General features: G+C 45.7%; 57 protein-coding genes and 1 pseudogene (1 of these 58 only partly in view). 37 read left to right on the top strand and 21 right to left on the bottom strand.

All coding sequences use genetic code 11. The features are described from left to right. The 13 genes from bamA to BCT11_RS26815 form a co-directional block, all read left to right on the top strand. Positions 1-1,950, top strand: partial view of an outer membrane protein assembly factor BamA gene (gene bamA, locus BCT11_RS26875; protein ID WP_038864709.1) — the 3' portion only. 465 nt of this gene lie to the left of the window's left edge; 1,950 of the gene's 2,415 nt are visible here — the last part of the coding sequence; its start codon lies off the left edge, out of view; it ends in the stop codon at positions 1,948-1,950. 13 nt (positions 1,951-1,963) lie between these two features. Beyond that, positions 1,964-2,473, top strand: a complete 510-nt coding sequence (locus BCT11_RS26870; protein ID WP_038864801.1) for an OmpH family outer membrane protein — start codon at positions 1,964-1,966, stop codon at positions 2,471-2,473. A gap of 6 nt (positions 2,474-2,479) precedes the next feature. Beyond that, entirely contained in the window at positions 2,480-3,511 is a 1,032-nt protein-coding gene (gene lpxD, locus BCT11_RS26865) for a UDP-3-O-(3-hydroxymyristoyl)glucosamine N-acyltransferase (protein ID WP_038879155.1), read from the top strand. 174 nt (positions 3,512-3,685) lie between these two features. After that, positions 3,686-4,138, top strand: a complete 453-nt coding sequence (fabZ, locus tag BCT11_RS26860; protein WP_009707417.1) for a 3-hydroxyacyl-ACP dehydratase FabZ — start codon at positions 3,686-3,688, stop codon at positions 4,136-4,138. 1 nt (position 4,139) lies between these two features. Further along, positions 4,140-4,928 carry an acyl-ACP--UDP-N-acetylglucosamine O-acyltransferase gene (lpxA, locus tag BCT11_RS26855; RefSeq protein ID WP_042600053.1) on the top strand — a complete coding sequence of 263 codons (789 nt, stop codon included), beginning with the start codon at positions 4,140-4,142 and terminating at the stop codon, positions 4,926-4,928. 138 nt (positions 4,929-5,066) lie between these two features. Further along, positions 5,067-6,206: a lipid-A-disaccharide synthase gene (lpxB, locus tag BCT11_RS26850; protein ID WP_038864715.1), complete on the top strand. Its 1,140-nt coding sequence runs from the start codon at positions 5,067-5,069 to the stop codon at positions 6,204-6,206. A gap of 9 nt (positions 6,207-6,215) precedes the next feature. Further along, positions 6,216-6,854, top strand: a complete 639-nt coding sequence (gene rnhB, locus BCT11_RS26845) for a ribonuclease HII (protein WP_102389864.1) — start codon at positions 6,216-6,218, stop codon at positions 6,852-6,854. A 76-nt stretch (positions 6,855-6,930) separates the two neighbouring features. Beyond that, positions 6,931-10,410, top strand: coding sequence for a DNA polymerase III subunit alpha (gene dnaE / locus BCT11_RS26840; protein ID WP_102389862.1), 3,480 nt, complete (start codon positions 6,931-6,933; stop codon positions 10,408-10,410). A gap of 46 nt (positions 10,411-10,456) precedes the next feature. After that, positions 10,457-11,416, top strand: a complete 960-nt coding sequence (gene accA / locus BCT11_RS26835; RefSeq protein WP_038864720.1) for an acetyl-CoA carboxylase carboxyl transferase subunit alpha — start codon at positions 10,457-10,459, stop codon at positions 11,414-11,416. Between the two features lie 105 nt (positions 11,417-11,521). Beyond that, a complete protein-coding gene (gene tilS, locus BCT11_RS26830; RefSeq protein ID WP_102389860.1) occupies positions 11,522-12,868 on the top strand; it encodes a tRNA lysidine(34) synthetase TilS in 1,347 nt (448 codons plus the stop codon). A gap of 64 nt (positions 12,869-12,932) precedes the next feature. Continuing rightward, on the top strand, positions 12,933-13,247 hold the full coding sequence (locus BCT11_RS26825) for a cytochrome c (protein ID WP_038879163.1): 315 nt from the start codon (positions 12,933-12,935) through the stop codon (positions 13,245-13,247). Positions 13,248-13,469: 222 nt separating this feature from the next. Further along, positions 13,470-13,808 carry a nitrogen regulatory protein P-II gene (gene glnB, locus BCT11_RS26820; protein ID WP_005436810.1) on the top strand — a complete coding sequence of 113 codons (339 nt, stop codon included), beginning with the start codon at positions 13,470-13,472 and terminating at the stop codon, positions 13,806-13,808. A 134-nt stretch (positions 13,809-13,942) separates the two neighbouring features. Further along, positions 13,943-14,788 carry an endonuclease/exonuclease/phosphatase family protein gene (locus tag BCT11_RS26815; RefSeq protein ID WP_045405593.1) on the top strand — a complete coding sequence of 282 codons (846 nt, stop codon included), beginning with the start codon at positions 13,943-13,945 and terminating at the stop codon, positions 14,786-14,788. A gap of 17 nt (positions 14,789-14,805) precedes the next feature. Here BCT11_RS26815 and BCT11_RS26810 read toward each other — a convergent pair whose 3' ends face one another. The 3 genes from BCT11_RS26810 to gloB form a co-directional block, all read right to left on the bottom strand. After that, positions 14,806-15,492: a YIP1 family protein gene (locus tag BCT11_RS26810; RefSeq protein ID WP_102389858.1), complete on the bottom strand. Its 687-nt coding sequence runs from the start codon at positions 15,490-15,492 to the stop codon at positions 14,806-14,808. Next, positions 15,489-17,075, bottom strand: a complete 1,587-nt coding sequence (locus tag BCT11_RS26805; protein WP_038864730.1) for a LysM peptidoglycan-binding domain-containing protein — start codon at positions 17,073-17,075, stop codon at positions 15,489-15,491. Before BCT11_RS26805 ends, BCT11_RS26810 begins: the two co-directional genes overlap by 4 nt. Positions 17,076-17,327: 252 nt before the next feature. Continuing rightward, on the bottom strand, positions 17,328-18,086 hold the full coding sequence (gene gloB, locus BCT11_RS26800; protein ID WP_038864732.1) for a hydroxyacylglutathione hydrolase: 759 nt from the start codon (positions 18,084-18,086) through the stop codon (positions 17,328-17,330). 36 nt (positions 18,087-18,122) lie between these two features. Between gloB and BCT11_RS26795 the strand changes: the two genes are divergently transcribed. Further along, a complete protein-coding gene (locus BCT11_RS26795) occupies positions 18,123-18,878 on the top strand; it encodes a class I SAM-dependent methyltransferase (protein WP_102389857.1) in 756 nt (251 codons plus the stop codon). Here BCT11_RS26795 and rnhA read toward each other — a convergent pair. Then, positions 18,875-19,339: a ribonuclease HI gene (gene rnhA / locus BCT11_RS26790; protein WP_038864736.1), complete on the bottom strand. Its 465-nt coding sequence runs from the start codon at positions 19,337-19,339 to the stop codon at positions 18,875-18,877. The two genes, BCT11_RS26795 and rnhA, sit on opposite strands and share 4 nt — an antisense overlap. Before the next feature lie 58 nt (positions 19,340-19,397). Here rnhA and dnaQ point away from each other — a divergent pair, with 58 nt between their 5' ends. The 7 genes from dnaQ (at position 19,398) to BCT11_RS26755 (ending at position 25,617) form a co-directional block, all read left to right on the top strand. Beyond that, positions 19,398-20,117, top strand: a complete 720-nt coding sequence (gene dnaQ, locus BCT11_RS26785) for a DNA polymerase III subunit epsilon (RefSeq protein WP_039976975.1) — start codon at positions 19,398-19,400, stop codon at positions 20,115-20,117. A gap of 12 nt (positions 20,118-20,129) precedes the next feature. After that, on the top strand, positions 20,130-21,380 hold the full coding sequence (locus BCT11_RS26780; protein ID WP_038879171.1) for a TIGR03503 family protein: 1,251 nt from the start codon (positions 20,130-20,132) through the stop codon (positions 21,378-21,380). A 285-nt stretch (positions 21,381-21,665) separates the two neighbouring features. After that, complete coding sequence (locus BCT11_RS26775) at positions 21,666-22,571, top strand: sce7726 family protein (protein WP_102389855.1); 906 nt, start codon at positions 21,666-21,668, stop codon at positions 22,569-22,571. Then, positions 22,514-23,428 carry a sce7725 family protein gene (locus BCT11_RS26770; RefSeq protein ID WP_102389832.1) on the top strand — a complete coding sequence of 305 codons (915 nt, stop codon included), beginning with the start codon at positions 22,514-22,516 and terminating at the stop codon, positions 23,426-23,428. Before BCT11_RS26775 ends, BCT11_RS26770 begins: the two co-directional genes overlap by 58 nt. Positions 23,429-23,580: 152 nt before the next feature. Next, positions 23,581-24,453 carry an RES family NAD+ phosphorylase gene (locus BCT11_RS26765; RefSeq protein WP_241909061.1) on the top strand — a complete coding sequence of 291 codons (873 nt, stop codon included), beginning with the start codon at positions 23,581-23,583 and terminating at the stop codon, positions 24,451-24,453. 163 nt (positions 24,454-24,616) lie between these two features. Further along, a complete protein-coding gene (locus tag BCT11_RS26760; RefSeq protein ID WP_102389829.1) occupies positions 24,617-25,009 on the top strand; it encodes a DUF1353 domain-containing protein in 393 nt (130 codons plus the stop codon). Between the two features lie 344 nt (positions 25,010-25,353). Continuing rightward, on the top strand, positions 25,354-25,617 hold the full coding sequence (locus BCT11_RS26755; protein ID WP_005436833.1) for a hypothetical protein: 264 nt from the start codon (positions 25,354-25,356) through the stop codon (positions 25,615-25,617). Positions 25,618-25,723: 106 nt separating this feature from the next. Here BCT11_RS26755 and fadE read toward each other — a convergent pair whose 3' ends face one another. Then, on the bottom strand, positions 25,724-28,168 hold the full coding sequence (fadE, locus tag BCT11_RS26750; protein WP_102389827.1) for an acyl-CoA dehydrogenase FadE: 2,445 nt from the start codon (positions 28,166-28,168) through the stop codon (positions 25,724-25,726). 359 nt (positions 28,169-28,527) lie between these two features. Here fadE and lpcA point away from each other — a divergent pair, with 359 nt between their 5' ends. Together lpcA and BCT11_RS26740 are read left to right on the top strand one after the other, a co-directional pair. Continuing rightward, the gene (gene lpcA, locus BCT11_RS26745; protein ID WP_102389825.1) at positions 28,528-29,103 is read left to right on the top strand and encodes a D-sedoheptulose 7-phosphate isomerase; all 576 of its coding nucleotides are present in this window, start codon (positions 28,528-28,530) and stop codon (positions 29,101-29,103) included. Positions 29,104-29,164: 61 nt separating this feature from the next. Next, on the top strand, positions 29,165-30,010 hold the full coding sequence (locus BCT11_RS26740; protein ID WP_038864746.1) for a class II glutamine amidotransferase: 846 nt from the start codon (positions 29,165-29,167) through the stop codon (positions 30,008-30,010). A gap of 84 nt (positions 30,011-30,094) precedes the next feature. On the opposite strand, the gene purN is transcribed toward BCT11_RS26740, so the two are convergent. Both purN and purM read right to left on the bottom strand, forming a co-directional pair. Continuing rightward, the gene (purN, locus tag BCT11_RS26735; RefSeq protein WP_102389823.1) at positions 30,095-30,733 is read right to left on the bottom strand and encodes a phosphoribosylglycinamide formyltransferase; all 639 of its coding nucleotides are present in this window, start codon (positions 30,731-30,733) and stop codon (positions 30,095-30,097) included. Between the two features lie 142 nt (positions 30,734-30,875). After that, entirely contained in the window at positions 30,876-31,916 is a 1,041-nt protein-coding gene (purM, locus tag BCT11_RS26730) for a phosphoribosylformylglycinamidine cyclo-ligase (RefSeq protein WP_102389822.1), read from the bottom strand. A 179-nt stretch (positions 31,917-32,095) separates the two neighbouring features. Between purM and upp the strand changes: the two genes are divergently transcribed. Next, positions 32,096-32,722 (top strand): uracil phosphoribosyltransferase, encoded by a 627-nt coding sequence (upp, locus tag BCT11_RS26725; RefSeq protein WP_005533963.1) that lies wholly within the window; start codon positions 32,096-32,098, stop codon positions 32,720-32,722. A 129-nt stretch (positions 32,723-32,851) separates the two neighbouring features. Here the strand turns inward: upp and BCT11_RS26720 are convergent, their stop codons facing one another. Next, complete coding sequence (locus BCT11_RS26720; RefSeq protein WP_038879185.1) at positions 32,852-34,105, bottom strand: uracil-xanthine permease family protein; 1,254 nt, start codon at positions 34,103-34,105, stop codon at positions 32,852-32,854. Between the two features lie 236 nt (positions 34,106-34,341). Between BCT11_RS26720 and BCT11_RS26715 the strand changes: the two genes are divergently transcribed. Beyond that, positions 34,342-35,640, top strand: a complete 1,299-nt coding sequence (locus BCT11_RS26715) for a DUF2066 domain-containing protein (RefSeq protein ID WP_102389820.1) — start codon at positions 34,342-34,344, stop codon at positions 35,638-35,640. 82 nt (positions 35,641-35,722) lie between these two features. Here BCT11_RS26715 and BCT11_RS26710 read toward each other — a convergent pair whose 3' ends face one another. From BCT11_RS26710 to BCT11_RS26695, 4 genes are read right to left on the bottom strand one after another with little or no spacing between them, the layout of a single operon-like run. Next, positions 35,723-36,163, bottom strand: a complete 441-nt coding sequence (locus BCT11_RS26710; protein ID WP_038864756.1) for a DUF2069 domain-containing protein — start codon at positions 36,161-36,163, stop codon at positions 35,723-35,725. A gap of 20 nt (positions 36,164-36,183) precedes the next feature. Beyond that, a complete protein-coding gene (wrbA, locus tag BCT11_RS26705; RefSeq protein ID WP_038864757.1) occupies positions 36,184-36,756 on the bottom strand; it encodes an NAD(P)H:quinone oxidoreductase in 573 nt (190 codons plus the stop codon). Continuing rightward, positions 36,757-37,107 (bottom strand): arsenate reductase (glutaredoxin), encoded by a 351-nt coding sequence (arsC, locus tag BCT11_RS26700; protein WP_038864758.1) that lies wholly within the window; start codon positions 37,105-37,107, stop codon positions 36,757-36,759. Positions 37,108-37,123: 16 nt separating this feature from the next. Further along, entirely contained in the window at positions 37,124-38,578 is a 1,455-nt protein-coding gene (locus BCT11_RS26695) for a M48 family metallopeptidase (RefSeq protein WP_038864759.1), read from the bottom strand. A gap of 269 nt (positions 38,579-38,847) precedes the next feature. On the opposite strand from BCT11_RS26695, the gene BCT11_RS26690 reads away from it, so the two are divergent. Together BCT11_RS26690 and BCT11_RS26685 are read left to right on the top strand one after the other, a co-directional pair. Then, positions 38,848-39,084, top strand: coding sequence for a sulfurtransferase TusA family protein (locus BCT11_RS26690; RefSeq protein WP_038864760.1), 237 nt, complete (start codon positions 38,848-38,850; stop codon positions 39,082-39,084). Between the two features lies 1 nt (position 39,085). Then, positions 39,086-40,156, top strand: a complete 1,071-nt coding sequence (locus tag BCT11_RS26685) for an AI-2E family transporter (RefSeq protein ID WP_102389818.1) — start codon at positions 39,086-39,088, stop codon at positions 40,154-40,156. Positions 40,157-40,220: 64 nt separating this feature from the next. Here the strand turns inward: BCT11_RS26685 and bcp are convergent, their stop codons facing one another. After that, entirely contained in the window at positions 40,221-40,691 is a 471-nt protein-coding gene (bcp, locus tag BCT11_RS26680; RefSeq protein ID WP_102389817.1) for a thioredoxin-dependent thiol peroxidase, read from the bottom strand. A 15-nt stretch (positions 40,692-40,706) separates the two neighbouring features. Beyond that, positions 40,707-41,249 carry a glycine cleavage system protein R gene (locus tag BCT11_RS26675; RefSeq protein ID WP_038864765.1) on the bottom strand — a complete coding sequence of 181 codons (543 nt, stop codon included), beginning with the start codon at positions 41,247-41,249 and terminating at the stop codon, positions 40,707-40,709. Positions 41,250-41,658: 409 nt separating this feature from the next. Here BCT11_RS26675 and dapA point away from each other — a divergent pair, with 409 nt between their 5' ends. Next, complete coding sequence (dapA, locus tag BCT11_RS26670) at positions 41,659-42,537, top strand: 4-hydroxy-tetrahydrodipicolinate synthase (protein WP_102389815.1); 879 nt, start codon at positions 41,659-41,661, stop codon at positions 42,535-42,537. Between the two features lie 66 nt (positions 42,538-42,603). Beyond that, positions 42,604-43,623, top strand: a complete 1,020-nt coding sequence (gene bamC / locus BCT11_RS26665) for an outer membrane protein assembly factor BamC (RefSeq protein WP_038879198.1) — start codon at positions 42,604-42,606, stop codon at positions 43,621-43,623. Between the two features lie 122 nt (positions 43,624-43,745). Here the strand turns inward: bamC and BCT11_RS26660 are convergent, their stop codons facing one another. From BCT11_RS26660 to BCT11_RS26645, 4 genes are read right to left on the bottom strand one after another with little or no spacing between them, the layout of a single operon-like run. Then, positions 43,746-43,952, bottom strand: a complete 207-nt coding sequence (locus BCT11_RS26660; RefSeq protein WP_038864771.1) for a DUF2897 family protein — start codon at positions 43,950-43,952, stop codon at positions 43,746-43,748. Further along, the gene (locus tag BCT11_RS26655; RefSeq protein ID WP_102389813.1) at positions 43,949-44,647 is read right to left on the bottom strand and encodes a M15 family metallopeptidase; all 699 of its coding nucleotides are present in this window, start codon (positions 44,645-44,647) and stop codon (positions 43,949-43,951) included. The genes BCT11_RS26660 and BCT11_RS26655 overlap by 4 nt, the downstream gene beginning before the upstream one ends. Before the next feature lie 41 nt (positions 44,648-44,688). Then, on the bottom strand, positions 44,689-45,825 hold the full coding sequence (gene dapE / locus BCT11_RS26650) for a succinyl-diaminopimelate desuccinylase (protein WP_039976994.1): 1,137 nt from the start codon (positions 45,823-45,825) through the stop codon (positions 44,689-44,691). A gap of 18 nt (positions 45,826-45,843) precedes the next feature. Further along, the gene (locus BCT11_RS26645) at positions 45,844-46,194 is read right to left on the bottom strand and encodes an ArsC family reductase (protein WP_038879202.1); all 351 of its coding nucleotides are present in this window, start codon (positions 46,192-46,194) and stop codon (positions 45,844-45,846) included. 303 nt (positions 46,195-46,497) lie between these two features. Here BCT11_RS26645 and BCT11_RS26640 point away from each other — a divergent pair, with 303 nt between their 5' ends. Next, positions 46,498-46,785, top strand: coding sequence for a helix-turn-helix domain-containing protein (locus tag BCT11_RS26640; RefSeq protein ID WP_038864778.1), 288 nt, complete (start codon positions 46,498-46,500; stop codon positions 46,783-46,785). 38 nt (positions 46,786-46,823) lie between these two features. On the opposite strand, the gene BCT11_RS26635 is transcribed toward BCT11_RS26640, so the two are convergent. Continuing rightward, on the bottom strand, positions 46,824-47,156 hold the full coding sequence (locus BCT11_RS26635) for a DUF4156 domain-containing protein (protein ID WP_038864781.1): 333 nt from the start codon (positions 47,154-47,156) through the stop codon (positions 46,824-46,826). A 1-nt stretch (position 47,157) separates the two neighbouring features. Further along, on the bottom strand, positions 47,158-47,511 hold the full coding sequence (locus BCT11_RS26630; RefSeq protein WP_038879205.1) for a DUF2956 domain-containing protein: 354 nt from the start codon (positions 47,509-47,511) through the stop codon (positions 47,158-47,160). 142 nt (positions 47,512-47,653) lie between these two features. On the opposite strand from BCT11_RS26630, the gene BCT11_RS26625 reads away from it, so the two are divergent. Further along, a complete protein-coding gene (locus BCT11_RS26625) occupies positions 47,654-48,139 on the top strand; it encodes a DUF2919 domain-containing protein (protein ID WP_038879208.1) in 486 nt (161 codons plus the stop codon). Positions 48,140-48,180: 41 nt separating this feature from the next. After that, positions 48,181-49,083, top strand: coding sequence for a Dyp-type peroxidase (locus tag BCT11_RS26620; RefSeq protein WP_038864787.1), 903 nt, complete (start codon positions 48,181-48,183; stop codon positions 49,081-49,083). A 78-nt stretch (positions 49,084-49,161) separates the two neighbouring features. Here the strand turns inward: BCT11_RS26620 and melR are convergent, their stop codons facing one another. Continuing rightward, complete coding sequence (gene melR, locus BCT11_RS26615; protein WP_102389811.1) at positions 49,162-50,172, bottom strand: transcriptional regulator MelR; 1,011 nt, start codon at positions 50,170-50,172, stop codon at positions 49,162-49,164. 328 nt (positions 50,173-50,500) lie between these two features. Between melR and BCT11_RS26610 the strand changes: the two genes are divergently transcribed. The 5 genes and pseudogenes from BCT11_RS26610 to BCT11_RS28505 all read left to right on the top strand — a co-directional run. Then, the gene (locus tag BCT11_RS26610) at positions 50,501-51,853 is read left to right on the top strand and encodes an alpha-glucosidase/alpha-galactosidase (protein ID WP_102389809.1); all 1,353 of its coding nucleotides are present in this window, start codon (positions 50,501-50,503) and stop codon (positions 51,851-51,853) included. Between the two features lie 88 nt (positions 51,854-51,941). Beyond that, entirely contained in the window at positions 51,942-53,366 is a 1,425-nt protein-coding gene (gene melB / locus BCT11_RS26605) for a melibiose:sodium transporter MelB (protein WP_039977120.1), read from the top strand. A 109-nt stretch (positions 53,367-53,475) separates the two neighbouring features. Further along, a complete protein-coding gene (locus BCT11_RS26600; protein ID WP_102389808.1) occupies positions 53,476-55,722 on the top strand; it encodes a hypothetical protein in 2,247 nt (748 codons plus the stop codon). 173 nt (positions 55,723-55,895) lie between these two features. Next, positions 55,896-57,029, top strand: a complete 1,134-nt coding sequence (locus BCT11_RS26595) for a flagellin (RefSeq protein WP_038891846.1) — start codon at positions 55,896-55,898, stop codon at positions 57,027-57,029. Between the two features lie 206 nt (positions 57,030-57,235). After that, positions 57,236-57,393: pseudogene (locus BCT11_RS28505) on the top strand (flagellin); the annotation flags it as partial.

Below are 57,393 nucleotides of genomic sequence, written 5' to 3'. Positions count from 1 at the left end.
ACTCCATTGCCTCGTAACCGTTCCGATCTGAAATTTGTCTTCACCGAAGGTGTATCGGCAAAAATTCAGCAAATCAACTTTATCGGCAATGAAGTCTTTTCTGATGAAGACCTTCTTTCTCGTTTCAACCTAAACGTAGACGTGCCATGGTGGAACTTCCTAGCGGACGAAAAATACCAAAAGCAAGTACTTGCTGGTGATATCGAAGCGCTGAAGTCTTATTACCTTGACCGCGGTTATCTGAAATTTAACGTTGATTCGACACAAGTGGCGATTTCTCCTGACAAAAAAGGCGTATACATTACGCTTGGTCTTGAAGAAGGCGACGTGTACACCGTGAAGGACGTGAAATTCCGTGGTGATTTGATCGGTGAAGAAGCAACGTTCGAAAAGCTCGTTCCATTTGAAGACAACGAGACGTACAACGGTTCTCGTGTGACTTCGATGGAAGAAGGTATCAAACGTGTGCTTGGTGAATCTGGTTACGCTTACCCGCAAGTTAACACCATTCCTGAGTTCGACGACGAAAACAAACAAGTATCACTTGTTGTGAACGTAGAACCAGGCAACCGCATCTACGTACGCGATATTCGTTTCACGGGTAACAACTCTACGAAAGACGAAGTACTGCGTCGTGAGATGCGTCAGATGGAAGGCAGCTGGTTAAACTCGAAATCGATTGAAACGGGTAAAACGCGTCTAAACCGTCTGGGTTACTTCGAAAACGTAGAAGTACAAACTGTACGTGTACCTGGCAGCGATGACCAAGTAGACCTAGTTTACTCAGTTAAAGAGGCAAACTCAGGCAGCGTTAACTTTGGTGTCGGCTACGGTACTGAATCAGGCGTCAGCTTCCAAGTTGGTCTACAACAAGACAACTTTATCGGTAGTGGTAACCGCGTTGGTATTAACGCGATGATGAACGACTACCAGAAAAACGTGAGTTTGGACTACCGCGACCCTTACTGGAACCTAGATGGTGTAAGTTTGGGTGGTAAGATCTTCTATGACGAGTTTGAAGCATCTGAAGCGGGTATCGTTGACTATACCAACCAAAGTTACGGTGCAAGTTTGACATGGGGTTTCCCATTCGACGAATTGAACCGTTTTGAGTTTGGTGTTGGTTATACCCACAACAAGATCGGTAACTTGTCGCCTTACTTACAGGTAGAACAGTTCCTACAAGCGCAAGCAGACAATATCGACTCTAGCGGCGCATTGAATACAAACGATTTTGACTTCAACATCTCATGGACACGTAACAACCTAAACCGTGGCTACTTCCCAACAGCGGGTAACCACCAACGTGCATTCTATAAGATGACCGTACCTGGCTCTGACGTTCAATACTTCAAGATGCAGTATGATGTTCGTCAATACGTGCCACTGACTAAGAAGCATGAATTCACGCTCTTGTTCCGTGGTCGTCTAGGTTATGGTAACGGTTATGGTCAAACGGATGGTAACGATAACTTGTTCCCATTCTACGAAAACTACTACGCAGGTGGTTTTACAACACTACGTGGTTTCGGCTCTAACTCTGTAGGTCCAAAAGCGGTTTACCGTGATTACTCAGGCTCAAATAACGGTGCGGACACCGCAACAGATGATTCTGTTGGTGGTAACGCGGTAGCGCTGGCGAGTATCGAGTTGATCGTACCAACACCATTTGCTTCGGATGAAGTTCGTAACCAGATTCGTACCAGTATCTTCTTCGATATGGCGAGTATTTGGGATACCGAATTTGATTACCGTAGCTCAGGTGCTGAATACGGCGACCGTTACTACTACGATTACTCAGATCCAACCAACTACCGTTCATCTTACGGTGCGGCGTTGCAATGGATGTCTCCTATGGGGCCACTAGTCTTCTCACTAGCGAAACCAATTAAGAAATATGATGGCGACGATGAAGAGTTCTTCACGTTCACTATCGGTAGAACCTTCTAAAGAGGAAAATATTTTGAATAAAATGATCAAAGCGGCTGGGATTGGCCTTCTTGTACTTAGCTCTTCAATGTTTGCAAACGCGGCTGAAGCTGCTCAGAAAATTGCTTACGTAAACACGGCTCAGGTTTTCCAATCTCTTCCTCAGCGCGAAGTGGTTCTACAAAAAATGCAGAAAGACTTCAAGAGCAAGGCAGACGAGCTGAAGTCTATCCAAGCAAAAGCGAAGACTAAGATTGAAAAGCTACAGCGTGATGGCCAACTTCTAGGCCAAGACGAAGTTGAAAAGCTACGTATCGACATCGCTAAACTAGACAGCGAGTACAAAGTAAAAGCTCAAGCTCTAGAGAAAGCAAGCGCACGTCGTGAAGCTGAAGAAAAAGCGAAGCTATTCAAAACGATTCAAGATGCTGTGAAGAAAGTAGCAACGAAGAAAGGTTACGATATGGTAATCGATATTTCTTCTCTTCAGTACGGTAAGCCAGAATACAACATCTCTGAAGACGTAATTAAAGCTCTAAAATAAGAAGTTATGAAGACATTAACATTAGCCGAGTTGGCGACAATTACCGGGGGAGAGCTGTTTGGTGACGAGTCACTCGTCGTAAGCCGTGTAGCTCCAATGGATAAAGCACAAGAAGGTGACGTTACCTTTTTGTCTAACCCAAAATACGCAAAGCACCTTGCTGAATGTCTCGCAACAGTCGTGATGGTGAAGGAAGAGCACAAAGAGCAGTGTACAGGCAATGCGCTTGTTGTCACTGATCCTTATGTAGCTTTTGCTCGTGTGGTTCAAGCTATGGATACCACACCGAAGCCTGCTGAAGACATTGCACCTAGTGCCGTGATTGCAGCAGACGTGAAGATGGGTGCAAACGTAGCAGTCGGTGCAAATGCAGTGATTGAAACGGGTGTAGAGCTTGGCGACAACGTTATTGTTGGTGCGGGCTGTTTTATCGGTAAAAACGCAAAGTTAGGCAACAACACCAAGCTTTGGGCTAATGTTACTATCTATCATGAAGTGTCACTTGGCGATGACTGTCTGGTTCAATCTGGCACAGTCATCGGCTCAGACGGTTTCGGTTACGCGAACGATAAAGGCGAGTGGATCAAAATTCCTCAGCTTGGTTCAGTGCGCATCGGTAATCGTGTTGAGATTGGTGCATGTACCACGATTGACCGTGGTGCGCTTGAAGACACCATCATTGAAGACAACGTGATTCTTGATAACCAGCTTCAAATCGCTCATAACGTGCAGATCGGATATGGTACCGTGATGCCAGGTGGTACTATTGTCGCTGGCAGTACCAAAATTGGTAAATACTGCCAGATCGGCGGCGCGTCGGTTCTTAACGGACATATTACGATTGCAGATGGCGTAGCTATCACCGGTATGGGCATGGTTATGCGCAGTATCGAAGAGAAAGGCTTGTATTCGTCAGGTATTCCACTGCAAACGAACCGAGAGTGGCGTAAGACGGCAACTCGAGTTCATCGCATTGACGATATGAACAAACGCCTGAAAGCTGTTGAGAAGCAGCTGGAACCGAAAGAAGAATCTTAGTTCCATAATTCTGAACAAAGACTCGCGAAATGCGGGTCTTTTTCTTCTATAATGACGCGCTATAAGTAGATTTATCACCAAGCTGGTATACACTTTGCAGGCATTTCCTGATTAAGTGGCTTTTGCCGCTGCCTTGCCATCTTGGTTGTTGAGTATTGATATAGGAAGACGACTTTGACTACTGAAAAGAAAACGATGAACATCTCTGAAATTCAAGAGCTACTACCTCATCGCTACCCATTCTTATTGATCGACCGAGTGATTGACTTCCAAGAAGAGAAGTACCTTCACGCGATTAAAAACGTGTCGGTTAACGAACCTCAGTTCACAGGTCACTTTCCACAATTGCCAGTCTTCCCAGGTGTTCTTATTCTGGAAGCGATGGCGCAGGCGACAGGCTTACTTGCATTTAAATCATTTGGTGCGCCAACTGAAAATGAGCTGTACTACTTCGCAAGTGTTGACGGTGCAAAATTCCGTAAACCAGTAGTACCAGGCGACCAAATGATTATTGAAGTAGAATTTTTGAAAGAGCGTCGCGGCATTGCTGCATTCAAAGGTGTAGCGAAGGTTGACGGCGAAGTAGTATGTTCAGCAGAGCTGAAGTGTGCTCGTCGAGAGTTTTAATATGATTCATGAAACCGCTAAAATCCACCCAGCTGCGGTGGTAGAAGAAGGCGCGAAAATTGGCGCTAACGTGACTGTTGGTCCATTCACTTACATCACCTCAACGGTAGAGATCGGTGAAGGTACGGAAGTGATGTCTCACGTAGTGATCAAAGGTCACACCACAATTGGTAAAGACAACCGCATTTTCCCACATGCTGTCATTGGTGAAGAGAACCAAGATAAGAAGTACGGTGGCGAAGATACAACAGTGGTTATCGGTGACCGCAACGTGATTCGTGAAGCGGTTCAGGTTCATCGTGGCACTGTCCAAGATAAAGCAACCACTGTGATTGGTGATGATAACTTGCTGTGTGTTAACGCGCACATTGCTCACGATGTTATCGTTGGTAACCATACTCACATTGGCAACAACGCGATTCTTGGCGGTCACGTAACGGTTGATGACCATGCCGGCGTTATGGCACTTTCTGCGATTCACCCATTCTGTACGGTAGGTGCTTACGCTTACGTTGGCGGCTGTTCTGCGGTTGTTCAGGATGTACCAGCTTACGTACTTGCACAAGGTAACCATGCGACACCATTTGGTTTGAACTTGGTTGGTTTGAAGCGTAACGGTTTTGAAAAACCAGAAATTCGTGCATTGCAAAAAGCGTACAAAGAGCTTTACCGCTCAGGTAAAACGCTAGAAGAAGTGAAGCCGATCCTTGCTGAAATGGCAAAAGAGTGGCCAGCAGTAAAACGTTTCTCAGACATTCTGGAAACAACGGAACGTGGCATCATTCGTTAATTTACGAATGTGCGGTTAATGAGAAAAGATCGCGCCCAATTGGGCTGCGGTCTTTTTGTGTTTTATGGATAGGGTAAAATAGCAAGATCCTCGGATGTTACTCTCTATCCATAGCGCATAGGAAAAAGCGAAAGAAAGATGGAAAGACCACTACGTATTGGCATCATTGCCGGAGAACTGTCAGGCGATACTCTTGGCGAAGGCTTCATCAAAGCAGTTAAAGAACAATACCCAGATGCAGAATTTGTCGGTATTGGCGGCCCTAAAATGATCGCGCAAGGCTGTGAGTCACTGTTTGAAATGGAAGAGTTGGCTGTGATGGGCTTGGTTGAAGTTCTGGGTCGCTTACCAAGATTATTAAAAGTGAAAGCAGAGCTGATTAAGTATTTCACTGCAAATCCGCCGGATGTCTTTGTAGGGATCGATGCACCAGACTTTAACCTACGTGTTGAGTTAGATTTAAAAAACGCAGGAATCAAAACGGTACACTACGTGAGCCCTTCTGTTTGGGCTTGGCGTCAAAAACGTATCTTCAAGATTGAAGCGGCAACCAACCTAGTATTGGCTTTCTTACCTTTCGAAAAAGCGTTTTACGACAAATTCAATGTGCCTTGTGAATTCATTGGTCACACATTGGCAGATGCCATTCCTCTGCATTCAGACAAGGCTCCTGCACGTGAGTTACTAGGTTTAAAACATGATAAACAATGGTTAGCGGTGCTTCCGGGGAGTCGTGGCAGTGAGCTGAAAATGCTCTCTCAACCGTTTATTGAAACCTGTAAAAAACTGCATCAGAAGTTTCCAGATCTTGGCTTTGTTGTTGCGTTAGTAAATCAGAAACGTCGCGAGCAATTCGAGCAAGCGTGGAAAGAGTACGCACCAGAGTTGGATTTCAAACTGGTAGACGATACCGCTCGTAATGTGATTACGGCGTCTGATGCCGTGATGTTGGCGTCTGGTACGGTCGCGCTTGAGTGTATGTTGTTAAAACGACCAATGGTTGTAGGGTACCGTGTTAACGCGGTTACCGCCTTCCTAGCCAAGCGCCTGCTGAAAACCAAATACGTGTCGTTACCAAACATTTTGTCGGATAGCGAGTTAGTAAAAGAATACCTGCAAGAAGAGTGCACTCCAGAAAACTTATTCACTGAAGTGTCTCGCTTACTAGAGAGCGATAACCAACAGATGTTGGATAAGTTTACGGAAATGCATCACTGGATACGCAAAGACGCGGACCAACAGGCTGCAAATGCGGTTCTAAAACTGATTGAAAAATAGAGATTTACCATGGCTGTAAAACCAAAAACGACCAAAGCGAAAGTAGAGCTCCCACCGTTTGAATACCCACAAGGTTACCAATTGGTTGCGGGTGTAGATGAAGTAGGGCGTGGGCCTCTTGTCGGCGACGTTGTTACCGCTGCGGTTATCTTAGATCCAAATAACCCAATTGAGGGTTTGAACGACTCGAAAAAGCTGAGCGAGAAAAAACGTCTCGCACTTCTGCCCGAAATTAAAGAGAAAGCCTTAGCTTGGGCGGTCGGTCGCTGTTCTCCTGAAAAAATTGACGAGCTTAACATATTGCAAGCCACCATGGTTGCCATGCAACGTGCAATTGCCGGTTTGAAAGTGCAGCCAGACCTCGCACTTATCGATGGCAACCGCTGTCCGCAGTTGCCAATGGATTCCCAAGCGGTGGTGAAGGGTGATTTGCGAGTTGCGGAAATCAGCGCGGCTTCAATCATTGCAAAAGTGGTTCGTGACCAAGAAATGGAAGAATTGGACAAGCAATACCCACAGTTTGGTTTTGCAAAGCACAAAGGTTACCCAACCAAAGCGCACTTTGAAGCGATTGAAGAGCACGGCGTGATCAGTGAACATCGCAAGAGCTTCAAGCCAGTGAAGAAAGCGCTTGGTATTGAAGAATAATTAGCGGCTGCTTGGTGTTATAAGCCAGCCCTTAGGTTAGAATTCCCAACAAGATTTAGTTTTACGGTACCTGTTAATGTCAGATCCCAAGTTCATTCACCTTCGTGTCCATAGTGACTTCTCGATGGTGGATGGTATCAACAAAGTTCCACCGCTCGTTAAGAAAGTCGCCGAACTCGGCATGCCAGCAATGGCACTGACCGATTTCACCAACTTATGTGGTTTGGTGAAATATTACGGCACAGCTCACGGTAGTGGTGTTAAGCCAATCATTGGTGCAGACTTTAAAATGCAATCCGATGAGTTTGGCGAGGAACTGACACAACTGACCGTATTAGCGGTGGACAACACCGGTTATAAAAACCTAACATTGTTGATTTCCAAAGCGTATTTACGTGGTCACGTTCAACATCAGCCTGTTATCGATAAAGCATGGTTAGCGGAACTGTCAGAAGGACTTATCATTCTTTCTGGTGCGAAAAACGGTGAAATCGGTAAGGCATTGCTAAAAGGCAACCGTAAAGTTGTCGACAGCTGCGTCGAGTTTTATAACCAATACTTCCCTGACCGCTTCTATCTAGAATTGGTTCGAACCGGTCGCCCAGATGAAGAAACCTACCTTCACTTTGCGATTGAATTGGCAGAAGAGGTAGAACTGCCAGTTGTTGCAACTAACGAAGTGGTGTTCATCAGCGAAGACTTGTTTGATGCTCATGAAATCCGCGTTGCGATCCACGATGGTTACACCCTAGAGGATCCACGACGTCCAAAGAACTACAGTCCAGAGCAGTATTTGCGTACGGAAGAGGAAATGTGCGAGCTGTTTGCCGACATTCCTGAAGCGCTGGAAAACAGTGTCGAAATCGCTAAACGCTGTAATGTAACGGTTCGTCTCGGTGAATATTTCCTGCCAGCCTTCCCAACCGAAGGGATGGAAGAAACCGAATTCTTGGTGATGAAATCTCGTGAAGGCCTGGAAGAACGTCTTGAGTTCCTATTCCCAGACGAAGCCGAGCGTAAAGAGCGTCGACCAGAATACGACGATCGCCTTCAAATCGAACTCGACGTAATCAACCAAATGGGATTCCCGGGTTACTTCTTGATCGTAATGGAGTTCATCCAGTGGTCGAAGGACAATGCGATTCCAGTAGGCCCAGGTCGTGGTTCGGGTGCTGGTTCTTTGGTGGCATACGCACTGAAGATCACCGACCTTGACCCGTTGGAATATGACCTTCTTTTCGAACGTTTCTTGAACCCAGAACGTGTCTCCATGCCCGATTTCGACGTCGACTTCTGTATGGACAAACGTGACCAAGTTATTGACCACGTAGCAGAAATGTACGGTCGTGATGCGGTATCGCAGATCATCACGTTTGGTACCATGGCGGCAAAAGCGGTAATCCGCGACGTTGGCCGTGTATTGGGCCACCCATTTGGTTTCGTTGACCGTATCTCGAAACTGGTTCCGCCTGACCCAGGTATGACGCTAGAGAAAGCGTTTAAAGCTGAGCCAGCGCTACCAGAGCTTTACGACGCCGATGAAGAAGTCAAAGAGCTGATCGATAAGTGTCGTATCCTAGAGGGTTGTACACGAAATGCCGGTAAGCACGCGGGTGGTGTTGTAATTTCACCTACCACGATCACCGACTTCGCGCCGATTTATGCTGATGCGGAAGGCCACTTTCCCGTTACTCAGTTCGATAAGAACGACGTTGAAACCGCTGGCTTGGTTAAGTTTGACTTCTTGGGGCTACGTACCTTAACCATCATCGACTGGGCGCTGGGCCTGATTAACCCACGTTTAGAACGTGAGGGTAAAGAATCCGTTCAGATTGAATCGATCCCGCTGGTGGACCCGGCGTCTTTCCGACTATTACAAAACTCAGAAACTACTGCGGTATTCCAGCTGGAATCGCGTGGTATGAAAGAACTGATCAAACGTCTTCAGCCGGACTGTTTCGAAGACATCATCGCACTGGTAGCCCTTTTCCGTCCCGGTCCGCTACAGTCGGGCATGGTAGATAACTTTATCGACCGTAAACACGGGCGAGAAGCGATCTCTTATCCAGATGAAAAGTGGCAACACGAATCACTTAAAGAGATTCTGGATCCCACTTACGGCATCATCCTGTATCAAGAACAGGTAATGCAGATTGCACAGGTACTATCCGGCTACACCCTTGGTGGTGCGGACATGCTTCGTCGTGCGATGGGTAAGAAAAAGCCAGAAGAGATGGCGAAGCAGCGTGCCACCTTCGAAGAAGGCGCGATTGCTAACGGCGTCGATGGCGAGTTGGCGATGAAAATCTTCGACTTGGTAGAAAAGTTTGCAGGTTACGGTTTTAACAAATCGCACTCGGCAGCTTATGCGTTGGTTTCTTACCAAACGCTATGGCTAAAGACGCACTTCCCAGCAGAGTTCATGGCAGCGGTAATGACCGCCGATATGGACAACACGGAAAAAGTCGTTGGCCTTGTAGACGAATGTTTCCGCATGAAACTGACCGTCTTACCGCCAGACATTAACTCCGGTTTATACCGCTTTAACGTGGATGAAAACGGCGCGATTGTTTACGGTATTGGCGCAATTAAAGGTGTGGGTGAAGGCCCAATTGATGCGATTTTAGAAGCGCGGAATAAAGGCGGTCACTTCATTGATCTGTTTGACTTCTGTGCGCGCATCGATCTGAAAAAGGTCAACAAACGCGTTATCGAAAAACTGATTTACGCGGGCGCACTTGACCGACTTGGTCCACATCGTGCGGCGTTGATGGCATCGTTGAATGACGCGGTCAAAGCGGCCAGCCAACATCACCAAGCTGAAGCATTTGGTCAGACTGATATGTTCGGCGTATTGACCGATGCTCCGGAAGAAGTGGAACACAAATACACCCAAGTTCCGGCGTGGCCAGAGAAAGTATGGTTAGAGGGTGAGCGTGAGACGCTAGGTTTGTATTTGACAGGCCACCCAGTAAACGCATACATAAAGGAACTAAATAAGTACGTTAGTTGTCGACTAAAAGATGCGACACCAACTCGACGTGATCAATCTGTGACCGTTGCGGGCTTGGTTATTGCAGCTCGTGTGATGACAACGAAGCGCGGAACACGCATCGGTTTGATGACTTTGGATGACAGAAGTGGTCGAATGGAAGTGATGTTGTTCTCGGATGCGCTCGATAGATATGCAGAACTTCTCGAAAAAGACAAAATTTTGGTCGTTTCTGGACAGGTCAGCTTTGATGACTTCAATGGTGGCCTTAAAATGTCGGCGCGTGAGGTCATGGATCTTGGTAGTGCACGTGAAAAATATGCACGTGGTTTGTCAGTATCCATCGATGCGAGCCAAATTAACGATAAATTCTTTGAGCAATTTACGCGTATTTTAGAACCGTACAAAGCCGGAACCGTACCTGTCAATGTATACTACCAGCGTGCCGACGCCAGAGCGCGGTTAACATTGGGCACCGAATGGCGAGTAACGCCAAGTGATACATTGCTAGACGATTTAAAACAGTTACTTGGCAAAGGCCAGGTAGAACTCGAATTTAACTAAAAATTCAGCGCAATATGTTAGACGCTGAGTCAAAAAGGATTCATAGATGAGCCTAAACTTTCTTGAATTTGAAAAGCCGATTGCAGAACTAGAAGCGAAAATTGAAGCGCTACGTGACGTATCTCGTCACGGTGGTGATTCTGCAGTTGACCTTGATAAAGAAATCGAACAGCTTGAGAAAAAGAGCCTAGAACTTAAGAAGAAAACCTTCAGCAACCTAGGCGCATGGGAAACAGCTCAACTGGCTCGTCACCCTTTACGTCCATACACATTGGATTACATCCAGCACGCGTTTGAAGAGTTTGACGAATTGGCGGGTGACCGTGCGTTCGCAGACGACCAAGCTATTGTTGGTGGTATCGCACGTCTTGAAGGCCGTCCAGTGATGATCATTGGTCACCAAAAAGGTCGTGAAACCAAAGAGAAAGTGAAGCGTAACTTTGGTATGCCTAAACCAGAAGGTTACCGTAAAGCACTGCGTCTGATGGAAATGGCTGAGCGTTTCAACATGCCTATCATCACTTTCATCGACACAGCTGGCGCATACCCAGGTGTTGGCGCGGAAGAGCGCGGTCAATCTGAAGCAATCGCAAAAAACCTAAAAGTGATGTCTGGTCTTAAAGTACCAGTAATCTGTAACGTGGTGGGCGAAGGTGGTTCAGGCGGTGCACTTGCTATTGGTGTAGGCGACTACGTGAACATGCTTCAGTACTCAACGTACTCAGTAATCTCTCCAGAAGGTTGTGCTTCAATCCTATGGCGTGATTCAGACAAAGCACCTCAAGCAGCAGACGCAATGGGTCTAACTGCTCCTCGTCTAAAAGAGCTTGAGCTTATCGACGAAATCATCGAAGAGCCATTAGGTGGTGCACATCGTGACCACGTTCAAATGGCGGCGAATATGAAAGCAAATCTGCTTCGTCAGCTAGAAGACCTAGAACAGCTGGATCACGAAACGCTACTTGAGCGCCGTTACCAGCGTCTAATGAACTACGGTTACTGCTAAATTACGGTCACTGTTAAGCGCTAGCTGATCTCTCTTGAGATAACAGATAAAATAGAAAGGGTTGGGCATGTGTCCAGCCCTTTTTTTGTTTCTACCGGATTGCTTATGGAATCGCTTTACTCAAATTTTGCTCAAGTTCTCGACCGCTATCATCAACCAAACACTAAGATCGTTTTGGCGTTCAGTGGTGGGGTGGATTCGCGTCTGTTGCTTGAGCTGTTGAGTCGTTACCAACAAGCGCGTTCAGCAGACGGTAGCTCTGCAGATTCCCAACTAATAAACTGTCATGCTGTGTATGTTCATCATGGGTTGAGTGTGAATGCTGATGACTGGGCACAAAAGTGCAAGCAATGGGCACAGCAAGCTGGGCTCTCATGTTCCGTTGAACACGTGAACCTAGATATTAACAGTGGTGAAAGCATTGAGCTTTTAGCTCGTGAAGCGCGCTATCAAGCTCTGGCGAAGCACATCGCAGTCGGTGACTTACTGCTGACCGGTCAACATGCCGATGATCAGCTCGAAACTTTCTTATTGGCACTAAAACGTGGCAGTGGACCGAAAGGGTTGTCGTCGATGGCAGAGAGCATGCGGTTTGCTAGTGGGACATTAGTACGCCCATTACTTTCGGTTAAACGATCGCAGATTGAACAGGCCGCGGATTACTTTGGCTTAGAGTGGGTTGAAGACGAAAGTAACCAAGACACGCGATATGATCGTAACTTCCTCCGTCATCGCATTGTGCCTGAGCTATCTGAACGTTGGCCGAGCATCCACCAAGCGGTGCAACGCAGTGCGACTTTGTGTGCCCAGCAAGAGACCTTGCTAGATGAGTTGCTCGAAGCGGCATTCAATCAGGCGATGCAGCCGGATTTGAGTTTGAGTATTGACGTTTTAACGGCACACAGTGAGTTGGCGCGCGCACGTTTGATTCGGATGTGGCTGGCAAAACTCAATGCCAATATGCCGTCTCAAGTGCAGTTGAACCTGATTTGGGATGAAGTGGCGCGGGCTCAACAGGACGCCAACCCAAAATTGAAGATCAAGCGAGGTGAAGTGCGCCGCTTTCAACATCGACTCTACTGGGTCACTGAAACTTCAGATGTGACCTCGTGGCAAGCCGAGTGCCCTTTGAATACGCCTCTAAAGCTTCCTGAGCCGTTAGGGGAGCTTGAGTTGAGTACCAAGTCATGTGAGCTAAGTATTACACTACCTGCGCACCCAGAGCGACTTAGAATTACATTTAACCCTGAAGGCTTGTCTGCACACCCGACGACTCGTCACCACAGTCGTAAGCTGAAAAAACTCTTTCAGGAATACAATGTGCCGAGCTGGCAACGTCGTCAAATTCCAATTCTAATGTATGAAGATAAAGTGGTTGCCGTCGCTGGCCTGTTCGTTGATCAAGCCTTTAGTGGTCAAGACTGTGAACTGATCTGGCGCAAGATGTTGTAATTCATGCAACAATATCGGTTATAAAACAAAAATATCTTTAAATAATAATCGATTAGGTGAAGCAATGAAGAAAATAATTATGGGCGCAGGAATCGCGCTAGCCATGTTAAGTGGGCAGGCAATGGCGGCAGGCGATGTGGCTGCTGGCCAAGCAAAAGCTGGCGTTTGTGCTGCTTGTCATGGACCAGATGGAATTGCTGTGATTCCTGGCTACCCAAACTTAAAAGGTCAAAATGAGCAGTACATTGCTAGCTCAATTAAGGCATACAAAGCAGGCCAGCGCACTGGTGGTTTAGCCGCGGTGATGCAAGCACAAGCAAGTTTGCTGTCTGATGAAGACATTGCTAACTTAGCGGCATACTATGCGAGCTTGAAGTAAGCGTTAGCCTTAAATTAACGCTCACTAAAACACATACCAAGCCAGACTTATGCTCTGGCTTTTTCATTGGTGGCATGATTGAGAATGGCGACTTTGTTACATTCGCCCGCAAATAAATCCCACCAGTGTCAGGATTTTCAGGTGCTTGGTCACAACAAGGATTGAATGTTGTGAGGCGCTAACCGATAATATGCGCAAACGATTGAAGCTTAAGGGATGAACATGAAAAAGATTGAAGCGATTATCAAGCCATTCAAATTGGATGATGTTCGAGAAGCATTGGCTGAAGTAGGCATTACAGGGATGACCGTCTCTGAAGTGAAAGGCTTTGGTCGTCAGAAAGGTCACACAGAATTGTACCGCGGTGCAGAGTACATGGTGGATTTCCTTCCTAAAGTGAAGCTAGAAATCGTAGTGACGGAAGACGTTGCAGACAAGTGTGTAGAAACCATCATCGAAACGGCGCAAACCGGTAAGATTGGTGACGGTAAGATCTTCGTAACAGACGTCGAACGCGTAGTGCGTATCCGTACTGGTGAAGAAGACGAAGATGCGATCTAATCTGTTATCCATATAGATATAAGATTTCACTACAGCATGTGGTGAAAATTTGAGTAAGCTAAGAGGGAGCCGACTGGGGCTCCTTTTTTATTATGCGCATTTTATGCGTGCCATTTTTGTATTTAGGTAAGCCTATGTATCCGCGTTTAGCTTTTGCGTTAGTTTTTCTTATTATTACTGCGGTGGTGAGCTTTCAGGTGATTTTTACCGTGCCAGAGCAACCACAAATTATTACTCAAACAGGGACGAACATTAAGCAAGATATCCGCTGCATGGAGTTTGATAAGCCGCAAGTACTAGATAAGGATGGCGAGCTAAATGTCTTAGTGTGGAACATTTACAAACAAAACCGAGACAACTGGAAGCAAGCGTTGGATACATTCTCCGTTAATAAACAGTTGCTCTTGTTACAAGAAGCAAGCTTAACGGACGACTTCAAAAGCTGGCTGGTGGAAGGGCATTGGGTCAGTAATCAAGTCAGTGCGTTTAAAGCATTAGGAAGTGGTGCTGGTGTGATCAGCATTGCGCAAAAAGAGCCCATTCTCGCTTGTGCGTACACATCGAAAGAACCGTGGTTGCGCTTGCCGAAATCGGCACTGTATAGCAAATACAGGCTCAGCAACGGTGAAACCTTAGCGGTGGTGAACATTCACGCGATCAACTTTACCGTTGGTACCGAGGAATACACTTCGCAATTGTCTGTGTTAGAAAGGGTATTGAAAGAGCACAAAGGCCCGATTTTGTTTGCGGGGGATTTCAATAGTTGGAGTGAAGAGCGCGTGATGGCAATGAAGAAAGCACTCCAAAAAGCCAATCTACAAGAAGCAAAGTTCAGCCAAGACAATCGAACTCAGTTCATTACAGGCTTGCCGCTTGATCATGTGTTTTATCGCGGGTTAACCCTCAAAAACGCGAAAGCGCCGCAGAGCGACGCTTCCGATCATAATCCACTGTTGGTGTCGTTTACGTTAAGCGACTAACGGATTACCTTGGTCCATTAAGCGATAACGATGTACAACGCCCAAATTACGTAAAACGCAATCCAAGGCAGGCTCGCAATCACAAGAGCCTGTCCGCGTTCGAACTCTGTCCAAGTCAAAACTACACCATAGCCAAGCACGATGTACCATGGCAATAGCAATGGTAATGAGCTTACAAAGTGTGACCAATCACTGGTCAAAGGTAACTTTAGCAACCCGTTTAGGCTATTCAAATCGGCAGCGTAAGTCATCACCTGACCATGCTTCAGCAATAAGCTCGCGTAGCTTGCAATATCGCCCAACACGGCTGGGAATAAAATCGCACTCGCAGCAGCGAACCATTTCCAGTAACCGTATTGCTGTTTACTTGCTTTGGTTGCAAGAAAGAACCACAACGCTAATAGCAGCAGTGTTGCAAAACGATTGAATACGTCATTGATGATCGCACTTGCCATCAGCGTGTTTGGCTCCAGCAACTCGATTTGCTTTGGATCGATCTGTTGGAACTGAGCGGTCAGTTGATCACTTAACCAAGTAAAATCCACATTCGAGAAGTAGGCGCCCCAGAATAGGAATGGGCTGAGCATCAAAATGATGAACGGCTGCCACCCCCAACCTCCGCGCTGATACAGCGCTAAGAAGCAAGATGTTGGCGATCGGAAGATATCCAACAACATGACAAGCGGGTTACTCGACGGGTTCATACACTTACCTTAGTTACATCAACATACAACTTAAGCTTCTGACCTGGTTTCAGATACTTCTGCTTTTGAAGAGAATTCCATTTCACGATGTCGTTACCCTTCACCTTAAACTTGGTTGCAATACCACTGATGGTGTCGCCAGAACGTACGTTGTAGAACACGGTACGAATCACTGCGCCTTTATCAGAGTTCTTCCAAATCACCAGTTTTTGGCCAACGCGCAAGGTGTCTTTTGGTCCCATGCCGTTCCATTTTGCCAAAGACTTATGAGAAACCTTGTTCTCTTTTGCGATTGACCACAAGCTCTCGCCTGATTGCACAACGTGAGTCAGTTTGAATTGACCACGAGATTGAGATTGCGTTTTGTTCAGGCGATTTTCAGCAGTTAAGGCGTACTTTGTATCGTCTTTTGTCGACGTTGGAATCATTAGGTACTGACCAACGCGGATATTGTTGTTCGATAGGCCGTTAGCACGTTGGATAACTTTCGTTGTCGTACCGTACTTCTGAGCCAATACGCTGAGCGAGTCACCAGACTTCACTTTATAGCGTGCGACCTTCATGCCTTTACCACGGTTCTTCTTCACTTGAGCAAGGAACTGATCCTTTTTCTCGATAGGAATAAGAAGTTGGTGTGGGCCGTCAGGTGCAGTAGACCATTGGTTATATGCTGGGTTGTAACCTTGCAGCTCCTTAACACCAATTCCGGCGTAGTCTGCCGCAATTGCTAGGTCTAGTTGTTCTTTTGGATCAACCTGAGTCAGAACTGGCTTGTTCGGGATCGGCGGAATGTCGATGCCGTACTTATCTTGGTTCGCAATGATGTCCGCTAGTGCAAGCAGTTTAGGAACGTAACTGCTGGTCTCTTTTGGAAGATCCAAAGAGAAGAAGTCCGTTGGTTTGCCTAGCTTTTTGTTCTTACGAATTGCGCTCGATACACGGCCACCACCACTGTTGTAAGCCGCAATCGCTTGATCCCAGTTGCCGTCAAAACGCTTGCTTTGCTGCTCTAGGTAATCCAGTGCTGCATCGGTAGAAGCATAAACATCACGGCGACCGTCGTACCAGTAGTTCTGATCTAGACCCATCATTTTGCCGGTGCCAGGAACGAACTGCCACAAACCTGCTGCACTGCCGTGCGAGTAGGCAAAAGCATCAAATGAGCTTTCTACGATCGGTAGTAGTGCCAATTCCATCGGAAGGCCACGTTCTTCGATACGGGTGGTAATCATGTACAAAAACGGCTGTGCACGTTCAGATACTGTGCGCAGGTGGTTAGGATGCTTTAAATACCAAGTGCGGTAGTAAGCCACTTTCTTGTTGTCAGGAATGTCCATTTCAAGTTGCATGCCGATACGTCGCCACACATCGTCTTGTTCCTGAGGGGAAAGGGCTTTTGGCGTCTCTTTAGCAGGTTTCTTTGCTATCGATTGCTTTTTCTCGGAGTCAGCCTGAGCTGTTTTTTGCTTAACAGCTTGTTCTGACTTATTGGTTTCTGGTGTTGGAGTGCTTGCAGAATCTGACTGTGTCAATTGACAGCCAGATAATAGTAACGCCAACGCCCAACTGTACTTCAAACGCATGGTTTCAGCCTATTTAGGGCCTGTTTATCTTCTCCTGCCTGTCGCGCAACAAAGTGCGTGGCAGTCGCAAGATAATAGACATCTTGTAACACTAACTAAGGGTAGAGGCGGTTTTGCCGCTACTTTATGCGTTTGGGTGAAATACAAACAGATTTATATCAGCCCCAAACGCAATAGAAGCGCCAGAGGCGCTTCTATGAAAATCAGCTCACGATAATACTTGCGTCTAGCAAAGTTACAAGCAGAAAATGGTTAAAATTCGTTCTTCCACTCACGTAAAGCTGTAAAAACCGAGCATGGGTCGCTATTTTGGATACGGTTTGTTACAGATTTTATGACCTCTGCGTTCGTTGCACGCAGGAATGGGTTAATTAACTTCTCTTTGCGTAACGTCGTAGGAAGGGTAGGAATATTTAATCCGCGTAGACGGTTTACATCATCACGGTATTGACGCAAATGTTCATTGTCCGGCTCAACCGCCAGTGCAAATGCTACATTACTTGCCGTGTATTCATGTGCGCAGAACACTTCTGTCTCTTCCGGCAGTTTCATTATTTTGCTTAGTGACTCAAACATCTGCTCTGGTGTGCCTTCAAAGATTCGGCCACAACCCGCCGAGAACAACACGTCACCACAGAACAACTTACCGTCACCAACATAGCCAATGTGACCTAATGTGTGGCCAGGCAGCCCCAGTACCATGAAGATTTCGCCAAACAGTTCTAGCTTGTCGCCTTCTTCCATTGCGTTGGTTAAGGTTGGAATTGGCTCTGCTTTCGGACCAACCACTGCAACATGAGGAAACGCATGAACTAAATCTGGAACGCCACCAATGTGATCGTTGTGGTGGTGTGTAATTAAGATCGCTTCTAAAGTTAACTCGTTAGCCTGCAAATATTCCAACACTGGCTTAGCATCGCCCGGATCAACCACGGCGCATCGCTTATCGCTATTTTGAATCAGCCAGATGTAATTATCATTAAATGCGGGTATGCTTTTGATCTCTAACACGTTCGTTCTCCGTCACCCTTTTAAGTCAGGTGGTTAATGAAACCAGCACTCAGCAACAAAACTTTACAGCACCCGTCGACCTGGTCAGAAATGAATAACGGCCCGTGGGTACTTGAGTCAATCCAAACCCGACTCGACGAGTGGTGTCCGAAATTGTTCGGTTACCACATGCTTAAATTGGGCGGGTTGAGCTGTGAGCTAACCAGCTGTAGTTGTAACATTCAACACCAAGTCAACGTAGATATCCAGAACCCGTTGCATAATGTCATTGCAGATGGTTACGAATTACCCTTTTTAGAGAAAAGCTTTGATGTTGCGGTCCTCGCCCATCAGCTTGACTATGCAAGTGATCCCCATCGATTGCTGCGAGAAGTCGATCGCGTCATGATGGACGACGGTTATCTTATTATTACGGGATTCAACCCCACCAGTTTCACTGGACTTGCGAGTTTGTTGCCTTGGCGCAGAAATAATTTGCCTTGGAGTGGACGAATGTTCACAGCGAACCGGATTAAAGACTGGTTAGGGGTATTGAACTATCAGGTGATTCATTGCGAACGTTATGCTCTGTTTCCGATGACACGTTACAAAACCATGTGGACATGGTTGGAAAACAGCTTGGGGGATTGGGCATCGCCGGCGGGGAGTTTGTATTACATCGTCGCTCGTAAGCGAACTTACCCTCTCAAACCTATCAAGCCACATTGGCGCTTGAAGAGAAAGTTAACACCACTGGGCGTGATGAACAGAGAGGGCAGTGCGGTAGAAAAGGTATCAAGCAGTAAAAACTAAGACGCTTGGTAACCGGTATCTTCTTCGGTTGGGTTTTCTGCGGCTGTGCGTGCTAATTCATCACACATTTCGTTTTCACGATGACCCGCGTGGCCTTTGACCCAGCGCCAATCCACTTGGTGGCGAGCAGTCTCTTTATCCAATGCCTGCCATAAATCGGCATTTTTCACAGGTTTTTTATCTGACGTTTTCCAACCGCGTTTCTTCCAGTTGTGGATCCATTGCGTAATGCCTTGGCGCACGTACTGACTATCGGTAGTCAACGTCACTTGGCACGGCTCTTTTAGCGTTTGTAACGCCACAACAGCGGCCAACATTTCCATACGGTTGTTTGTGGTGAGCGTGTAGCCTTTGGCGAGGGTCTTTTCTGTTTGCTTATAACGCAAGACAATGCCGTAACCGCCAGGGCCTGGATTTCCTAAACAAGATCCGTCTGTGAAAATCTCAACGTGTTTGGTCATATTTTTGGTACTATTAGCCGAAACATTTAATAAAGCATAGTCTGACACACATAACCTTATGAATACCAGCAGCAATTCTGAACATAATCGTATTGTCGTTCTCGATACCGAAACCACGGGTATGAACCTAGAAGGTGGTCCTCACTACATGGGTCACCGCATCATCGAAATTGGTGCCGTGGAGATCATCAACCGTAAGCTGACTGGTCGTCACTTTCACGTTTACCTAAAACCTGACCGTGAAATCCAACCAGACGCGATTGAAGTCCACGGTATTACCGATGACTTCTTGGTCGACAAGCCAGATTACTCAGCCGTACACCAAGAGTTTCTCGACTTTATCAAAGGTGCCGAGCTGGTTGCCCACAACGCGCCCTTCGATACCGGCTTCATGGATTATGAGTTTGAAATGCTCAATCCAAGCATTGGTAAGACGGATGACTACTGTAAGGTGACCGATACCCTTGCCATGGCGAAGAAAATCTTCCCGGGCAAGCGAAACAACCTCGACGTCTTGTGTGAACGTTACGGCATTGATAACTCACACCGTACTCTCCACGGGGCATTACTCGATGCGGAGATTCTAGCTGACGTTTACCTCCTAATGACGGGTGGTCAAACGAGTCTAGAATTCAACGCCAACAAAAAAGACGGCGAAGCGGAAGGCATTCGTCGTGTTGAAGGAAGAAAAGCGCTAAAGGTTTTGCGTGCAACTGCCGATGAAGTAGAAGCACACCAGAAAAGACTCGAACTGGTGAACGACAGTATTTGGCAGTAAATAGGAGAGACTATGTTGAGGGCTTTGTCAGTCGCTATTTTAGCGTTCTGGAGTTGTTTCGCGTTTGCTGCGAGCGAGTCCGCCATGTCTTTGTTAGATAACCGCTTTCGTGTCGATCCCACCATCGAACAGATTACTTTTTTGGTTTATCGTGAACAGAGCTCTCAGCCCGTCGTCCTTGTCCGCCCCGATGGTAAAAAATATTACGCTTGGGGCACCTACGACAACGTTCGTTGGTATCAAGAATCTTCCCTCGACATCATCTCGATAGATAAACCCATGCCGGGTCCTTGGCAGGCCGTCGGCAAAGTTACCCCGAAAAATAACATCCGTCTGATTTCGCACCTCAAGCTCAGCACCGATGTGTTTCCAAACCGCCTTTACAATAGCGAAGCTCTAAAATTTACCGCACGTTTGACCTCAGACGATAAGCCGCTTGTACTGCGTGATTTCCTAGACCGGGTAAACCTGCGTGTGACTTTTACTAAGTTTGTTGAGAACGAAGACGAACTGATCAAAGAAGCGCGCCCTGTACCAATGGTGATTGGCGAATTTGCCGATGATGGCCGAGATCTTGATGAAAAAGCAGGCGATGGTGTATTTACCGTTCAACTGCCGATTGATGTCGAACCGGGTAAATACCGCGCGCGCATTACTTCTGGCAACGGCGTGTTCCTGCGAGCACAAGAGCAAGTGGTACTGGTATACCCATCTCCAATCTCACGTACTTTCATTCAATCTCGTCATGCAGACCAACCTCATCAGCTGGTGGTCAGTGGTGAGCAAGGCATGATCACGCCCGGAACCATTGCCGTAAACGTCGAGCAAGAAGCACCAGACGGCTTTATCAGTTACAGCCAAGGTCAGGTATCGGCTGATGGTTCTAAAACCACATTGAAGATGGATAACGATCCTGAACTTGGCAAATATTCATGGCACGGTGAAGTCTTTGCTACCGACTTGTCTACCAAGCGCTCATTGGTGTTCCCAATTAAAGAGCAGACGTTCAGTGTGGTCGACGAAGTGGATCTAGAAGCCGCACGTCTTGCTAAAGAAGCAGAGCTTGCCGAGCAACGCCGCATCGAAATGGAAAAACGCATCATCGCCGAGCGCGAAGCCGAACGTAAGCGTAGCATGATCATCATCGCCATCGGCAACGTGATTGCACTGATATTGGTGATTCTATTCTGGATCATCTGGAGCAAGCTCAAGGCCAAGCGTCAAGCCATGCCAGAGATGCAGTTGGAAGTGCCTAAGAAGTAGAGCGCAAGAATTTATATATAGAACGGAGCCGATTGGCTCCGTTTTTGATTTCTACGTTCTACAAATTGAAGGTTAGAGGTTTTAGGAGCTTGTATTTTTTGTTTAACGGAGTTGGAAGCAGATCTACAAATGTCCTTCTCAGTAAGTTATAGTGCGCCCCGATGTCAGTTCTAATGTGACCTCCTTTGAATAGCTGGTTGTAACAGCTAAGCTAATTTTGAATTGTGTGTAAACTTAGAATAAGACGTTCAGTTTTTAACGGTACCATGTCCGAGGTCAATCATTATGAGAATCAAAGATGCAGCGCGGCTTTTTAGTAGCAGCTATTTGAAAGATCTTGCGCAAGGAGAGCGTGCATTTTTATATAATGTTTATAAAAACTTAGAACTAGACGACTCATCAATAAATACGATTAAAGATCTGTATGAAGCCGTTTACAAGAAGCTCAATCACTCATATAGGCACGAGTACTATTATAAAAATACAATAGTTAACAAGCAGCTTTTAGGGCGGCACTCTCCTCAAACCACTGTAATGCTGTCGGAATTCAGAGTTGGACGCAATGTGGCAGATTGTGTGATGCTAAATGGTGTATCAACATGCTATGAGATTAAAACTGAATATGACTCGTTGGATAGATTGGCAGAACAACTAAGTTCTTACTGTAGTCTTTTTGACAGAGTTTTTGTTGTCTGTGATGAAAAACATCTGTTAAAAGTGATAGAGACCACGCCAATTGAAGTCGGAGTCATTCTCCTTACTCGTAAAAACACACTTTCAGTAAAGCGGAAAGCTTCTGATCTTTCGAAGCAAAAAGTCGATAAAGACTTGCTTATCAAGTCTCTTCGAATGGAAGAGTATAAACATTTGGTAAAACTAATCGAAGGTGATGTTCCAAACGTCAGCAATATTAAGATGTTTTCCGCATGCTCGAAGATTATTTCTCAAACACCATCATCAACCTTAAGAAGAAACTTTAGGACTGTATTGAAGCAGTTTAGGATAAATGATGCTGCGTTTCTCAATTCACTTCCGATGTCCTTGAAAAATGTGGGTGTTAGCTATAGCTTATCCAACAAGATGCAGATCAAGCTTATTGATGCTCTTGATCACAAATTGTGTAAGGATATGGAATGTACTACCCAATTCTCAGAGGAAAACAATTTGAGCTTATTGCGCTCAGAGAGTTAGTGACGGTGTTGGACAAAACAGAGTTTTGTCCAATTATCGAACCAGTGCGCCAAAAAATGGACTCTTTGGGTAAAACCATTGCTCATTTGAATAAAGAGAATCTAGAACCGATAGTTGTTGTTAACCCATATCTTGGGGATTTTTCTGATGTTGATGGGAGAGTCAGTATAGAAGGTGCCTTGAGATCAACTTGCGATGAAATAAAGTTCATTCCTTGCTTTTCGACGAAAGGGTTAACGACTAGCGAACTTGCCCGATTAATCTCCGACACATCTTCCTCATTCGCTGTGTATGTCGAGGAGGGATTAAACAAAGATACAGTTTCCCTTCTTTCTGATGCATCTTTAGTAATTTCAAATAAATACCATAGAGCGGCATTTAGAAACTTATCTAGAGTTGTCATAGTTGAAGATAACTTCACTAGAGCGACTAAAAACTCGGAGTATCCCGACAAGTCATATTTTTCGGATCGCCACACAGATTACAAGGAAGGGGAAAACGTTGTTGGTTTTGGTGATTACACCATTACTGGCAATGGTTTTTTAGAAGTAGGAGGACCTGCATATGTTGTAGCTATCCATCTGTCTTACATTGATCCCGAAGAGTTTGGTGCAATGTATATACGGCACTTTAAATCTTACGATGATAAATCTCCGACTAGGCCTGGCGATAAATTTGGTGATGCGCTAGATAAACTAATTTTCTTTGCTGATAAGAATCCAGAGCTGTTTGACGATACATTAGGACTCCGTGGTTTTAGAGGGCTTAAAGCAGAGGACCACTTTCCTGGTTTGGGACAAGTTAAAAAGCTCTCAATTCAACATCATATAGAAACACTTTCAAAGTATAGAGGGTAGCTATGCCATCCTGCTGTATTAATTGTTTTCATGATAATGAACTTAAGAAGTTTATTATCAGTAAGAACCAGTTTGGGCGTTGCTCATATTGTAGTTCTAGAGACACATCTATATGCTCCCCGAACTTGTTAGAAGAGAAATTTGAATTTCTAATGATGGTATTGGAGGAAGACCCTAACGGAGAGGAAGCAAGTGATGTTATTGATAGATTGTTTTCTTTATTTAGCCATAAAGTTAGATGTAAAGGCTCTCTCTTAAAAGATATTAACTCTAGCGACTCTTATAAATTAAGATACTCGGTAAGAATATCTACCGATCATTATAAGACTGGTTGGGAAGAGTTATGTAGTGAGTTAAAACATACAAATAGATTCTTTCTTAAAAATGATATATATGACCACTTATTTAGCCTTAAGAATGAGAGAGCATCGTCAAGACTATTCACTATATTAGAACAATTAGAGCAAAGGGTTATACCCGAGGATAACTTATATCGAGCAAGGATAAGTGATGAGGTTCTGACGTCAAAAAATATGGGGGCACCCCCACCAGAACTAGCAACCTCTGGTAGAGCCAACCCTAAGGGGATATCCTATGTTTATCTTGCAGATAATATTGATACATGCATATCGGAAGTTAGGCCATATAAAGGAAGTAATATTTATGTATCTTTATTTAATCTCCAAAGTGAGATGACTTTAATTGATTTGACGGAGCCCAGAAAAAAATTTTCTATAGTTCCATTTTCTGATAGTGAGTATGATGAAGTATTATCAATTATAGAATTGTTAGAATCATTTTCTTCACAACTTTCAATTCCAATTAAGCCTCACCTTTCAGAATTGGATTATATCCCGACTCAATTTCTTTGTGAGTACTTTAAGTCGCTAGGTACTTACGATGGAATAATATTTAATAGCTCGTTTGGGAAAGGTAAAAATTATGTGTTTTTTAATGAAAACAATTTTCTAATATCTGAACCTACAAGCTATCAGTTAGAAGACATTAACTTTAGTTATTCTTAATTTATTTATTTAAGCGGAGACCAAGGTCTGGTTTGGGAAGTGTTTGACTGTATAAAATGGCTGAGTCGTGACAACAATGAGTTGGCAAAAAACTACCTAAAGAAACTCGCAGACAAGATCTAGGTTAATTGCCTCAAGAAGCTAGGTGACTAGGAGGTCTCTGATGAAGTACAAAAAACGTCGGACGTACAAATACAACCTTCATTCCGAAGAACAGATTGAAACCGGTATCACCCTCGCGCAGCCTTTCGATAGTCCGTTTCTGAGTCTATCTAAGCAAGGTTTGCTGACGATTAAGAAAGGTTACTCATGGGATGGGGCGAGTGGCCCAGCGATTGATACCAAGAACATCCTCAAAGCGTCTTTGGTGCATGATGCGTTGTATCAGCTCATGAGGGAGGAAGTATTACCGCAAAGCAGTCGAGAGCAAGCGGATAGGCTTCTGCGTCAAATATGTCTTGAACATGGCATGTCGAATTTTAGAGCGACGTACATCTATTACGGAGTCCGAGTGTTTGGCGGATGTTTTTCTAAACCGGATCTTTTATCTGCCTAGTTAAGCTCTCTTGGTGAGTAGATTCTGAATCATGTTCGTTCCTCACTGTTCAGAGTGACGGAGATCTAGGAACACTGTGCGTGTAGTCACTTGATAACTCAAAGTAAACCGTCATTCTAGCGAGCTTCAGCGAGACTAAGAATCTATTGTCAGCGCGCTGGGGCGTTTGTTTCTTGAACCTCTACAGAATGATTGGCAAGCAGGCCTCAGTCCGTGTTCTCAATCGTTTCGCTGTTCCTTTTAGTATCTATGCTAAACTCTCGCCATCAGCTATATGAATGACTTCTCATTTGTTTACCTGAGGGCAGCAATTGGGCTGCTGTATTCTTATTAAAGGCACAAAAATGAGCAAATTAACTTCAGCTGAACGTAAAGCGCGTGACAACGAACGTTTCTCCCAACGCGTGAGTGAGCGTCGTGAAAAAGGTGAAGATGTCGTTGCGTACGCATTGGCAAACAAAAAAGCGGTGAAGTTCTTAACTAAGTCAGAGAAGAAAGCTTTGAACGAACGCAAAGCGACGCTTCAAGAAGAACTTAAGCTGAAAGAGCAGGAAGAACTGCGCAGAATTGAACAGTCGTTTATTGTTGAAGAAGATAACGAGCAATAAACGCTTCTTTGTGATTGCCGTGTTGTGCGAAGCAGAGATTCAACAAAAAAACGGGAGCCGAGGCTCCCGTTTTGCTTTCTTATTTATCGTTTAAGTCATCATTCGCTTAAGCGACGTTTTCCATCTGAGGGTAAAGCGGCTTTGCGGCCAATAGCTCTGGCTCAAAATCGTCTACGTTGATGGTGTCTAGGCGATGCTGTTCCGCTTCTCTTAGCAGATCTGCTTCTTCCTGAGTAATTACGCCTTGTTCTAGACCTTCTTGAGCAATCACATCCAAACGCATGAATGGACGGCGTTTGCCTTGCGCTTTACATATTTTGTCGAACACAGGCTCAGCTTGAAGAATCACAGACAGTGCCAACTCAATCTTACCTGCAGCGTTGTGTTCCGTTGGTTCTAGGTACTGACCACGACCAATACGTGAACGTGTTGCACTTGGCGTTTGTAGAATACGCGCCACTTTACTGTCTAGCTTATCACTTGGTGCTTTGCGCACTCGGCCAAATGGCATGATCAATACACGCAGTGCACGACCAATCACTTTGTTCGGGAAGTTTGCTAGGAACTCATCAATGGCAGCTTCGCTTTGTTTTAAGCTGTCTTGCAAGCCCCAATGTACCAATGGCAAGTCTTCAACAGGGCGGCCATCCTGCTCGAAGCGTTTCAATGTTGCAGAGCTCAAGTATAGCTGACTTAAAATGTCACCAAGACGCGCAGACAGACGCTCTTTACGCTTCAACGAACCACCTAGTACTGCCATCGAGATATCCGATAGAAGAGCAAGGTTTGCGCTGTAACGGTTCAATTGTTGGTAGTAACGCTTGGTTGCGTCTTTGGTTGGTGACGTTGAACCTAGACCATCACTTAGACCAAACCAGATGCTGCGAATTAGGTTACTCATGGTAAAGCTCACGTGACCCGCTAGTGCTTTGTCAAACTTCTCAACGGCGTCACCAGCCTCCGAGTATGCGGCATTCATCTCTTCAAGAACGTAAGGGTGACAACGAATCGCGCCCTGACCGAAGATGATCATTGAACGAGTCAGGATGTTCGCACCCTCTACGGTTACCGCGATTGGCGCGCCTTGGTAACCACGTGCTAGGAAGTTAGAAGGACCCATACAGATGCCTTTACCACCTACGATATCCATCGCGTCGATGATGCTTTGTTGGCCACGATGCGTACAGTGGTACTTCACGATAGCCGAGATAACAGAAGGTTTTTCACCTAGGTCGATACCTGCCACGGTTAGGTTGCTGGCTGCATCCATCACGTAAGCGTTACCACCTAGACGTGCTAAAGGCTCTTCTACGCCTTCCATGTGACCGATAGGCTGTTTGAACTGACGACGAATGCGCGAGTAAGCACCTGTCGCCATCGCTGCAGTTTTGATGCCGCCCGTTGAGTTAGAAGGTAGCGTGATACCACGACCAACTGATAGACACTCAACCAGCATACGCCAGCCTTGACCTGCCATTTTTTCACCGCCGATGATGAAGTCCATCGGTACGAAGATGTCTTTACCGCGAGTCGGACCATTTTGGAATGGTACGTTAAGTGGGAAATGACGGTTACCAATCTCAACACCTTTAAGGTTTGTTGGGATTAGAGCACAAGTGATACCAAGATCCTCTTGATCACCAAGCAGACCTTCAGGGTCACGCAGTTTAAAGGCTAGGCCAAGTACCGTCGCGACAGGTGCCAGTGTTATGTAACGTTTATTCCAAGTTAGGCGCATGCCTAAGACTTCTTCGCCTTCCCACTCACCTTTACATACCACACCGAAATCTGGAATAGAGCCAGCATCGGAACCTGCTTCTGGGCTAGTCAGTGCAAAACATGGGATCTCTTTACCTTCAGCCAAGCGAGGTAAGTAATGATTTTTCTGCTCTTCTGTACCGTAGTGTTGCAGGAGTTCACCAGGACCTAATGAGTTCGGTACGCCAACGGTAGAAGACAGCACGCCAGAAACGCCAGTCAGTTTTTGCAGTACCAAAGATTGCGCGTATGCAGAGAATTCCAGACCACCGTATTTCTTTTTGATGATCATGGCGAAGAACTTGTTGTCTTTTAGGTATTGCCATACTTCTGGTGGCAAATCTGCAAGCTCGTGAGTGACTTGGTAGTCGTTCACCATGGCACACACTTCGTTAACTGGGCCATCTAGGAATGCACGCTCTTCTTTGCTCAGCTTAGGCGCTTTGATTGCGTGAAGCTTTTCCCATTCAGGTTTGCCTTTGAATAGCTCCGCTTCCCACCAGACCGTACCAGCGTCCAATGCTTCTTTCTCGGTCTGAGACATAGCAGGTAGGACTTTCTTAAACATCACGAGCGCTTTGCGGCTGATCAGTGATTGGCGAATGCCCGACACGGCGAATACCGCAACGGCAAGTACATAAAGTGCCCAGCCAATAACACCAACTGAGCCTGCGATCGTCAGTGCTAGCATGGCAGCAGTTAGCAGACTGACGGATTTCACGAGAGACATTCTGTGGTAGAGCGTTATGCCTAACACAACTGTCATCGCTACGATTGAGAGCAAGATGTCCATATGTTTTTTCCTTTTCAGACTTTATTAATGTTGTACGTCTGTATTTTGGTAAGAGGTCTAACCAGTGCTCATAAGTGTAATCAAAATATTAATAAAATGTAAAACCCAAGATTGGGTAAAAAGTGATCTATGTAGAGTTAAAATTCTAAAGTTGGGAGTTGAGTGATGATTTCGTAAGCAAGTTAACAAGTTTATTACCGCGATGAATCCAAATCTGTTGGTTCACTATCGACACTAATTCTCGTTTGTGGGTAAACTCAGAGTAATGAAATGTCCGGTGCGAGATTCGCATCAGAACAATTTGCCAAGCGAGAGCCTCAACCTCACTGCTGTGGCCGAAATAATAAAGAGAACGTCTTATGTACCAAGATCTGATTAGAAGTGAATTAAACGAAGCTGCTGAAGTTCTGAATAAGTTTTTAAGTGATGACCACAACATCGTGCAAATCGAAGCGGCAGCAAAAATGATTGCTGACTCATTCAAGCAAGATGGTAAAGTGTTGTCATGCGGTAACGGTGGTTCTCATTGTGACTCTATGCACTTTGCAGAAGAGCTAACAGGTCGTTACCGTGAAAACCGTCCGGGTTACGCTGGTATTGCTATTTCAGATCCAAGCCACCTATCTTGTGTGAGTAACGATTTTGGCTACGACTTCGTATTCTCTCGTTACGTTGAAGCAGTGGGCCGCAAAGGTGATGTTCTGTTTGGTTTGTCGACGTCAGGCAACTCAGGCAACATCCTAAAAGCGATTGAAGCCGCGCAAGCGAAAGGCATGAAGACAATCGCGCTGACCGGTAAAGATGGCGGCAAAATGGCTGGCCTAGCGGACATCGAGATTCGCGTACCACACTTTGGTTACGCAGACCGCATTCAGGAAGTACACATTAAGATTATTCACATCATCATTCAGTTGATTGAAAAAGAGATGGAATAAGCTTTTCAGCTTGGCCTCGTTTGGGCTTAGTGGTGTTTTAAGGTAAGGAGTTCGTTTAACCATGTGTGAATTGCTCGGCATGAGCGCAAATGTTCCAACCGATATTTGTTTCAGTTTTACTGGATTGATGCAGCGCGGTGGTCGCACTGGACCGCATCGTGATGGCTGGGGAATTACTTTCTATGAAGGAAAGGGTTTCCGAACATTCAAAGATCCAAACCCTAGTTGTGATTCTCAGATCGCTGAGTTGGTGCAGAACTACCCGATAAAAAGTCGTGCGGTGGTTAGCCACATTCGCCAAGCAAACCGAGGCGGAGTGAATTTAGAGAACACGCACCCATTTACGCGTGAGCTGTGGGGACGCTACTGGACTTTTGCACACAATGGTCAGCTGACTGACTACCAAGATTTGTATACGGGTCGTCACCGTCCGGTGGGAGAAACCGACAGCGAAATGGCTTTCTGTTGGCTGCTCAAACAGATGGAAGATAAATACCCTGAGCCACCTCAGGATATGGAGTCGGTCTTTACTTATGTTGCTCAGTGTTGCGATAAGTTGAGAGACAAGGGCGTGTTTAACATGCTGCTCAGTGACGGTGAGTTTGTGATGACTTACTGTACCAACCATCTGTATTGGATTACGCGTCGCGCACCATTTGGCAAAGCGGCCCTATTGGATGAAGATGTCGAAATCAACTTCCAAGAAGAGACCACGCCAAATGATGTGGTTTCTGTGATTGCGACTCAGCCATTAACGGGCAATGAGGCATGGCAACGAATGAAACCGGGTGAGTTTGGTTTATTCCATGTCGGAGAATTGGTGTTGAATAATGCCAAGGCTCTGGAGGATGTCCCCTTTGCAGCGCCGAAGCCGGGTAACCAAGCACCGACAGAACCGTTGGAGTGATGGTTTTCTCGCAGTAAAACATTTGAATAAAACAAAAGGCAGCCTGATGGCTGCCTTTTTACGTTTGGTGTTTGGAATTAAGAGTTACTCGGCGGCGTAGCCGTGAGCTCCTAGCTCAAAACCATCGAGATACGCTTTGCCCTCGGTCATCGACAATCGCCCTTCGACTAACCACTTAGTCACCATTGGGTAGATGTTGTGCTCTTGAGTCTGCACACGTGCGGCGAGTGCGTCGGCATCATCGTCTTCAAATACCGGTACTTTAGCTTGCAGCACAACAGGGCCGCCGTCTAACTCTTCTGTGACAAAGTGTACGCTGGTGCCGTGTTCTTTATCGCCAGCATCAATAGCGCGCTGGTGGGTGTGTAGCCCCGGATACTTAGGCAAAAGGGAAGGGTGGATGTTGATCATTTTACCCAGGTAGTGGGAAACAAACGCGCCACTGAGAATACGCATGTAACCTGCAAGTACAATCACATCCGGTTGGTATTCATCGATTTGTTTCATCAGTTCAGCATCAAAGTCTTCACGGGATTCGAATGCTTTTGGATCGACAAAATGCCCATTCACATCAAACTGTTTTGCGCGCTCTAAACCATAAGCGTCAGCTTTATTGGAGAACACCGCTGCGACTTGTGCATTTGGCATACTGTCTTCGCAAGCTTCCAAGATGGCTTGAAGGTTACTGCCGTTACCCGAAATGAGGACCACTATGTTTTTCATGATGTTGAGGCTGCCTTGCTATTGTAGGTTTGAAGTGCATATCCGCTAAATTACCTACTATTAGAATGGTTTTCGATGTTCCAGATAGCAGAATGAGGACATCGCGTCCTCATTCATATCGTTATGTAGCGCAACTCACAAGTTATTGGATTTCAACTTGCTCTTCATTGGCTTCTGCTTGAGCGATTTCACCAATCACCCATGCGTTTTCGCCTTCTTCTTTAAGAAGAGCAACCGCAGCGTCTGCTTGGTCTTTTGGAAGTGCAACGACTAGACCCACACCACAGTTGAACGTACGGTACATTTCGTGTGTCTCAACGTTGCCTTTCTCTTGTAACCATTTGAAGATGATTGGCCATTCCCAGCTACTACCATCGATAACGGCTTTTGTGCCTTCAGGTAGTACGCGTGGGATGTTTTCCCAGAAACCACCACCCGTGATGTGAGAAATCGCGTGGATGTCGTGCTTCTCAATCATCTTAAGTGCTGATTTGATGTAAATCTTAGTTGGTTCTAGTAGGTGCTCACCGATAGTACGACCTGTTAGCTCTTCGTTTTTATCTGCGCCAGAAACTTCTAGGATCTTACGGATAAGAGAGTAACCGTTTGAGTGTGGACCGCTTGAGCCAACAGCAATTAATGCGTCACCTGCTGCCACTTTCGTGCCGTCAATCACGTCTTCTTTTTCTACTACGCCAACACAGAATCCAGCAACGTCGTAGTCTTCGCCTTCGTACATGCCCGGCATCTCAGCAGTTTCACCACCGATTAGTGCACAGCCTGCTTGAACACAGCCATCAGCAATACCAGAAACCACGTCTGCCGCGGTATCTACGTCTAGCTTGCCTGTTGCGTAGTAATCTAGGAAGAATAGGGGCTCAGCACCTTGAACGATTAGGTCGTTTACACACATTGCCACTAGGTCAACGCCGATAGTGTCGTGCTTGTTCATATCCAGCGCTAGGCGAAGTTTTGTACCTACACCGTCAGTACCAGAAACTAGTACAGGTTGTTTGTATTTTGTCGGCAATTCACACAATGCGCCAAAACCGCCGATACCACCCATCACTTCAGGGCGACGAGTACGCTTAACCGCACCTTTAATACGATCTACAAGCGCGTTGCCTGCATCAATATCTACACCAGCGTCTTTATAGCTAAGAGAAGAGTTGTTACCACTCACAGGGAAGTCCTCGGTTTTTAAGTTGGATATGAAAACGGCGCTATTCTACCAGTGGTTAAATACAGATAGCAAACGTTTGCGTCGGTTTTTTTCTTTAGTGATCTATCCTGATATCCCTGCAAAAATCATGTATAATCTGAAGGTTTGTTTAAATATTGCCAATAAAGCCGGAGATGGAAATGAAAGTTGTTGAAGTTAAACACCCTCTAGTGAAACACAAAATCGGTCTAATGCGAGAAGGTGACATCAGCACGAAGCGTTTTCGTGAGTTAGCGACAGAAGTCGGTAGCCTACTTACTTACGAAGCGACTGCAGACTTTGAAACAGAGAAAGTAACCATTGAAGGTTGGAATGGTCCTGTAGAAGTTGACCAAATCAAGGGTAAGAAAGTAACAGTAGTGCCAATCCTGCGTGCAGGTCTAGGTATGATGGATGGCGTTCTTGAGCACATGCCAAGCGCACGTATCAGTGTTGTAGGTATCTACCGTGATGAAGAAACACTTGAGCCAGTGCCATACTTCAACAAGCTTGCTTCAAACATCGATGAGCGTATCGCTCTAGTTGTTGACCCAATGCTTGCAACTGGTGGCTCTATGATCGCAACAATCGATCTTCTAAAAGAGAAAGGTTGTCAGGCAATCAAGATTCTTGTTCTTGTAGCGGCTCCTGAAGGTATCGAAGCGCTAGAAAAAGCGCACCCAGATGTTGAGCTATACACAGCGGCAATCGATGAGAAGCTAAACGACAAAGGTTACATTGTTCCTGGTCTTGGTGATGCAGGTGACAAGATCTTCGGTACTCAATAAGCATTATTGCTTTACTGAATTTCAAAAAAATAAAGGCTTGGTGAAAACCAAGCCTTTTTTGTCTCTGCTATTTAGAAGCGAGCTACGAGATCAGGAAGGGCGACTTAAATCAATCAAGCCGCACCATACTTACTTCGCGTTGTCTTCTTCCATCTGTGCATTATCTACCACGTGGTTTTCACCAAGGTCGTGTGGTAGCACTAGGTTAAGAATGATTGCCACGATACCACACAGGCTCACACCTTGTAGACTGAACTCACCAATACCGAAAGCCATACCACCGATACCAAACACTAGCGTTACCGCAACGATTACTAGGTTACGTGATTTGTGTAGATCAACGTTATTTTTAATCAGTGTGTTTAGGCCGACAGTTGCGATAGAACCAAACAGTAGAATCATGATACCGCCCATTACCGGGACTGGAATGGTTTGTAGAATCGCACCTAGCTTACCTACCAGCGCAAGTACGATGGCAGTAACCGCTGCCCATGTCATGATTACAGGGTTGAACGCTTTCGTTAGCATTACCGCTCCTGTTACTTCGCTGTACGTGGTATTTGGTGGTGCGCCAACCATAGAAGCTGCAATTGTTGCCACCCCGTCACCGGCGATAGTGCGGTGCAGGCCTGGTTTCTTCAGGTAGTTTTTGCCCGTTACGTTTGAGATAGCAAGCATGTCACCCACGTGCTCTACTGCTGGAGCGATAGCCACTGGGATCATGAATAAGATCGCATTGATGTTGAACTCTGGTGCAGTGAAGTTTGGCATTGCAAGCCAAGCTGCTTGAGCAACCGGTGTGAAATCAACCACGCCGTAGAACAGGGATACTGTGTAGCCTGCCAAAATACCGCCGACGATAGGAACCAACTTTAGGAAGCCTTTCGCGAACACGCTTAGTGTAATAGTCGTTAAAAGTGATACCGCTGAGATGATCACCGCCGCATCGCCATTCACTAATTGAATCGCGCCGTCTCCCGATTTACCTACTGCCATGTTGACCGCGGTAGGAGCGAGGCCAAGACCTATCACCATGATCACTGGGCCGACAACCACAGGTGGCAGAATTTTATGAATAAAGCCAACGCCGCGTACTTTGATCATCGCACCAAGACCAACGTACACTAAACCAGCAGCCATCAAGCCACCCATGGTTGCACCGATACCCCAAGTTTGGATACCGAACATAATAGGAGCAATAAACGCAAAAGAAGAGGCAAGGAAGATAGGGACAGAACGTTTAGTAATCAGTTGGAAAAGAAGAGTACCGACACCAGCACCAAACAGAGCAACGTTTGGGTCTAGGCCTGTAAGAAGTGGTACCAGCACGAGAGCACCAAAAGCGACAAAGAGCATCTGAGCGCCTTGTAACGCGTTTTTCATAATTATTTCCTATTTCAGAGATACGCAGACAAATCCGGCGAATATTACCATCTGGCAATCGATTGCAATGTTGCCTAGATCAAACTTTTGTATGGATTTATAACAGAGACGAATAGTTTGTTTTCATGGTGGGTTTTAACTTGGTCAGAATACAGACAATTCACTCAGTACTCTTCTTGCTCACCGTTTGATAGTTGCTTATGATGCGTGTTCTTGTACAGAGGATTATGAAAACTATGCGCTATTTAGCTCTCTTATTGATAGGTTGGTTGTCTCTGCCAGTTTATGCATTAACTCAGGTGGATATCTATCGTGCCGAAGTGGCGATCGACAGTGAGCAAAAAGACGGCGAAGAACTCGCCCGTCAACAAGGTATGCAAGATGTGATTGTGCGTGCAACAGGCAGCGAATCTTCCCTTAGCAACCCAGTAATTAAGAAAGCAGTGGGTTCAAGTTCTCGCTATATTTCTCAACTTGGTTACGGCCAACTTGATGGTCAAAGCAGTTTGAAGATGCTGTTCAATAGTGGCCAAATCCGTTCATTGTTGACGCAAGCACAGTTGCCAACGTGGTCAGCAAGTCGTGCCAACATTCTTGTTTGGTTAGTGGAAGAACAAGGTTATGACCGTACTATCACTTGGGAGCATTCTGATTCTTCAAGTGTTGCAGCGTTGCGTGATGCGGCACAGTCACGAGGTTTACCTATCACGATGCCTGTGGGTGACTTTGATGATGTTACCGGTGTGAACGTGTCTGATTTGTGGGGCGGCTTTGTTGACCCAATCAGCCAAGCAAGCCAACGTTACCCAGTGGATGCCGTTTTGGTTGTACGCGTACAAGGTGACAAGATCCGTTGGACTTTGTATGACCAAGCGCCAACACAATTGTCTGAGTCTAAGCAATCGCCACGTAGTGGCTCTGCCTCTGGTGCGAATGCGATTCCGGCGATGATTGGTGGTATCGCTGATTATTATGCGAAGAAAAGCGCGGTTGTTGTCTCGAGCAAATCTTCAGAAGAGATCGATGTAAAAGTGGTTGATGTTGAATCAGCAATGGATTTCTTCAACCTAGAGGATTCCCTAACTAAGCTAAACTCAGTGGCGAGCACCGAGATCAAGCGTGTACGAGGCAATGCTGTGACATTGACTATTCACCTCCTTGCTTCTCAACAAGCGTTTGAACAAGAAGCTTCCTCTATTCGTCCATTGGAAGTCACCGAAGATCCAATGGCGGGTTTAGAACCGGCGGCGGTACAACTTCCAGAAGCGCCTGCGCAACCAGCGCAACTTCCTGCTGATACAGAGCAAGGCCAAGCTACAGAGAGTGGTGCTGTGGTTCAAGAGTTGACGGCAGAGCAGAGCGCAGTAGAAGCGAAACAGCCTGTTGTTGCTCAGCCAGTTCCAGAGCAATATGACCTTATTTACAAGTGGAAAGCTCCGGTTCGTGCACAAGTTGAGCCAGAGCTGGATGCGGATTCTGAAATTGCGCCTGTGCTAGAAAAAGATACGGTAGAAAATCCAGAAGATGTTGGTTAATCGACGGTCTTGATTGGGGTTTCAAACAAATAAAAAGAGTCGCCTAGTGCGACTCTTTTTTTGATTTTGAAACTTCACGAGACTACTTGTTGAATTTGGCTTTCTCTTCCTTTTCAACTTGAGAAAGGCGTTTCAATTTCAACCCTAGCTCTTTACCTCTCGCTCGTGCAAACAAGATGTTACCCAAGAAGCCCAGTGAGGTGAGTAGTAACTCGACAACGGCAAGCCAGCGTTCACCATCATCGACGTATAAAATGGTCAAACCGTGTAAGAAGTACAGCATCAGCACAAAGTTTGCCCACGCGTGGGTGTATGGCTTACCCGCTAAAATTCCCGGTAATGGGAGCAGTAACGGAACACACCAAGCAATGGCTAATGTGGTACTGCTCAGGTGTGGGTGAGGCGATAAGGCCAGTTGCCAAATGGCGACCCAAGCCAGTAGCGCTAAATTGCCAAACAGCGCCATATAACGATAGGTTTGAGTTTGCTTGCTGAGAGGTGGTTGGTCGATAGAGTCAGTCATCGATTTACTTATCCTTGAGCTTACTGACTGCCTTTCAGCTTTTGTGCTGTCGCTGCCAGTCGTTTTCCTAATTGCTGTGCGAGACGAATCTCTTCTGCCGTAAGACTTGGTTCTTGTCCTACACTGCTTGCGCCATATGGTGTGCCACCTGATTGGGTGGTGTGCAGTTCTGGCTCTGAATAGGGGATTCCCAACACCATCATGCCGTGATGCAGCAGTGGTGTCATCATGCTCTGTAACGTGGTTTCTTGGCCACCATGCATAGAAGATGATGAGGTAAACACACAAGCAGGTTTATCGATAAGGTCACCGTTTACCCACAAAGGTGTGGTTTGATCCCAAAAGTGTTTGAGTGGTGCGGCCATGTTGCCAAACCAAACTGGGCTGCCAAACGCAAGACCGTCGCACTTTTTCAACTCTTCTAGAGTAACAATTGGATCAGAAGGAGGCTGTGAGTGAGGTGACAATTCTTCAACTGTACGCAAAATCGCTTCACAATGAGGAGTCGACTCGACTCCCCTTGCTATCTGTCTTGCCAGCTGTTTTGTAGAGCCATGACGGCTGAAATACAAAATGAGAACCTGGCAATCCATTTATAGAATGTCCAATACTTGCTCTGGCGGGCGACCAATTTTTGCTTTGCCGTTTGCAACAACAACAGGGCGCTCAAAAAGCTTTGGATTTTTTTCCATTGCTTCGAACAGTTGCTCGTCTGTCACTGACGCTTCACCTAGAGCAAGCTCTTTGTAGATGTCTTCTTTTGTACGCATCATTTCGCGAACTGAAGAGAACCCAAGTTGAGTGTAAAGTGCTTTGAGTTGCTCCACGTTAAGCGGTGTATCTAGGTATTTAACCACTTCGGGTGTCACACCATTTTGCTCTAGCAGTTCCAGTGTTTGACGGCTCTTTGAGCAACGAGGATTGTGATAAATCACGACTGACATGGTTTTCTCCATTTCGTTATTGTAATGCCATGAATCGATCTCTTTGGATCATTAACTGGTCGATACGAGCGTCGTATCGTGCTTGTTTCAAGCTGCCCAGATCTGCAATTTTACTCGCTTCAGAATAATATTGAATGGCTTTATTCCATCCAGCTCGCAGCGCTAAAATTTCCGCGCGAGCGGCAAGTTCTTCGTCATTGCGGCCCAGTGCGTGGTTACCTTTTGATAGAAGGTGCCAACCATTAGTGTCTTCTGGGTTATCGTGCGTGTAACGTTGAAGAATACGTACGGCTTCTTCATTCTTATTCGCTTCCAACAAAGCGTTGGCATAGTTGATGGTCAGCACTTTGTTTTGTGGATTGCGCTTTAAGGCACGACTTAGCATATCTACGGCTTTTTGCGGCTGTTTCTGCTCGATGTACAGATCTGTCATGGCATCAAGATAAAATGGATTCGCTGGGTCTTGTTGAAGCAGTTTTTTCAACAACGGTTCAGCCTTATCGAGACGCTTATTATCTAAATGCACCAGCGCGCGACCGTAATCAAAAGACGGGACAATTTCTGGTGACGCTTTTTTCTGTGTTCGTTCAAACCACCCCATCGCTGCTTGTCCATCAATGCCTGCATAGCGGGCTACAATGCGAGCGCGTGTCAGGTGGTAATCGATAGATGGTTGAATTCGCAATGGTGGATACGCTCTAGCACGTGCTCGGCTGTCGGTAATACGGTCTTCTGGTAATGGGTGAGTCAAAAGCATTGGGGGGGGCTTACTTGCGTAACGGTATTCGTCCGCAAGACGACCAAAAAAGCGAGGCATTGCTTGAGCTTCAAACCCAGCTTTTGCCAAGGTCGCAATACCAAAACGGTCGGCTTCTTTCTCGTTTGAGCGAGTGTAGTTGATTTGGCTCTGCATATTACCAGCTGTTGCCGCCGTCACTGCTGCCATCCCCGCTTCTGGAGAGGCAATAGCAAGCAACAGCGCACCAGCTAGTGCCGCCATCGTAGCTGGCGAGCGACGAGCTTGTTCTTCCATGCTTCGCGCAAGGTGACGCTGTGTAACGTGGGCAATTTCGTGCGCCACAACAGAGGCAAGCTCACTTTCAGTACGAGCGTGCAAAAATAGACCCGAGTGCAGGGCAACGTAACCACCAAAGAAGGCGAATGCGTTGATGTTGCGGTCACGGATCATAAAGAAGTGGAACGGAGTTTTTACGTCATTCGCATTGGCGACCAAACGGTGTCCAAGTGTGTCAATGTATTCATTGATGACGGGATCGCTAACAATAGGGCTGCTGGCTCTGAGCATACGCATGTAGGCGTCACCGTAAATCAACTCCTGATCTATCGTCAGAGTGCCTCCAGCTGCCGTACCAATATCAGGGAGATCAAGGCTATTGGCGTAAATAGGTGTTGGTGTACTCAATGCAGCAGCAAGGCATAAACAAACTAGCGAGCGAGTGCGTTTTAACATACGGTTTAAAGATTCTCCAAAATACCGAGTCTGTGCTTGAGAGATGAATTCCTTTCAACGTCAGCACAGGCTTTATGGTCATCCGTGTCGGATGAATATGCTAGCTATAAGACCGAAAATAAACGAATTGGTTTCGTCAATTGTCATACACATAACTTCAAATTGTTAATTTAGAAGTCTTTGTCGTCTACGCTTAAATCACTAGCACCAGCTCAAAAAGCCGTTACAATACAACCCTATCATAGTTGCAGAGCAATACAATGGAATCCATGTTACTTGATTTGCGTGATCAACGCTGCCCTATGGCACTGTTACTTGCTAAGCGTCACGCAGCTGAAGTGTTTCAAGGAGAAACATCGCAGTTTCAACAGCTTGTTATTCAAGTTGTAGACAAGAGCTCTAAACAAGACATTGTGAAGTATTTGCAAAATCAAGGCTATACAGTGGATTGCGAATCCACGTCAGAACACTTCATTTTGACAGTCTTCAATAAGGAATCATCATAAGATGCTTGAGATGGTAAGTCGTTGGTATAAGCGACGCTTTTCAGACCCACACGCCGTGAGCCTCGTAGCGATCTTGCTGTTCGGCTTTATCACCATTTATTTCTTCGGGCATTTGATTGCACCGTTGTTAGTTGCCATCGTTCTCGCATATTTACTCGAGTGGCCAGTGACGCAAATGTGTCGCTTGGGGATTCCACGTACTTTTTCTGTCATTACGGTGATTTTGATTTTCATTGGCTTGATGCTGATTGCGGTGTTTGGCTTAGTGCCAACCATCTGGACTCAGGTCGGCAACCTAATCAACGACATTCCGAACATGTATGCTGGTCTGCAAAAGTTCATTGCTACTTTACCACAGCGTTATCCAGAACTGGCGAACTTACAAATCGTGGAAACCTTGGTAACCAATGCGAAAAACCAAGCAATAGGCTTAGGTGAAAGTGTGGTGAAAGGTTCGTTGGCGTCACTCGTCAGTTTGGCTACGTTAGCGGTTTATCTGATTCTCGTTCCTCTGTTGGTGTTCTTTCTACTGAAAGACAAAGAAGAAATGCTACGCATGGCAAGCGGTATTCTGCCTAAAAACCGTAAGTTGGCGAACAAAGTTTGGCATGAGATGAACGAACAGATCTCGAATTACATTCGCGGTAAAGTGCTTGAAATTCTTATCGTTGGTGGTGTGAGCTACGTAACCTTCGCGATTCTTGATTTACGTTACTCAGCGCTGCTTGCGGTTGCCGTGGGCTTATCCGTTCTGATCCCCTATATCGGTGCGGCAGCGGTGACAGTACCTGTGGCGATTGTTGGTTTGTTCCAATGGGGTTTATCGCCTCAGTTTTACTGGTTACTTATTGCTTACGGTATTATTCAAGCACTAGATGGCAACGTATTAGTACCAGTATTGTTTTCAGAGGCAGTCAACCTTCACCCAGTGGCTATCATTGTCGCAGTATTGGTGTTTGGTGGATTGTGGGGCTTCTGGGGCGTATTCTTTGCTATTCCATTGGCGACGTTGGTGAAAGCAGTATGGAACGCGCTGCCAAGCTCGGAAGAAGCCGAACCGATACAAGAATAGAAACTGATTTCAATAAAAAGCCCAGCAATTGCTGAGCTTTTTGGTATTTGGATGAAAGCTAAGCTTACGCGTTTTCCTTCAAGTAGTTCACAACCACTTCGTGGTGATCTTTGGTTTTGAACTTGTTGAACACGTGCTCAATCACGCCTTCTTCGTTGATTAGGAAGCTGATGCGATGAAGGCCATCGTACACTTTACCCATGAACTTCTTCTCGCCCCAAACGCCAAATTGGTCTGCAACTGCATGATCTTCGTCTGAAAGTAGCGTGAAGTTTAGCTCATCACGCTCGATGAATTTACCAAGGCGTTTTACTGGATCGATACTTACGCCTAAAACGACAACGTTGTGTTCATCTAGCGCTGCTTTTACATCACGCAGACCTTTTGCCTGGGTCGTACAACCCGGCGTCATCGCCTTAGGGTAGAAGTAAAACAGAACTTTTTTACCTTTAAAATCACCTAAAGAAACGGTGTTGCCATCTTGGTCGAGCAAAGAGAAGGATGGCGCTGGCGAGCCTGCTGTCAGCGTATTCATTATTATTTCCTTTACTTATAGTGTGTTTTTAATGAAATTCAGAGAACCTTGTACGTTGAGCGTATGACAAAGTTCATCGAATTCTTCTTGCAGTTGCATCAGGTTACAGTCTGCACTCACTGATGCAGTGATTGCGATGTGGAATTGATCCGCATCGAGCTGAATTTTTGATTTACTGATGGTTTGCGCACTAAGAGAATGTAGGCCAATCTGTTTATCAGCGAAGAACTGAGTGAATTTTTCCGTAAGACCGATGCGGTCCTCAGATTCAATAAACACTTCCATGGTGTAGCTGTTGTCGAGCAACTCGTGCGCCGACGTTCGCTTCATGATGGTAATAAGGTCATGTTCTTGCCCAAGCAGTGGCAATTGTGTCTCAACACGGGTGACATTACTGGCATTCCCAGTAAGTAGCATAATGAGGGTAAATTCATTACCAAAGATAGCGATACGGCTATCGACAATGTTACAGCCAGCAAGAGTGACGAGCCTAACCACTTGGTTACATATGCCCGGACGATCCGTTCCAACCGCTGTAAGTACCAGATGTTGCTTCATAAATGAGCTTCTTGTCCTTTCTTTCAATAGAGAGATGTTAGCACAGATACAACAGAGAAATGTCGAGTCAGTTCTTTTTTTAAACTCATGGAAACGCTTTGTTGATTATGTGAACACTTTGGTTGTTGAGCACTCTATTAATTCACTCAGTGCTGACTTGAGCTTAAAGGTGAAAGAGTATATTCCGCGGCTAATTTAAGATGGCAAGCTGAGTTGGGTAATGGCTTGCCACAAGACAATACGATTATCAGAATGGCTGGAATTGAGAACAAAATTCACAATTTAGTTGCGAGACCTCTAACAACTGGTAATTATTCATTCATTTGTACTTTGTAAGCGAGTTTACGCTCTTGTGTTTGTCAATCGCATTACAGTACCATGCAGAAAGAGTAAATTGAGGGAGATAAACATGTTTTCAGGAAGTATCGTAGCGCTGATTACACCATTTAAGCCAGATGGTGAAGTAGACTTTGATGGTCTGCAAAAGCTTGTTGAGTACCATGTAGAAGCAGGTACTGACGGTATTGTGGCAGTAGGCACGACAGGTGAGTCTGCGACTCTGACCATTGAAGAGCATGTAAAGGTCGTTAATAAAATCGTTGAGTTTGCGGACGGTCGTGTCCCAGTGATTGCTGGTACGGGCGCAAATGCAACCCACGAAGCAGTTACGTTTAGCAAATTATTAGCGGATTCTGGTATCTCTGGTTACCTGAGTGTGACGCCTTACTACAACAAACCAACACAAGAAGGTTTGTTCCAACATTACAAAGCTATTGCTGAAGCGAGTGATGTACCTCTAATTTTGTACAATGTACCAGGTCGTACTGCAGTAGATTTATTGCCTGAGACAGTGGCACGTTTGTCAAAGCTTGATAATATCGTGGCATTAAAAGACGCAACCGGCGATCTAAGCCGAATTGCACTTCACCGTGAACTTTGTGGCGAAGATTTTATCTTACTAAGTGGTGATGATGCGACTGGCCTAGAATTTGTTAAACTTGGCGGTCACGGCGTTATCTCGGTAACGAATAATATTGCGGCTAAAGACATGGCTGACATGTTCCATTTGGCAAGTGAAGATAAGTACGAAGAAGCAGAAGTTATCAACCAACGTTTGATGACACTGCACAAAAATCTGTTCGTTGAATCAAGCCCAATCCCAGTAAAATGGGCAGCACATAAGCTTGGTTTGATTGAAGAAGGTGGTTTACGTCTTCCTCTTGTCGAGCTTTCTGAAAAATCTCAGCCAGTTGTGGAACAAGCGTTAACAGACGCCCGCATTTATTAAGATTGAGTGACTAGGATTGAAGTTCATGCTGGGGGCAAGTACGCCCTCAGTGTTTTAGGAGTATAAATGAAGCTTTCAAGCCAGTTAGTGTTAAGCTCACTAGCTGTATTCGTATTGACTGCCTGTTCAGGCGGTGCCAACCAACGTCGTCAAGCAAAAGACGACTTCGAGTATTTGAACACCCCATCTCTGGAAGAGTGGAGTGTACCCGCAGGTGCTGTTCCTCAGTTTTACCCTAACTACCGCATTCCTCAAGGAAACTACAGCGGTGGTATTGGTAAAAACGTGGATATTCGCCCACCTCAACAAGTACTGGAACTGATTCCTGGCGCTCGTCTTGACCGTAGCAGCGACGGTGAAGTGACACTATGGCTGCTTCGCAAGGATGAATTGGATAAAGTTTGGCGAACGGTTCAAGAGATGGTTTCTGAGAACAAGATTCCTGTAGAAAGCCAAACTGACAACCGCATTGAAACCGGTTGGGTCACTTGGAACTCACCAGACGAAGAGATGGAAATCGGTAGCCGATACGAAATCACTCGTGGTGAGATGAATGGTCGTCATGGCTTTAAGGTTAGCTTGATTGACTGGCGCGAAGGCAACCAAGTCAAAGAAGTGACACGTACTAACCGTGAGCGTTACAACGTGTTTATGACTAACTTGGTAACGGCGCGTTATGATCAACACGTTCGTGAAGAAGCACAGCGTAAGGCGCAAGAGCTTGTGAAGCACATCCCTATCACAATGGGTAAAGATCGCAGTGGCCTGCCAGTGATCATCGCTCGTGCTCAGTACAATGTGGTTTGGAATCGTCTCCCAGATACGTTACCTAAGATGGGCTTCAAGATTGAAGAACGCAGCCAATCTCAAGGTACGGTGACCGCGAAGTACGCATCTCCAGATGATGAATTCTGGAATGACATCGGCGTGAAGCCAGTTGACCTAGCCCCAGGTAAGTACACTTTCCTATTGGGTGATTTAGGCAACCGTACTTCAATCAACATTACGGACTCTTCTGGTAAGCCAGTAGAGGAAGAATTCTTGAAATCACTAGCGCCAGTATTAGCCGCGGTTGTGAAAGACTAGCTACAATTGTCTTCAAGACAGATAAACGAAAGGGACCTCAGTGGTCCCTTTTTTGATCTTCTGGATACGATGCCTTGGTCTAATGTTCAGTCTACGATTTTGAGTGAAAGAGCACTCTTAAATTAACGAGGTTCGTCTTTCTTCTTTTGGCCTTTATCGTCGTAGCGTTCTTTGTCTAGCTCATTCAGTTTGTCTAAATCGTTCTTACGACCTTTATCCATCTGACCAAACTTCATCTTAGCAGTGTACTTAAGCGCAGCAATATTACCGACAACGATGCTGAGCACTATGATGATAATGACCCAAGGGTTGGTTAGCAGTTCTATCATAGAGCCTCCGGCGGCGTGATGTTTTGAATGAATCGTTCTACGACGTTATCCAAATTATTCAGTATGACTTCAATCCCTGCAATGCTATCGAGCTGATTTTGCTGCGTCAGCTGAGTTTTTAGCAGCGCAGGCGTTAGGTGCGCGAGGCACTGTTGTCCTACTGCTTTATGGCTAATGTGCCAAGGTTCGATAGCGATACCACCTAAGTCTTGTTGATAAGGAAAGAAAAAGCCAAATGAGCTAAGGTTAGCGGCTAACCATTGATAGAATGCACGCTGGTGACCATCAAGGTATTCCCAAGGCTCTAATTGAAGCATGGTGTCTTGTGGCAATAAGTTGCGAGCATAAACGTCAAAGTCACAGCCCCAGTGATGACGACTACCACCGGGCAGAGCTGACCAACGCAGAATCGCCATGAGCTTTTCTTCGTCGCCTAACTCTGCTTTGTTAAGAGGCTGGGAATTCGAGTCAAGAATTGGCAATTCACCAGAAAACTTACCGTTCCAAATGGCTTTTTGGCGATGAAAATCACGAAAGCCGCTGGCAATTTCCATCTTAAAGCCTGCTTCGGTTGCCGCTTCAATCATCTTAAGCAAATCGTCAGCCACTTCAGGATGAAGCATAAAAGCCTTTTGCCCGACTAAGGTAGATTGCAGATGCGAATCGGTGATTCCGGTAAGTTGCTCTGGTGTCATGGTGTTCTCGTTAAATACGTTGTTGTGCGTTCTTATGCGGTTTATTTTGCTAACAGGTGCTTCAATGTATTTTCGTACATGTCAGTTAGCTTCTCTAAGTCGTCAACTTTCACGCACTCGTTCACTTTATGAATCGTCGCATTAACAGGACCAAGTTCAACCACCTGACCACCCATGCGGGCGATAAAGCGACCATCCGATGTGCCGCCTGTTGTTAGCAAGGCTGGTTTTGTGTTGTTAACTTCATCCACTGCTGCAACTACGGCATCCAGTAGCGCACCAGTATCTGTTAAGAACGGGTCGCCGTTGAAGGTCCATTTTAAGTCGTAATCCAATTCATGTTTGTCTAACGTTTTTGTTACGCGTTGAACGATGATGTCGTTGCTTAGCTCGGTACTAAAGCGCAGGTTGAACTGAACATTAAACTCGCCAGGAATGACGTTAGATGCACCGGTACCTGCTGAAACGTTCGGGATCTGGAAACTGGTTGGAGGGAAGTAGTCGTTACCTTGGTCCCATTCGGTTGTCGCGAGTTCGTGAATCGCCATTAGAGACTGGTGAACGGGATTGTTTGCTAGGTGAGGGTAGGCGACATGACCTTGTGTCCCGTTTACCGTTAGGTCACCAGTGATCGATCCACGACGACCATTTTTCACCACATCGCCAACGACTTCTGTACTTGAAGGTTCGCCTACGATACACATATCGATGTTCTCACCGCGTGCCATTAGGGTTTCAACCACGCGAACGGTGCCGTTAATGAATGGGCCTTCTTCGTCAGAAGTGATCAAAAAGCCAATAGAGCCTTTATGGTTTGGGTTTTCTGCGATAAAACGTTCTACCGCTACCACCATGCAAGCCAATGAGCCTTTCATATCTGCCGCGCCGCGACCATGTAAGTAACCATCGATAATGGTTGGTTCAAATGGGTGGGTGTCCCATTGCTCTAGCTTGCCCGCAGGCACCACATCGGTGTGACCGGCAAAAGCAAACAGTGGCGCTTCTGTACCACGTCGAGCCCAGAAGTTTGTGGTGTCTTCAAACACCATCACTTCGATTTCAAAACCTAGTGCTTTTAGGCGTTCGATCATTACATCCTGACAGCCTGCATCTTCAGGCGTTACGGACTGGCGGCTGATCAGGTCTTTAGCGAGTGCCAGTACTGGACTGTCTGTCATCCTTGAGTATTCCTTACATTAAGAGTTAAAAATGGTCGCGTATTGGTCTGCTTTGAAACCGATATGAAGTTGATCTTGCACTTTCAAGATTGGACGCTTAATCATTGCTGGGTTTTCCACCAATAGAGCAATCGCGTTCTCTGCGTTTAGTGAATCTTTCTGTTCTTGAGTCAGTTGGCGGAAAGTCGTGCCGCGTTTGTTGAGGACTTGTTCCCATCCCAAGGCGTTACAAAATTCAGTAACCATTGCAGCGTCGATACCTTGTTTACGGTAATCGTGGAAATCAAATGCTACGTTTTCTGCTTCTAGCCACTTTTTGGCTTTTTTAATTGTGTCGCAGTTTGGGATGCCGAACATGGTGATCGTCATATTAATTCCTTTTCTTTTTGTTTTTTACTCATCGGTTTGCGTTATGAATGACCGATGTAGCGTTGTTTTTGGCTGTTTAAGCATCCTATCAAGAAGCAACCAAACTGACAAAATGATGCAGACAATATTTCGCGTAACTTTGCTCTGTTTCGTTTGAGTTAGTAGCTCAATCCACCACCAAATGGCATCCAGATTGATAAAAAACTCGGCTAAATAGCACGGAAAAGTCGAGTTATTGATCAAACGCAACATCTCTCTGGGCAAAAAAGAAATAATGAATCAGCACAATTTTAGGAGGTGTCAATGGAATTGAGTCCTGTTTTTGCAAGGCGGCTATATTTGGCCTTGTTGGTGGAAAACCTAGAAAGGCCAAATGTACCAAAATTGATCGAAAGAACGGGGTGGCCTCGTCGTACTATTCAAGATGTACTCAAGGCATTACCGGGGATCGGCATCGAGCTTATCTTCGTTCAAGATGGCCGACGTCATAATGACGGCTATTACCAACTTTCAGATTGGGGGCCTTTTGATGTTCAATGGGTTCTTGAGCGGGAAGGAGATATCGCTAGCAGTCTTGGATTTCGTGCATAAGCCAGCAATAGCTGGCTTTTTTTACATTCGAAATAGACCTACTGGCAGCGGTAGGCAACACCTAGCACGCTAAATGAAGTGACAAAGTCTTGAGGGGAGATCATAAACACCGTGTCCGCGCCTATGGCAGATGCCTTGTTTTTCAGGTCATGCATTGCGCCCTGCATCATTGCGTCATTAGTGTAGAACAAGTAACTATACCAGTGCCCCTCACTGCCTGTTACTTCACCTAGGTATTCACAATGTTGTGGGTTAAATTGGCTATCAATGCGAATTTGTACACTGTCACTTGGTATAGAAGACAAAGTCGAAGGCGTTGAGCATCCCATCAAAGCCAGTGCGATGCTTCCTGTCATCACATAACGAAACATGTTATCTCCCCATTACGATATAGGCGGCAAAACCAATCCAACTAAGAACAAGTAACGCCCACGGCAAGATGGTTGGTTTGGTTGCTGGCTCTTGAACCATTCCCATTTCTTGCTCAGCAGTATCTTCATGTTGGCGCTGCTTTTCTCTTTGCTGTTTTTTCTTCGCTTTATCGGCTTGTCGATTGCGTTCTTTCTGTTGCTTCTTGTACTGAGCAATGCCTTTTTCGATGCCTTGAGCGACCAATCTGGTTTGCTCTTTGGTTTGGCCTGGCTTCTGTGTAGCTTTCGCAATTTTCATCGCTTCAGTTTGGGTTTCTTGGGAAGGAACGGGTGCTGTTGTGTTTTTCTTTTTCATATTTTTTCGACGTCGCTGTAAATCTAACCTTAGTTTACCTGCGTAAGATGACGAAATGAACTTTAGTTCTCATGTTTGCGGTGTTGCAACTCTGAAGCGATCGGTTAAAGTGGCATTTTTATGAAACTAAGAAGACGATATTGTGCGTTACTCATTCGATCAGTACGACGCTCATGGATTTTTGAAAGCGCCAATTATGTTATGGCTAGGGTGGATGTTCCTAGCGCGCTCTTGGGTGGTGTTTGCCATGGCAGGAGTGAGTAGAGACAGCGGTAGCAAGATACTATCGATTGTTTACCCTGACTCTAATACGTTATACCTCGGGCTATCGATGGGTATTCCAAGCCTGCTATTGATGTGGTTGATGGGCTTGCGTCATCCTGACAGAGGTTGGGTGAATCAAATTACTCAGCATGGTCGTGCGATGACTTTGATCTTGTGCGGTATTCAACTGGCGCAGACCATGTATCATGTCTATCTCGAACATGGTGTTTTCAATTGGGCGAACGCGCTTACAATTACCTTGTTAACTTGGTTTATGATCTATCTTTTTAATGGAAGATGGGTAAAAGACTGTTTCCACGTGCCACAGGTTGAGCACAAAGAAGAACAGCCAGCAAAAAATTAAAACAAAGCTCCCGCAAGGGGCAATGTATAGAGGAAATCTCAATGTCACAAGCTCAAACGGCGATTGTGCCTGAAGCAGGTCCATTTGCACTTTACACTCAGTTGAAAGTGAACCAAAACCGTGAAAACGTGTTGGCGAAACTGAAAGCGCTTCCTGAGCTAGTAAAAGAGCTCAATGCGAGCCAACCAGGTGCAGATCTAACCCTTTCTATCGCATTCACCAAATCTTTTTGGCAGCACCTAAACATGCAAATGCCAGAAGAGTTGATTGACTTCCCTCAATTGGGTGAAGGCGACATCGTAGCGCCTGCGTCGGACGTAGATGTTCTGATCCACTGCCACTCAACGCGTCATGATTTGCACTTCTACGTTCTACGTAAGTTCTTAGTAGACACCGCAGAAGACGTGACAGTGGTTGATGAGACATACGGTTACCGTTACCTAGATGCTCGTGACATGACAGATTTCGTCGACGGCACTGAAAACCCGAAAGGCGATGCACGTGCTGACGTAGCGTTGATCAAAGACGGTGCTTTCGCTGGTGGTAGTTACGTGATGGTTCAACGCTTTGAGCACAACCTTCCTGCATGGAACCGTTTGAACGTGTCTGCACAAGAGAAAGTGATTGGCCGTACTAAACCAGATTCTATCGAGCTAGAAGATGTTCCTGCTGCTTCTCACGTAGGTCGTGTGGACATCAAAGAAGAAGGCAAAGGCCTTAAGATCGTTCGACACAGCTTGCCATACGGCACGGTAACTGGCGCACACGGCTTGTTGTTCATCTCTTACTGCAACAACATCCACAACATCAAAGTAATGCTAGAGAGCATGTATGGTGTGACTGATGGTAAGACTGACCAACTGCTTCGTTTTACCAAAGCAGTAACAGGTGCGTACTTCTTCGCTCCTTCACAAGAAATGCTAGCGGAATTGGCGATTAAGTAATTCTTCGCCAACTCTCCAATGATTATAAAGGCAGAGTGATCTGCCTTTTTTGTTTCCCCTCATTCTTGCCTGATAAGACTAACTGACTGTCAGTGGTCTTTTGCCATCAATGGCGCCTTTCTCTAGTTCGTAAAGTGGGCTGGTACTGTGACTGCTCCAGCGATGATCTTCGCGTGACTTCTTGCGATATTGCGTTGGCGTTACACCAATATAATTCTGAAAAGTCTCATAAAATCGGCTGCTAGAATTAAAGCCTACCGTTAAAGCGATATCTAAAATTGTCCGGTCAGTATCACTCAACAGTGCTCTGGCGTGGTTAATCCGCATTGCCGTGATGTATTGCTTGATGGTCATCTGCATGGTTCGTTGGAACACGTTCATCGCATAATTGGTGTGCAGTCCAATGTGTTCTGCAATATCTTTTATCGTGATCGGCTGGTTATGATGGGTGGCAATGTATTCCAGCATTTGACTGACGTAAAACTGCGAATGTTTAGATACGCCTTTTTTCGTCGATTTCTCTTGTCGATTAACGATCAGTTGTTCCCAGCCATCTAGGCTCATCCTTTTTAACATGAGTCCTATTTCATCTATTGCCAATTGCTGGCGACTCTCTGAAGGATGGGTCATTTCCTCGGCCCAACGAGCTAGCTCAAATTCACTGACTAGTGAGTTTGAACTCGACTGCAATACGCAACCATGGGTGATTTGATTAACTAAGTCCCGATTTAACGTCCACGACATAAAGTGATGAATAGGGATATTGATGATTCCCATGTTATGGCTATGCCCTGGGTTCGTTAGTCGATGCGGGACAGAAGCCCAAAACAGACCGATTGAACCAGCTTTCACAATCACAGGGCTGCCATTAATGATGTACTCGACGTCATCTCCAAAAGGAATGTTCACCTCGACTTGCCCATGCCAGTGATAACCCGGCATAGAGTGGGGCGGCCTAAGCTCGATATCGATTTTTTCATAGGATGAGTACAGCGAAAGTGGGCTTACAGAAACCGTTTCGGAAGAATACTTATCTTGAATCACGACTTTCAATGTATCTAACTCTGCCTTGGACTCTACCTTCGCCATCGCCCACCTCTTAGGAAACTGTATAAGTTCTTTGTACTAAATCTGTTGAAACAAAACTCAGAACAGCTTCAAAAACACCGATTACTCTGTTTTATAAGATTTTGGTTATGTGACTTAAATCGCCGTGCTAGCAAGCCTCAGTGTATCTTCCCACCTTTTTTATCCGTGATTTACACAAAAATATCCCATTTCCTAAGAATTTTTATTGGTTGATTTTAAATATTAGGAAACGGGAGAGTGATTGGTTTATCTGAGACGAATTCGGCCTTGCGACAGGTGTAACTTAAATGCATCGAAACAAAAGTATGAAAGCAAAAAGGATTCAACTATGAAAAGCCCTAAAATCACATTTATCGGTGCGGGTTCGACGATTTTTGTGAAAAACATTCTTGGCGATGTGTTCCACAAGCCAGCGTTCAAAGGGGCGCAAATTGCCTTGATGGATATTGATGAACTCCGTTTAGAAGAGTCACATCTCGTTGTAAGCAAGTTAATGGAGTCATCCGGAGCAACGGGCACGATCACTTGCCACTTAAACCAGAAAGAGGCATTGCAAGGCGCAGACTTCGTGGTTATTGCGTTCCAAATTGGCGGTTATGAACCATGTACCGTAACGGATTTTGAAGTCTGTAAGCGTCATGGTTTAGAGCAAACTATTGCAGATACATTAGGCCCAGGCGGCATCATGCGCTCACTTCGCACCATTCCGCACCTTTGGAGCGTATGCGAGGACATGACGGCGATCTGTCCAAACGCTACCATGCTTAACTACGTTAACCCAATGGCAATGAACACTTGGGCGATGTACGAGAAATACCCTCATATCAAACAAGTGGGTTTGTGCCATTCCGTGCAAGGGACGGCGGAAGAGCTGGCTCGCGACCTTGATATCCAATACTCAGACCTTCGTTACACCTGTGCAGGCATTAACCACATGGCTTACTACCTGACGCTCGAAAAGAAAAACGAGCAGGGGGAGTATGTCGACATTTATCCTGAACTGCTTAAGGCATTTGAATCGGGCAAAGCGCCGAAGCCGGGTTTGCACCACAATGGTCGCTGCACCAACCTAGTCCGCTACGAGATGTTTAAGAAGTTGGGCTACTTCGTAACGGAATCTTCAGAACATTTTTCTGAATACACGCCATATTTCATTAAGCCAAATCGCCCAGATTTGATTGAACGTTATAAAGTGCCACTTGATGAATATCCTAAACGTTGTGTAGAACAAATTGCAGACTGGAAAAAAGACCTCGAAGACTTCAAAAACGCGGATCAAATCACCGTCAAAGAGTCACATGAATACGCGAGTACCATCATGAACTCGATTTGGACAGGCACGCCGAGTGTTATCTACGGCAACGTGAAGAACGAAGCGTTAATTGACAACTTACCACAAGGTTGTTGTGTGGAAGTGGCTTGTTTGGTGGACGCAAACGGCATTCAACCTATCAAAGCAGGACGCTTATCAAATCACTTAGCGGCATTAATGCAGACCAACATTAATGTTCAAACGCTGCTGACAGAAGCCATCCTCACGGAAAACCGTGACCGCATTTACCATGCCGCCATGCTTGATCCTCACACTGCAGCAGTGCTTGGACTCGAAGAGATTTATGCCCTTGTTGATGACTTGATAGAAGCACACGAAGGTTGGTTGCCAGCGTGGGTGCATCAGTAAATCCAGACTCACAAAACCAATATCAATAAAAACGACAATAACGTGAATATACTGCGCCTTCTCGATGAGGGGGCGTAAGGAGTAACAAATGAGTATCTCTATGAATACCAAGCTGAGCTACGGCTTTGGCGCATTTGGTAAAGACTTCGCTATCACCATCGTTTACATGTATCTGATGTTCTATTACACCGACGTTGTTGGCCTCTCGGCTGCTGCGGTGGGGACCATCTTCTTAATCGCGCGTATTTGGGATGCTGTGAACGATCCGATTATGGGCTGGATCGTGAATAACACCCGCTCTCGTTGGGGTAAGTTTAAACCTTGGATCTTAGTCGGCACGCTCACCAACTCAGTTGTGTTAATCATGCTGTTTAGTGCGCATCACATAGAAGGGCCATGGCTGATCGCTTACGCCGCGGTTACTTACATCTTATGGGGCATGACTTACACTTTGATGGACATTCCTTTTTGGTCACTGGTTCCGACATTAACATTGGATAAACGTGAACGTGAAGAGTTGGTTCCTTATCCACGATTTTTTGCCAGCCTTGCATGGATTGTTACCGCCGCTATCGCAATGCCGTTCGTCAATTATGTCGGGGGCGACGACAAAGGATTTGGTTTCCAAGTGTTTGCCATTTTGCTTGTCGGTTGTTTCCTAGTCTCAACATATATCACGCTACGTAACGTGAAAGAGCGTTACTCAACCAGCAATCTTGACGTGACGAAACCTGAAGAAAAGGTCTCGCTGAAGAAGCTCCTCTCGCTTATCTACAAAAATGACCAACTGACTAGCGTTCTTTGTATGGCACTGTCATACAACCTCGCTACCAACATCATCACAGCCTTTGCGGTTTACTACTTCACCTATGTAGTCGGAAACGAAGAACTTTTCCCTTACTACATGGCTTATGCTGGTATTGCGAACCTAATTACACTGGTGTTGTTCCCTAAATTGGCGCAAATGTTCTCACGTCGAGTTTTATGGGCGTGCGCATCGAGCTTCCCGATCCTAGGCAGTGCGGTACTTATCTATGTAGGCATGTACGACAAACAAAGCATTCTGCTGATTTCTACAGCGGGTGTGTTATTGCAAATCGGTACGGCGCTATTTTGGGTGCTGAACGTCATTATGGTGGCGGATACAGTGGATTACGGTGAGTACAAACTGGGCTCTCGCTGCGAGAGTATCGCGTACTCAGTACAAACGCTGGTGGTTAAAGCAGGTTCAGCTTTTGCGGCTTTCTTCATTGGTATCGCGTTAACTGCTGTGGACTATGTTCCAAACATGGAGCAGAGCCCAGACACAGTATTTGGCATGCAATGCATCATGGTTGGTCTGCCAGCATTCTTCTTTGCTATCGCTTTGGTTGTGTACTTCCGCTTCTACAAACTCAACGGTGCTTACCACCAAAAAATTCAGGATCATCTGACCGAGAAATACGACCATATTGTGGCCAATGATTCTGATGAGAAAACGAAAGTCTCTCCAGAATCCATTCAAGCGGTTTAACGCACCTTACAGCTATTAAAAATTAACATGCCGGTGTCTTCATTTCATGTCGCCGGCAGCATCCCGAATAAACGTTATCCAATAACCACGCTATCCCTACGAGAAAAAAATGAAACTGAAAATACTTGCTTCAGCGATTCTTGTCGCCCTTGCTTTGTCCGGTTGTAATAGCTCGTCTGATGATGATTCTTCGAAAGGCGATAACCTTGTCTCAAATTCTACCTTTGAAAATGACGGTTTAGGATGGAGCTACTGGTTTGCCAATGTGAAGTATGAAGATGCTTATGTTGGTGAGTCGATGGCGAGGATTGCCACCGGAACCAACCATCATGTGAGCCAAATAGTCACCATTCCTGAAACGGGTTTTTATGATTTATCCGCCCACATCAGCAGCCCAAGTGATGACGCCATTCTTGGCTTAAGTAACCTGACCGATGAGGTTCTCGTCAGCCAGACGATTGAAAAAACCAAAGACGAAAATACAGAAGGGGAACTATATAAGCCAAATACTCTGCCTGCTATTCCACTAGAGAAAGGCGAGCAAATTAAAGTCTGGTTTACAGGGTCTGATGTCGGAGGGGTGAGCGTCGACAGTGTGTCTTTGGTAAGAGTGAACAAGAGCCAGCCTGTTAGTTTTAATCAAATCATCCAATTTAAAGCCGAGCAACAGGTCGGTGTGACGGGCATTGATAAAACTCAGCAAACCGTTGAGTTCCAAGTGCCTTATGGCACCGATTTAAGTGCCATAACGGTGAGTACACTTTTGGTTTCTGAACAAAGTCGATCAAGCTTGGATGTCGGTGAAGTCGTGGACTTTACTCAACCAGTGCAAGCGGTAGTAACCGATGCAAATGGTAAAGAAGAAAAATGGACAGTAACGGCGATTGAAAAAGAGAAGCAGGTTGTCGTCACGTCCTCGAATCAGAAACTTCAAGATTCGTTTGAATGGGCAATTGATAAAACACGTCGCTTCGTTATGACGGGGCAACATGATCTGGTTAACCGTGATGAGAACAATAATGATGGTGATGGCACCGCAGACTACATTCCATCTTATTGGGCCAGCTATTTTGATCGGACTGCCTTTTACTCTCGCGACTTCTTACATCAAGTCAGTGGGGCGAAAATTGCTGGTCTAGATGCCGAAAACTTTTCGATGTTTAAGACCTTCGCTAAGCATTCTACGGAATCGAGAAAATGGTATACCTTGTGGGCGGTTAACTTTGATGGCACGCCACATACCATTGACTACAAAGATGACAGCTGGTTTGTACGTGAAGTACCTGCTCAATTTGAGTTTGTAGAAAAAGCATGGAAGCAATATCAATGGACAGGAGACAAGCGTTACATCGAAGACCCAGATTTATGGCGTTTTTACACCAAGGTGCTAACGGACTATATCACGCTTCACGACGATCAAGATCCTAACGGTATTGCTGAGGGTTATGGTGGTATTTTTGAAGGCTCCGCAACTTACAACGAGCGTGGTGAATTCCCAATCGAAGCCGGTGATGGCATAGGCTCTCAATACCAAGCGACGGTCGCGTATGCTGCAATGCTTGGGGCTCGAGAAGAGTACAGCGAGGCAGCGCTTTGGCAAGAGAAAGCACAGCAACTTAAAGATTTCTTTAATGAAGAATGGAGTATTGCGGATCCAAATAAACCGTTGGATAACTACGTTAACATCGTTCAGCGTGATGGTTTCCGTATGAATGACTTCGGTAAAGAAAACAGCTGGTTCATGCCAATGAAGCTGATCACTGAACCTGGAGAACGTAACGACAGCTACTTAGACTTTATTACAGAAAATCTGGGTGATGGAATTGGAAGTACGCCGGAAGCGCCATACAACATTGAGGCTTACACTTATATCCCTGAAACCTACTTCCCTTACAATCGTAATGCGGAAGCATGGAAGTGGATGCAGTACATCATGGATATCAAAGACGAGCCCCATGAGCGCCCAACTCAAGGTACTAACGGTGACTATCCTGAAATCTCTTTTACCTTTATTTCGAATACCATTGAGGGATTGATGGGCATCAAGCCTGATGCGGCAAACCATCGAGTCGTAACTGCATCTCACCTCACGGATGATATTGACTGGTTGCAAGTTGAGCAGCTTCCGATGGGAGAGCACGAGCTAACTTTGCGTCATGATGGCTTAGAGCGATCGACACTTACCAATACCTCTGAGGAAAACTTAGAGTGGGAAGCTTGGTTCTATGGCGATTACCCGACACTTATCGTTGACGAACAGTCTGTTTCTGCCAAGCACAAATACGTGAACGGACAGAAGGTGAGTTATGTAATTGTCACGCTTACCGCCAACTCAAGTGTTGAAGTTCGAAAGTAGTCTGAGTCACCACAGCGAATAACCACAAAGCCTAGTGCACCATCACTAGGCTTTTTGCTATTCGCTGTCTCGTCGGGAAATGCGCAACCGCATCACTTTTCTTAAAAAAACACTAAACGTTTCTTTAATTTGGTCGATAAGTATCCAAAGCCTTAATTTCAGGACCAATATTTGTGGCGATCACCGTTAATACCAATGTGGCAGCACTTGTCGCACAGCGTCATTTGACCAGTGCAACCGACATGCTGAACCAATCCATGGAGCGTTTGTCTTCAGGGAAGCGTATTAACAGCGCGAAGGATGACGCTGCGGGTCTGCAAATCTCCAACCGTCTGCAATCGCAAATGCGTGGTTTAGATGTCGCTGTGCGTAACGCGAATGACGGCATTTCCATCATGCAAACTGCGGAAGGCGCGATGAATGAGGTGACCAATATCATGCAGCGCATGCGTGATTTGTCGCTCCAGTCAGCCAATGGTTCAAACAGCAAAGCGGAACGTACTGCGCTGCAAGAAGAGGTCTCTGCACTCAACGATGAGTTAAACCGCATTGCGGAAACTACTTCTTTTGGTGGGCGTAAACTGCTGAATGGCAGCTTTGGTAAGTCGGCATTTCAAATTGGCGCAGCGTCAGGTGAAGCAGTGCAAGTTGAATTAAAGTCGATGCGCAGTGATGGCATTGATATGGGCGGCTTTAGCTACATTGCAAACGGACGCGCAAGCTCTGATTGGCAAGTAAAAGATGGCGCGAATGATCTTAGCATGTCATTTACTAATCGTTTTGGCGAAACGGAAACCATTCAAATTAATGCCAAAGCTGGCGACGATATCGAAGAGCTTGCGACCTATATCAATGGTCAAACTGACAAAGTCACGGCATCTGTGAATGAAGAAGGTCAGTTACAGCTATTTATGGCTGGAGAAGAAACTTCAGGCACTTTATCGTTTTCAGGTGATTTAGCGAGTGAACTTGGGTTGCAGCTAAAAGGTTACGATGCGGTTGATAACATCGACATTACGTCAGTCGGTGGTGCGCAACAAGCCGTGGCCGTCCTAGATACTGCGATGAAGTACGTTGATAGCCATCGTGCTGAGTTAGGTGCGTATCAAAACCGCTTTAATCACGCGATCAATAATCTGGATAACATCCACGAAAACCTAGCGGCTTCGAACAGCCGCATTCAAGATACGGATTACGCTAAAGAAACCACGCAAATGGTGAAGCAGCAGATCTTACAACAGGTCAGTACTTCTATTCTGGCACAAGCAAAACAAGCGCCAAATCTTGCCTTGACGCTGCTTGGTTAATGGTTCGCACCACACAAATTTAACGCAAAATCAGCCTGTATCGACAATTCGAAAAGAAGCTTTAGCGAAAAATGAAAGTTTTTTTACTTTTTTATCCGCTTCGTCACGATTACCCCTCCAAACGAATTATTTTCAAAAAAATCTAAAAATTTTTCTAAAGAAAACAGGGCATGCGCCGTTAATAAAAGTAACTTTGAGAGAACTACTTGGTTTTCCGAGACGTCGGAAACCGCTACATCGGAAAATCAATTGGAGAAATCACCATGGCAGTGAATGTAAACACAAACGTATCAGCGATGACCGCTCAGCGTTACCTAAACAACGCAAACTCAGCACAACAAACTTCTATGGAGCGTTTGTCTTC

The organism is Vibrio sp. 10N.222.52.B12 (genome assembly GCF_002875385.1).
GTDB classification, from domain to species: Bacteria; Pseudomonadota; Gammaproteobacteria; order Enterobacterales; family Vibrionaceae; genus Vibrio; species Vibrio jasicida.
This window is presented reverse-complemented; position numbering and strand designations above follow the sequence as displayed.

Bases quoted from the DNA above. Each gene is read 5' to 3' on its own strand.
- BCT11_RS26775 (WP_102389855.1), top strand. From the start codon at position 21,666: ATGAGAATCAAAGATGCAGCGCGGCTTTTTAGTAGCAGCTATTTGAAA.
- BCT11_RS26660 (WP_038864771.1), bottom strand. From the start codon at position 43,952: ATGATAGAACTGCTAACCAACCCTTGGGTCATTATCATCATAGTGCTC.
- wrbA (WP_038864757.1), bottom strand. From the start codon at position 36,756: ATGGATTGCCAGGTTCTCATTTTGTATTTCAGCCGTCATGGCTCTACA.
- BCT11_RS26690 (WP_038864760.1), top strand. From the start codon at position 38,848: ATGTTACTTGATTTGCGTGATCAACGCTGCCCTATGGCACTGTTACTT.
- dapE (WP_039976994.1), bottom strand. From the start codon at position 45,825: ATGACAGACAGTCCAGTACTGGCACTCGCTAAAGACCTGATCAGCCGC.
- BCT11_RS26715 (WP_102389820.1), top strand. From the start codon at position 34,342: ATGCGCTATTTAGCTCTCTTATTGATAGGTTGGTTGTCTCTGCCAGTT.
- dapA (WP_102389815.1), top strand. From the start codon at position 41,659: ATGTTTTCAGGAAGTATCGTAGCGCTGATTACACCATTTAAGCCAGAT.
- bcp (WP_102389817.1), bottom strand. From the start codon at position 40,691: ATGAATACGCTGACAGCAGGCTCGCCAGCGCCATCCTTCTCTTTGCTC.
- BCT11_RS26810 (WP_102389858.1), bottom strand. From the start codon at position 15,492: ATGAACCCGTCGAGTAACCCGCTTGTCATGTTGTTGGATATCTTCCGA.
- BCT11_RS26620 (WP_038864787.1), top strand. From the start codon at position 48,181: ATGTCACAAGCTCAAACGGCGATTGTGCCTGAAGCAGGTCCATTTGCA.
- lpxD (WP_038879155.1), top strand. From the start codon at position 2,480: ATGAAGACATTAACATTAGCCGAGTTGGCGACAATTACCGGGGGAGAG.
- BCT11_RS26780 (WP_038879171.1), top strand. From the start codon at position 20,130: ATGTTGAGGGCTTTGTCAGTCGCTATTTTAGCGTTCTGGAGTTGTTTC.
- tilS (WP_102389860.1), top strand. From the start codon at position 11,522: ATGGAATCGCTTTACTCAAATTTTGCTCAAGTTCTCGACCGCTATCAT.
- BCT11_RS26685 (WP_102389818.1), top strand. From the start codon at position 39,086: ATGCTTGAGATGGTAAGTCGTTGGTATAAGCGACGCTTTTCAGACCCA.
- BCT11_RS26695 (WP_038864759.1), bottom strand. From the start codon at position 38,578: ATGTTAAAACGCACTCGCTCGCTAGTTTGTTTATGCCTTGCTGCTGCA.
- lpxA (WP_042600053.1), top strand. From the start codon at position 4,140: ATGATTCATGAAACCGCTAAAATCCACCCAGCTGCGGTGGTAGAAGAA.
- BCT11_RS26825 (WP_038879163.1), top strand. From the start codon at position 12,933: ATGAAGAAAATAATTATGGGCGCAGGAATCGCGCTAGCCATGTTAAGT.
- BCT11_RS26640 (WP_038864778.1), top strand. From the start codon at position 46,498: ATGGAATTGAGTCCTGTTTTTGCAAGGCGGCTATATTTGGCCTTGTTG.
- purN (WP_102389823.1), bottom strand. From the start codon at position 30,733: ATGAAAAACATAGTGGTCCTCATTTCGGGTAACGGCAGTAACCTTCAA.
- BCT11_RS26635 (WP_038864781.1), bottom strand. From the start codon at position 47,156: ATGTTTCGTTATGTGATGACAGGAAGCATCGCACTGGCTTTGATGGGA.
- accA (WP_038864720.1), top strand. From the start codon at position 10,457: ATGAGCCTAAACTTTCTTGAATTTGAAAAGCCGATTGCAGAACTAGAA.
- melR (WP_102389811.1), bottom strand. From the start codon at position 50,172: ATGGCGAAGGTAGAGTCCAAGGCAGAGTTAGATACATTGAAAGTCGTG.
- BCT11_RS26765 (WP_241909061.1), top strand. From the start codon at position 23,581: ATGATGGTATTGGAGGAAGACCCTAACGGAGAGGAAGCAAGTGATGTT.
- dnaE (WP_102389862.1), top strand. From the start codon at position 6,931: ATGTCAGATCCCAAGTTCATTCACCTTCGTGTCCATAGTGACTTCTCG.
- BCT11_RS26710 (WP_038864756.1), bottom strand. From the start codon at position 36,163: ATGACTGACTCTATCGACCAACCACCTCTCAGCAAGCAAACTCAAACC.
- BCT11_RS26815 (WP_045405593.1), top strand. From the start codon at position 13,943: ATGTATCCGCGTTTAGCTTTTGCGTTAGTTTTTCTTATTATTACTGCG.
- glnB (WP_005436810.1), top strand. From the start codon at position 13,470: ATGAAAAAGATTGAAGCGATTATCAAGCCATTCAAATTGGATGATGTT.
- BCT11_RS26720 (WP_038879185.1), bottom strand. From the start codon at position 34,105: ATGAAAAACGCGTTACAAGGCGCTCAGATGCTCTTTGTCGCTTTTGGT.
- BCT11_RS26770 (WP_102389832.1), top strand. From the start codon at position 22,514: ATGTACTACCCAATTCTCAGAGGAAAACAATTTGAGCTTATTGCGCTC.
- lpcA (WP_102389825.1), top strand. From the start codon at position 28,528: ATGTACCAAGATCTGATTAGAAGTGAATTAAACGAAGCTGCTGAAGTT.
- bamC (WP_038879198.1), top strand. From the start codon at position 42,604: ATGAAGCTTTCAAGCCAGTTAGTGTTAAGCTCACTAGCTGTATTCGTA.
- melB (WP_039977120.1), top strand. From the start codon at position 51,942: ATGAGTATCTCTATGAATACCAAGCTGAGCTACGGCTTTGGCGCATTT.
- BCT11_RS26805 (WP_038864730.1), bottom strand. From the start codon at position 17,075: ATGCGTTTGAAGTACAGTTGGGCGTTGGCGTTACTATTATCTGGCTGT.
- BCT11_RS26610 (WP_102389809.1), top strand. From the start codon at position 50,501: ATGAAAAGCCCTAAAATCACATTTATCGGTGCGGGTTCGACGATTTTT.
- fadE (WP_102389827.1), bottom strand. From the start codon at position 28,168: ATGGACATCTTGCTCTCAATCGTAGCGATGACAGTTGTGTTAGGCATA.
- arsC (WP_038864758.1), bottom strand. From the start codon at position 37,107: ATGTCAGTCGTGATTTATCACAATCCTCGTTGCTCAAAGAGCCGTCAA.
- dnaQ (WP_039976975.1), top strand. From the start codon at position 19,398: ATGAATACCAGCAGCAATTCTGAACATAATCGTATTGTCGTTCTCGAT.
- BCT11_RS26755 (WP_005436833.1), top strand. From the start codon at position 25,354: ATGAGCAAATTAACTTCAGCTGAACGTAAAGCGCGTGACAACGAACGT.
- BCT11_RS26675 (WP_038864765.1), bottom strand. From the start codon at position 41,249: ATGAAGCAACATCTGGTACTTACAGCGGTTGGAACGGATCGTCCGGGC.
- BCT11_RS26760 (WP_102389829.1), top strand. From the start codon at position 24,617: ATGAAGTACAAAAAACGTCGGACGTACAAATACAACCTTCATTCCGAA.
- rnhA (WP_038864736.1), bottom strand. From the start codon at position 19,339: ATGACCAAACACGTTGAGATTTTCACAGACGGATCTTGTTTAGGAAAT.
- BCT11_RS26630 (WP_038879205.1), bottom strand. From the start codon at position 47,511: ATGAAAAAGAAAAACACAACAGCACCCGTTCCTTCCCAAGAAACCCAA.
- rnhB (WP_102389864.1), top strand. From the start codon at position 6,216: ATGGCTGTAAAACCAAAAACGACCAAAGCGAAAGTAGAGCTCCCACCG.
- BCT11_RS26645 (WP_038879202.1), bottom strand. From the start codon at position 46,194: ATGACGATCACCATGTTCGGCATCCCAAACTGCGACACAATTAAAAAA.
- BCT11_RS26740 (WP_038864746.1), top strand. From the start codon at position 29,165: ATGTGTGAATTGCTCGGCATGAGCGCAAATGTTCCAACCGATATTTGT.
- BCT11_RS26795 (WP_102389857.1), top strand. From the start codon at position 18,123: ATGAAACCAGCACTCAGCAACAAAACTTTACAGCACCCGTCGACCTGG.
- upp (WP_005533963.1), top strand. From the start codon at position 32,096: ATGAAAGTTGTTGAAGTTAAACACCCTCTAGTGAAACACAAAATCGGT.
- lpxB (WP_038864715.1), top strand. From the start codon at position 5,067: ATGGAAAGACCACTACGTATTGGCATCATTGCCGGAGAACTGTCAGGC.
- BCT11_RS26655 (WP_102389813.1), bottom strand. From the start codon at position 44,647: ATGACACCAGAGCAACTTACCGGAATCACCGATTCGCATCTGCAATCT.
- BCT11_RS26600 (WP_102389808.1), top strand. From the start codon at position 53,476: ATGAAACTGAAAATACTTGCTTCAGCGATTCTTGTCGCCCTTGCTTTG.